Consider the following 57,148-nt stretch of genomic DNA (forward strand, 5'->3'; position numbering starts at 1 on the left):
CGGACCTCGCCGGCTGGGACCCCGCCCACCTGGCGTGTCCCGGGGGGATCACCGACCCGCAGACCACCCGGGCCGCCGGGTAGCGCCGGCGGGCTCCGCACTGGTCACGGGACTCAGACCAGCTCCTTGTGCATGACGACGCAGGGCCGGCCGTGCTGGATGTCGAGCCGGCGGTCGACCTCCCTCCAGCCCAGGGAGTTCCAGAAGGTCCAGGCCGTCGGATTGTTCTCCAGGACGGCCAGGCGGACCCCGTCCCCGCCCTGGTCACGGAACCGTTCCTCAACGAGGGCCACGAGCTGCCTGCCGACGCCCCGACGGCGCAGCTCACCGTGGACCATCAGCAGCCCGATCCAGGGGTAGCCGTCCCCGGGGTGCCGGTGGAGCAGGGAGAGCAGGCCGACCGCGCGGTCCTCGGCGTCGCGGGCGAGCAGCACCGCACAGCCCTCCGTGCCGACCTCCGCCCGCAGGTCGGCCTCGACCCGGGCGACCGGGATGTCCGAGGGATCGTACTCGCCCGCCGCGCGCAGGTACTCCGGGTTGCTCGCGTACAGGGCGACGACCTCGGCGACCTCGTCGGGGGTGGGGCGGAGCGCGGAGAGGCGAAGGGCGGACATGCCCGGCAGGGTAACCGGGCACGCGTGCGCGCACCGCGGCCGGGCTCCGCGCCGTCGGCTCAGGCGGGTGTTGAGGTCCTGGGACGGGGCAGGAACAGCGCCTCCGCGCCGACCGGCCGGAACCCCGCCGCCTGGAAGGCGCGGACGCTGCGCGCGTTGCCCGCCGCCTGCTGGGACCACACCGGTTCCCCGGCCGGGACCAGGTGGCGCGCCGCGGTCGCCAGGGCCCGGCCGAGGCCGCGGTGGCGCGCCGTCTCCTCCACCTCGACCGCGGCTTCCCAGCGCCCGGCCACGCCCCGGCCCAGCACCAGCAGCCCGCCTTCGGCGGCCCAGACCGCCACCTCGTCGCGGCGCTGCCGGGCCCGCACCACCCGGGGGTGCTCCCGGTCCACGATCCGACGCAGCCCGATCGGCGGGTCCCCCGGCAGCGCGGTGGCCACCGTCAGCAGGTCGATGGTGTCGGTGGTCCGTCCGGTCCTTTCGAGCAACGCGGTGAGGAACCTGGTGTTCATCGTGGCGGCGAGTTCGTCGCAGTCCAGGGCGGCCAGGGTCGCCCGCACCCAGGCCGGGTCCTCGTCGGTGAACACCACCGAGTGAGCCGTGAAGGCGATCACCCCGGCGTCGCGCCGGTTGGGCTGCGGGACCACGGTCACCGCCCCGTCAGCCGGCGGGAACCGCCCCGTGGCCGCGGCGTCGAGCAGCCCCGCCAGAGTCCGTTCCGTGTCCATGACGCCACCCCCGTACCTCAACTGCGATCATGCTCGCACGCCGCCGCGGAACGGCCGCCGCCGGGTCCTGCGGGCCCTGACGGCCGGGGAACGAGGGCCGGCCGGTGTGCCCGGACGGCCCCGGCCGGCGTCAACGAAGCATGCGGGGCGCACCACCGGGTACCTCACAGGGGCACACGAGCCGACGGCCGCCCGCCGGGAGCGCGGGACCGGCCGGAGACGCCCGCCCGCCCCGAGAACGGCACGGCCCTTCCGGAGGCGTCCCCCGGGCCGGCGGTGGCCGCCGGAGGTAAGGAAGACACCATGGCTGAGCAGCACTCCGGTCACGATCTGGTCAGAGCGTTCGAGGACGTCTCGGCGCGGGACACGGCCGTGGTCGGCGGCAAGAACGCCTCCCTCGGGGAGATGATCCGGCACCTCGCCTCGCAGGGCGTCCCGGTCCCGGGCGGATTCGCCACCACCGCGCGCGCCTACCGGGAGTTCCTGGAGGAGAGCGGCCTGCGCGACCGGGTCAGCGAGCAGATCGACGCCCTCCACCGGGGCGCCGAACTGGCCGAGGTGGGCGCGGAGATCCGACGGGCGTTCCGGGAGGCCGAACTCCCACGACGGCTCGCCGACGCCATCGGGGACGCCTACCGGGAACTCGGCGCCACCCTGCGCCGGGAGGACCCGGACGTGGCGGTGCGCTCCAGTGCCACCGCGGAGGACCTGCCCGAAGCGAGCTTCGCCGGCCAGCAGGAGACCTTCCTCGGCATCAGCGGTGAGGCCGCGCTGCTGGACGCCTGCAAGCGCTGCTACGCGTCGCTGTTCACCGACCGGGCGATCAGCTACCGGGAACACCAGGGCGTCGACCACCTCCAGGTGGCGCTCTCCGTCGGCGTGCAGCGGATGGTCCGCTCCGACAAGGCCGGGGCCGGGGTGGCGTTCACCCTGGACACCGACAGCGGCTTCCCGCGCGTGGTCCTGGTCAACGCCTCCTGGGGGCTGGGCGAGTCCGTCGTCTCGGGCACCGTCGACCCGGACGAGTACCAGGTGTTCAAACCCCTGCTCGACCGGACGGACCTCACTCCGGTGATCTCCAAGACGGCCGGCAGCAAGGAAACCAAGGTCGTGTACTCCAGGTCCGGGGACGGCCCCACCGCGACCGTGGGGACCACCCCCCACGAACAGGCCGCGTACGTCCTGGACGACCAGGAGATCCTGCAACTGGCCAGGTGGGCCGTGGCCATCGAGGAGCACTACGGCCGGCCGATGGACATCGAGTGGGCCAAGGACGGGTTCACCGGGGACCTGCACGTCGTCCAGGCGCGGCCGGAGACCGTGCAGGCCCGCAAGGAGGCCGGCACCCTGCGCTCCTACGAGCTGAAGGAACACGGCACACGACTGGTCGGCGGCCTCGCGGTCGGCGACGCCATCGCCGCAGGGAAGGTCTGCAACCTGCGCAGCGCCGACGAGATCGGCCGCTTCCAGGACGGCGCCGTGCTCGTCACCGGCGCCACCGACCCGGACTGGGAACCGATCATGAAACGGGCGGCGGCCATCGTCACCGACCACGGCGGTCGCACCTCACACGCCGCCATCGTCAGCCGCGAGCTCGGGGTGGCGGCGGTCGTCGGCACCGGGAACGCCACGGCCGCCCTGACCGACGGGCAGGAGGTCACCGTCTGCTGCGCCGAGGGGGAGGAAGGGGTCGTGTACGGGGGCGTCCTCGACTTCGACGAGCGCGAGATCGATCTCTCCGAGGTCCCGTCCACGGCCACCGGGGTCATGCTGAACATCGCCAATCCCTCGGCCGCCTTCCGGTGGTGGCGGCTTCCCGCGGACGGCGTCGGCCTGGCCCGGATGGAGTTCATCGTCAACAACCACATCAAGATCCACCCGATGGCCCTGGTCCACTTCGACGACCTGCGCGACGCCGCCGCCCGGGACCTGATCGCCGAGCTGACCCACGGCTACGACGACAAGGCGGAGTTCTTCGTCGAGCGGCTGGCCCACGGGATGGCCCGCATCGCCGCGGCCTGGTGGCCGAAGCCGGTCATCGTCCGGATGAGCGACTTCAAGACCAACGAGTACGCCAAGCTGATCGGTGGGCAGGAGTTCGAACCCCCGGAGGAGAACCCCATGCTCGGCTGGCGGGGTGCCAGCCGCTACTACAGCGAGGGCTACCGGGCCGGTTTCGGCCTCGAGTGCCGCGCCGTCCACCGGGTCAGGAACACCATGGGTCTGACCAACACGGTGGTGATGATCCCGTTCTGCCGCACCCTGGGGGAAGCGGACCGGGTCCTGGCGACCATGGCCGAGCACGGCCTGGTCCGGGGGCGCGACGGGCTGGAGACCTTCGTGATGGCGGAGATCCCCTCCAACATCATCCTCGCCGACCAGTTCGCCGACCGCTTCGACGGCTTCTCCATCGGGAGCAACGACCTCACCCAGCTCACCATCGGCGTCGACCGGGACTCCGAACAGTTGTCGGAGTTGTTCGACGAGCGCGACCCGTCGGTGATCCGCAGCATCGGGACGCTCATCGCCGAAGCGCACGGCAAGGGCCGCAAGGTCGGCCTGTGCGGCCAGCGCCCGAGCGACGACCCGGACTTCGCCCGCCTCCTGGTGGGCGCCGGCATCGACACCGTCTCGGTCACCCCGGACAGCTTCCTTCGGGTGAAGGAGAACGTCGCCGCGGCCGAACGGGGAGCGGGGCGGTCGGTCAGTGGGCCCGGAGGCGGTCCGGGGCGTCGTCCAGCGGCAGGTGGCTGAGGCACATCCCGGAACCGAGGGCGACGCAGAGCAGGGGCTGCGCGGCGATCAGCACGGGCATGCCCGTCTCCTGGCTGATCCGACGGTCCAGGTGACGCAGCAGGGCGCCACCGCCGGTGAGGACGATGCCGCGCTCCATGAGGTCGCCGGCGAGTTCCGGGGGGCACCGGTCCAGCGCCTTCTTCACCGTCTGGACGATGGCACCGACCAGGTCCTCGATGGCGAGCTGGATCTCCTTGACACCGACCACCACCGTCCGGGGCAGACCACTGGCCTGGTCACGCCCGCGCACCGGCAGGGTGGCCGCGAGTTCCTCGGCGTCCTCGGGAGCCACCGGGCCGTCGACGTGGACCGATCCGATGCCGAGCTTGATCGCCTCGGCGGTGCGTTCACCGACCAGCAGGCCGTGTTCCCGGCGCACCGCCTGGGCGATGGCCTCGTCGAGCTTGTCGCCGGCGATCCGCACCGACTCGGCGACGACGATGCCCCCGAGTGAGATCACGGCCGCGTCGGTGGTTCCCCCGCCGATGTCCACCACCATGCTGCCCGCGGCCTCGTGCACCGGCAGGTCGGCGCCGATGGCGGCGGCCAGGGGTTCCTCGATCAGGTGCACCGAGCGCGCCCCGGCCTCCCGGGTGGCCTCGATGATGGCCCTGCGCTCCACGCCGGTGGCGCCCATCGGCACGCACACCACCACTCTGGGGCGGAAGAACCGGCTGGGGCGGGCCTTGCGCACGAAGTACCGCATCATGCGTTCGGCCACCTCGTAGTCCGCGATCACGCCGTCCCGCAGGGGCCGTGAGGCGATGATGTGGCCCGGGGTGCGACCGACCATCCGCTTGGCCTCCGCGCCCACCGCGAGCACACCTCCGGTGTCGTGGTGCACGGCCACCACCGAGGGCTCGTTGAGCACGATGCCCCGGCCGTTGACGTGCACCACGGTGTTCGCGGTGCCGAGGTCCATTCCGATGTCGCGGCCACTGGCCACGGTGTTGGGTGCCATGGAGCTGGGAAGCCTTCCGCACGGGACTGAGGTGGGACTCTTCGTCTGTTGACGGCCATTGTGCACAAACCAGGGCGATGCCCTTGACCACCCATCCGCCTCATCATTCAACTCCCGTGCTACTCAAGGGAGTTGTGCCTCACCCCTGGCTCTGGTCTCCTTGGGGCGGATGTGACGGGCGACCAGGAGGCGGGGGACGAACATGCATAATCCCCTCAGGCCCGGCACACGGCCCGGCCCACCGACCCACCCGGCGCCGAACCGGCCCCGGGTGGTGGGACGCCGCTGCCCGGGCGCGCGCGCAGCGGTCCACACCCTCGGGTTGACGCGCGTAGCTCGACGGCGGGGCAGGTGCCGCGGGGCCACCCCCGCCCTCCACGCGGAGGGGCCCCGCCCGCGCCGCGCCGCACCCCGACAGCGGTCGGACGACCGCGGCGGCGCGTGGCCGGCTCCCACCCCGGACCCGAACGGTCGCTGTCGGCGGGCCACGTGGTGGCCCGCCGACAGCGCCTCGGGGTCAGTTCCCCCGGGTCCAGAGCACCGCCTGCGGCCGAGCGGTGGTCAACACCTGCTCGCCGGTCCACTCGGCGAACGACGGCTGCGGGAGGTAGTCCTCACCGAGGAAGAAGGCCCGGCTGACCCGGGTGACGCTGAGCGCAGCCCCGGTCTCCACGATCGGCGAGCGCAGCGCGACGATCTCGGTGACGTCGTCCGGGCCGGTGCCGGCCGGCAGCTCCACGGTGGTCGCCGCCGCGCCGTCCCGGTTGAGGGAGCCGAGCGGCACGCCGTGGTGCGAGGTGTACAGCCGGTCGTCGCCGCGCAGCCGCACCCCGACCGCGAGTCCCACCGCGCCGGTCTGGTCGGCCGGCGACGCCGTGTGGGTCACCGCGACGTACAGGTAGGTGCGCAGGTCACCCACCTCACCCGTGTCCGGGTTCGACGGTGTCTCCAGCCTGCCCTCCCGCAGCATCTCCTGGGCCATCACCGAGTAGGTCCAGGGGTTGGTGTCCATCAGGTGCTCGCGGGGCTCCCCCCCGGGCAGCGACTGTGTCGGGGACAGCGAGAAGCGCATCGGGTTGCTGATCGTGTCGCACAGGTTGTTGTTGGAGGTGCAGGTCTCGAGCCGGGGGCGGTCACCCTCGAAGACGCCCTTGTAGTGCAGCGTCTGGTGGTTGGGCGCCTGGTACACCGCCGTGCCGGGCACCCGGTCGCCCCGCCCGTCAACCTCGACCTGGTAGGCCCACTCGATGTCGGTGGTCCTGCCCCAGCGGGCCATGAGCCCCGGGGTGTTGGTGCCGCCGTCCTCGTTGCTCCAGATCACCGTGTACTTCAGGACCCGGTGGCCGGGGGTGGCCGCGGGGAGCACCTCGTGGTAGGCGAGCAGCGGCGTGTCGGTGGTGCTGTTCTGGAACGGCCCGCCGAGTTCGGACAGCCCCCGCCCGTAGACCACGGGGGCGTGCCGCTGCACCAGGGCCTCGGTGCTGCCGGGCGACGGCGTCCGCAGCCGTACGTCCGAGACCCGGGCCTCGGTGGCGCCCAGCGGGGAACGGTCGTCCGCGAACCGCAGCCGCACCAGGTGCGGGCCGGCGCCGAGCCGGCCCACGGTGAACTCACGGGCGACCGGGCGGTCCGTGGGGATCACCAGGTCAGTGACGTAACGCCCGTCCACCGACACGGTGACCACCGCGGACTCGGCGCCCGGGCGCTGCCAGGAGACCCCGGGCGCCGACGCGGTCACCGACAACACCGCCGGCCCGTCGTGCCGGGCGAACACGGGGAGCACGCGGCCGGGGCCGTCCCTGCGGACCGTGACGGTCGGTCCGAGGCCACCGGGCCGCTCCGCGGCGGCACCGTCCGCGGGGGTGCCGGGTGAGCCGGGGGACGCCGTGGCGGCCGTGGCGGGAACGGCGACCAGCGCGGGGACGGCCAGGGTCACCGCCGCGACCGTGCCGAGCCACCTGGGCCTGCCGGCTCCCGGTGTCGTGCGGTGGGCACTGGGCTTTGGGGTCATCGGGTGTCTCCCTGTCAGTTCGTCGGACTGCGACGGGTGGCGGTGGGACGGCGAGTGGAGCGCCGCCTGACGCGTCTTCCGTGGTAGCTGAGCAGGATGTGATGAACGACCGGTGAGCGCAAGGATGTTGACGACGAACGCTCGAGCGGCTTTCCCATGACCACGGGCCCTGTGGACCTGGTATGTGCCCCAGATGGCAAACCTAGGCTTCATTGCTGTGACGGGCCGGTCTCGGCGTGTCACCGGGCCCGGCCGAGGCTGCGACGACCGAGACGGCGGTGAGGTCATGACCACCATGTGGACCGCGGGCGCGGCGGTCGCCCAGGACCGGGTCGTGAGCCCGGGAACGGTGATCGTGGACGACGACGGGGTGATCGAGGCGGTGGTCCCCCGACGGGTCACCGGCGCCCACGACCTCGGCAGTCGATCGCTGCTGGTGCCCGGGGCCGTGGACCTGCACGGGGATGCAGCGGAACGATTCGCCGAGCCGAGGCCGGGCGCCCGCATGCCCCTCACCGTCGCCGTGCGGGCCCTGGACCAGCGTCTCGCGGCAGCCGGTGTGACCACCGCGTGCACGGCGCTCAGCCTCACCAGCGAGAAGGACGGGCTGCACGACCGGGCCAGCGTCGAGGCGCTCGGCCACGAGCTGCGCGGACTCGCCGACCCACGGGTGGACCACCGGCTGCACCTGCGGGTGCTCGCCGCGGGTGACGAGAACGTCGTCGCGGCCGAACACTTACTCCGCCGCGGCGGGGTGGCCGTGCTCTCGGTGCTGGCCGGTTCGCCGCTCGGGTGGCCCACCGCCACCGACTCCTGTGGGTGCGCGGACCGCGCGGAACCGGCACCGGTGACCACCGCGGACCACGACGGGGAGGCGACGCCCGACACCTCGCACGAGGAGCGGCTGGAACGCCTCGCCGCCGCGGCCCGGCGTGCCCACGTGCCCCTGGCCTGGCACCACCCGGAGTCGCCGGAGACCATCGCCAGGGCGGCGGCGCTCGGCACCACGATCGCCCAGTTCCCAGCCACCGTGCACACCGCCCGCGCGGCGGGCCCCGCGGGGATGGTGGTCGCCATGGGCGCGCCCAGCCTGCTGCTGCGGCGGGTCACCCGGGGGGCGCTCAGTGCCCGGCAGGCACTGGCCGCGTCCACCCTCGACGTTCTGGTCAGCGACTACTACCCGGAGGCGCTGTGGCCCGCGGTGCTGGACACCGCGCTGCCGCTGCCGGAGGCGGTGGACCTGATCACTGATGCCCCGGCCCGGGCGCTCCGGCTCACCGACCGGGGTGCGCTCGCGCCCGGCAGGCGCGGCGACCTGGTGGCGCTCCGGCCGGACGGCACGGTCCGCCGCACGGTGGTGGGCGGCCGGGTGGTGCACTGAGGGCGGCCCGCCGGCCGGCCAGGGCCACCGCCGGTTCCGCCTCGCTCCGGGCTCCGGCACCACGGGCCACCCGTGCGGCCCACCCGGGCGGCCAGGTTTCCGGCACGCCCCGGCCGGTTACCCGACCCCCATACGGGGCTGTCATGCCCAGCGTCACGACGTCAGGACCCCTATGACCTCGTTCGGCTACTTCCTTTCCAGTGAGACATCCACTCCGCGGGACCTGCTGGAGCAGGCCAGGATGGCCGAGCAGGCAGGATTCGAGGCACTGTGGATCTCCGACCACTACCACCCGTGGACCAGGACCCAGGGCGAGAGCCCGTTCGTCTGGTCGGTGATCGGTGGGCTCTCCCAGGTCACCTCGCTCCCCGTGGAGACCGCGGTGACCTGTCCCACGGTGCGCACCCACCCTGCGGTGGTGGCACAGGCCGCGGCCACCTGCGGCGTGATGCTCGAAGGATCGTTCCGCCTCGGCATCGGCAGCGGCGAGGCCCTGAACGAGCACGTGGTGGGCGGGCCCTGGCCACCGGCGTCGATGCGCCTGGAGATGGTCGAGGAGGCCGTGACGGTGATCCGTCGCCTCTTCTCCGGCGAGGAGGTCACCCACCACGGCAAGCACTACACCGTGGAGAACGCGCAGCTCCACACGCTTCCCGAGGAGCCGGTGCCGATCGACATCTCCGGCCTGGGCTCCAGCGCCGTCGCGCTGGCCGGACGGATCGGGGACGGTCTGATCACCATGGCACCGGACGCGGACCTGGTCGCCCGGTACCGGAAGAGCGGCGGCAAGGGAAAGCCGGTACACGGCGGCACCAAGGTCTGCTGGGGCACCGACCGGGACGAGGCGGTGCGCACCGCGCACCGGATCTGGCCCAACGACCACCTCCCGGGCGAGCTCCCCCAGGTGCTGCCCACGCCGCAACACATCGAGCAGGCGTGCACCATGGTCACCGAGGAGACCGTGGCCGAGTCGGTGGTCTGCGGGGACGACGTGGACGAACACCTCGCCTGGCTCCAGTCGTTCACCGACGCCGGGTTCGACACCGTCTACATCAACCAGATCGGTCCGGACCACCGCGGCTTCTTCGACTTCTACCGCACCAAGATCCTCCCCCAGCTCACCCTCTGAGGCGGCGCCCGGCCACGGCCAGCCCTCCCCCGGCCCGGGGCCGACCGCACCAGGAACCCGCCGCATGAACGCCAAGGTTTCCGACCACGTGCTGCGCCGCCTGCGCGCATGGGACATCGACCACGTGTTCGCCCATCCGGGAGAGGGCCTCAAGGGGTTCGCCGCCGCCTGGGTACGCGCCGGAAACCGCCCCCACCTGGTGCGGGCCGGGACCGGGGCCACAGCCGTGCTCGAGGCCGTCGGCCATGCCCGGTTCTCCGGGAAGACGGGGGTGTGCGCGGCGAGTCGCGCACCCGGCCCGGTCCACCCGCTGGACGGCCTGTACGACGCGGCACTCGCCCGGGTGCCGGTCGTCGTGCTGCTCGGGCGGGCCCGCGGCGACACGCCGGACGGCGCCGGTGACCGCGCCTCGGACCTGCTGGCGCTCCCGGAAGGCGTCGCCCCGGTGCGCTGCCGGACGGTGACCGCTCCGGAGCGGGTGCCCGACGTCATCGACGAGGCGGTGCGCACCGCCCGCGAGCACCGTGGCCCCACCGCGGTGCTGGTGGACGCGGAGATGCAGGAACGCGACGCGGCCCCCGGCTGGCCGGAGCCCCCCGGGTGTCCGTGGAGCCAACGGCCCCGGGGGACACCGGCAGCCGCCGCGGGACAGGACCTGGAGAACGCCGCTGAGGTGCTCAACTCGGGGCGGCGGGTGGCGATCCTCGTCGGACCGGACGCCCGGGGTGCCGCCGAGGAGGTGCGCCGGACCGCCGAGACGCTGGGGGCGGGCGTAGCCAAGACCCTGCTCGGCAAGGACGCGCTCTCCGACGTCCTCCCCTGGGTCACCGGCACCGCCGGCCCGGCGGGGACCCGGCCGAGCCGGGAGCTGCTCCGGGACTGCGACACGCTGCTCACCATCGGCGCCACCGCCCCCGAGGACCGGTTCCCCGCCGGGTGCGGCCCGGGGCGTGAGGTACGGATCTGCCGTGCCCCAGGTCCCCCCGGGGCACGGCACCCGCACGGCGTGGACCTGACCGGGGACGTCCGCGTGACCCTGGCCGCCCTGCTGCCGCTGCTGCGCCGCACGGACGACCGGCTCTGGCAGCACGCGGTGGAGCGGAACGCGGAGCGGTGGCGGACAGCCCTGGAACGCCGCGCCACGGCCCCCGCACACCCGCTCGACCCGGAACACCCGGTGCACGCCCTGGACCCGCTGCTCCCCGCGGACGCGGTGGTCTGTGCCGACTCCGGCCCGGCCGCCACCTGGTACGCCCACCACCTCCGGGTCCGCGGCGCCCTGCGGGGCTGCGTCGTCGTAACCCGGTCAGTCGCGGGCTCGGTGGTGCCCTGCGCCATCGGCGCGAAGTTCGCGGAGCCTGACCGCCCTGCCATCGCCCTGGTCAGCGACGTCACCGGGCACCCGGACGGCCTCACCGAGCTGGTCACCGCGGCGCGGTGCTACCGGGAGTGGTTCGACCCCCGGCTAGTCGTCGCGGTCTGGAACGGCCACGGCACCGACCCGGCCGGCGGCGGGGGGCACACTCGGCGTGGCACGCCGGGGTCCGGGCGGGCACGCTGGCTCCCCGGGGCGTCGTACGCGGAGTTCGCCCGGTCCCTCGGGCTCTACGGCACCCGGGTGGAGGAGCCCGGCGACGTGCGGAGGGCGTGGCTGGGCGCCCTGCGTGCGGACCGTCCGACGGTGGTGGAGTTCCTCCGAGAACGCCGCTGACTCCCCTGGTCCCGGGACGCCGGCTGCCCGGGGACGGCGCCGGTCGTACCGGCGTGGAGCGCGGACGTGTCCCCGCCCCGGGCCGCGCGGCCCGGGGCAGGGGCACGGGCACGTCCGGGGGTGGTCAGTCGATGGGCTCGTCGGCGTCCGTGTCGCCCTGGGCCAGCCGGGAGTCGCGCCCGGCGCCCCGTCCGCGGCGCGTCCGCTCGTCGTCGTCGCCGGGCGGCTCGGGGAGCCCGGGATCGGGGTCCCACGGGTCAGCGCGGCCGATGGTGCCACCGGCCTGCTGGTCCGGTAGGTCTCGGGGCACCGCCCCGGCGTGCGATGCCGGTTCTTCCGAACGCCGGTCGGTCATGTGACGTCCCTCCAGGGTCGGTCTCCAGATCGGTGGGCCCTGGGGTACCCCCCGCTCCGCCGGGGCATGCCACCCACCGCATGGACGCACCCGTCCTGGGCACCCGGAGGGTCCGGCCCGCCCGGTCCACCGACCAGCCCGGCGGGTGAAGACGCTGAAGGAGGTGCGGGATGCGGGAGCTGAACGGGCTCTCCGCCCTGGTCACCGGAGGTTCCCGGGGACTCGGTCTGCTGCTGGCCCGGGAGTTGGCGGGCCGCGGCTGCCGGGTCACCATCGCGGCCCGCGACCCCCACGAGCTGGCGGAGGCCGCCGAGCTGCTGCGTTCCGACGGCGCCGAGGTGCGCACCGCCGTGTGCGACGTCAGGGACCAGAACCAGGTGCGGGGCCTGGTCACCGGCACGGCGCGGGAACAGGGCGGACTGGACATCGTGATCGGCAACGCCGGGATCATCCAGGTGGGCCCGGTCGGCGTCCTCGGCGCGCGGGAGTTCCACGACGCCCTGGACTCGATCTTCCTGGGCGCCCTGTACACCTCGTTGGAGTCGTTGCCGTACCTGCGCGAGAGTCCCGCCGGGGGTCGTCTGGCGCTCATCGGCTCCATCGGCGGGCTGCTGGCGGTGCCGCACCTGTTGCCGTACTCCTGTGCCAAGGCCGCCGTGGGCACCCTCGCCGAGGGGCTGCACGAGGAACAGGCGAGGTACGGGGTCAGCGTCACCGCGGTGCACCCGGGGCTGATGCGGACCGGGTCCCACCTGCACGCACGGTTCACGGGCAACGCCGAACGCGAGTTCGCTTGGTTCTCCACCCTGGCCGGGTTGCCCCTGCTGTCGATGAACGCCGAACGAGCCGCCGGCCGCATCGTCACCGCCGTCGCCCGGCGCCGGCCCCGCGTGGTGCTGACCCCGCTGGCCAGGACCGGCGCCCGGCTGCACGGGGTGGCCCCGGTGCTCACCACCCGGATGAACCGGCTGTTCGCCCGGATGCTGCCGCGGGCCGACGAGGGCCCGAGCCGTCCCCTCGAGGGGTCCCGAGCCGCGCCGCGGGACCGCACCGCGGCCACCAGGGCGCGCCGGCTCGCCACCGTCCTCAACGAGCGCGCGGCCGACCGGCTGAACCAGCGCGGCCCGAGCACCGGCACCCGATAGGCGCGGAACCACCCACCCGCGCGAAGCACGTCCGAGCCGAGCCCGGCCCCTCACCGGACGCCCGGCGGGAGGAGCGAAGATGAGAGCGTTGACCTGGCAGGGACGACGGGACGTCCGGGTGGACACGGTGCCCGACCCGGGGCTGAAGGACCCCACGGACATCGTCGTGCGGGTCACCTCCACCGGCGTCTGCGGCTCCGACCTGCACCTGTACGAGATCCTCGGGCCGTTCCTCGAACCGGGGGACATCCTCGGTCACGAGCCGATCGGGATCGTGGAGGAGGTCGGCGACGAGGTGACGGAGGTGCAGCCCGGCGATCGGGTGGTCATCCCGTTCAACGTCTCCTGCGGCACGTGCTTCATGTGCGGCCAGGGACTGCACTCCCAGTGCGAGACCACCCAGACGCGTGAGCGCGGCACCGGCGGCGCCCTGTTCGGCTACACCCGGCTCTACGGTCAGGTCCCCGGGGGTCAGGCGGAGCTGATGCGGGTACCGTTCGGCAACACCCTTCCGATCAAGGTCCCCCAGGGGCCGTCGGACGAGCGCTTCCTGTACCTGTCCGACGTGCTGCCCACCGCCTGGCAGGCGGTGGAGTACGCGGCCGTACCACCCGGGGGCACGGTGGTGGTGCTGGGGCTGGGCCCGATCGGGGACATGTGCGCCCGGGTCGCGGCGCACCGCGGCGCCGGCCGGGTCATCGGCGTGGACCTGGTCAGCGACCGGCTCAGCCGGGCCAGGGCACGCGGCGTGGAGACGGTGGACCTGCGGGAGTACCCACGGTCCCTGACCGCGAAGATCCGTGACATGACCGACGGGAGGGGGCCGGACTCGGTGATCGACGCGGTGGGCATGGAGGCCCATGGCGCGCCCGCGGCCCGGCTGGCCCAACAGCTCACCGGGCTGCTGCCGGACATGGTCGCCGGCAGGCTGATGGAACGCGTCGGCGTGGACCGGTTGCAGGCGCTCTACTCGGCCATCGACCTGGTCCGCCGCGGCGGCACGGTGTCACTGGCCGGCGTGTACGGGGGGATGGCGGACCCGCTGCCGATGCTGACCATGTTCGACAAGCAGATCCAACTGCGGATGGGGCAGGCCAACGTCCACCGTTGGGTGCCCGACCTGCTGCCGCTGCTCGGTGACGACGACCCGCTGGGCGTGGAGGGGTTCGCCACCCATGTGATGTCCCTGGAGGACGGTCCGCGCGCCTACCAGATGTTCCAGGCCAAGGAGGACGGCGCGGTCAAGATCCTGCTCCGGCCGTGACCCCGTGACCCCTGCCCGCGGCCCCCGGGAGCGCGGCGGTCAACGGTCATCGGTCAGTGTGCCGTCGGCGGGGCGGGGCCGTCAGGTGCGGTGGTGCTCCTCCACCATCACCCGCACGGTCCGCAGCCCGGCGCTGGCCGCGTCGGGGACGTTCATGCCGGCCGCGACGCCGGTGCGCAGGTACTCAAGCACCGGCTCGGTGAGCCGTTCGCCGGGCAGGGCCACCGGAATGCCGGGTGGGTACGGGGTGAGCATCTCCGCCGCGACCCGGCCCACCGCCCGGGAGACCGGGACGTCCTCGACGTCCCCGAAGAACGCGTCCCGGGGCAGGTGGACCTGCTCCACGCGCAGTTCCTCGGGCGTCGGGACGGCCACCGTGGGCGTCGGCCCCAGCTCGTCCGCGTGCGCCACCAGATCGGCCAACGCGGTCACCAACGCGTCGGCGGTCTCCTCGTCGTCGGCGTGGGTGAGCTGGGCGCTGATCCGGCGGTGGTCACTCAGGTGGAGGTCCACGTGGTGCCGTTCGCGCAGCCAGTCACCGGCCCGGTAGCCGGCGATGCCGAGCGCGGTGATGTCGATGACCGTCGGCAGCGGGTCCAGGTCGGCGGCACGGCCGGGGCCCACGTACTCCGGTCGGCCGTCCACGTGCAGCCCGTCGATCCCCTTGACGACCTCGTGCACCCGCCCGGCCAACCCCAGCGCGCCGCCCAGCAGTTCCTCGCCGTGCAGCGCCATCTGCCGCCGCCAGCCGTCCAGGCCCGCGTAGATCAGCACCGAGGGGCTGGTGGTGCCCAGCAGGTCGGCCCGGGACATTAGGACGGCGGGCTCGAGCAGGTCGCCCTGGAGGTGGAACACCGAGCCCTGTTCCAGACCGCTGCCCATCTTGTGGATGCTGGTCACGCAGACGTCGGCGCCCGCGTCCATCGCCCACACGGGCAGGTCGGGGTGGAACGGCAGGTGGGCGCCCCACGCCTCGTCCACGATCAGCGGTCGGGAACGGCGGTGGCACACCTCGGCGATGCCGGCGAGGTCGGCGCAGCACCCGTACGGCGTGGGGCTCGTCACCAGGGCTCCCCGGGCGTCGGGGTGCTCCTGCCACCGCGCCTCGTAGGAGGCCGCCGACGGCGGATGTGCCAGATGGCGCTCGGGGTCCCACTGGGGCTCCACCCAGATCGGCACCACCCCCGAGAGGATCAGGCCGGACACCACCGACTTGTGGGCGTCACGGCCCACCAACAGCTTCTGGTGCGGTCCGGCCGCGGACAGCATGGCGGCCTTGACCGACAGGGAACTGCCGCAGGTCGAGAAGAAGGTGTGCTCCGCGTGGACGGCGTCGGCCATCAACTCCTCGGCCCGCCGCAGCAGCCCCTGCCCGGAGAGCCGGTCGTCGAGGCCCGCGGTGGCCAGCACGTCGCTGTGGAACACCGCGTCACCCAGAACCCGGCGCACCGAGGGGTCGGCGCCTCGCGCCTGTTTGTGGCCGGGCGGGGTGAAACCCAGCTCGTGACGTCGGTGGTATCGGTCGAGTGCTTCCAGAATCGGCGCCGATGTGTGATCCATGCCTGGACGCCTTCCCCGAAGGGGTGCACAAATGCCTTCGACCCACCACGAGCCCGGTCCCCGCCCGGCCCCCGTCACGTCGCGCTGGAGATCTCCACGTTCTCCAGAATTCCCAGGGCATCGGGAACCAGAATGGCGGCCGAGTAATAGGCGGACACCAGATAGGAGATGATGGCCTTCTCGTTGATACCCATGAAGCGCACGGAAAGACCGGGCTCGTATTCGTCGGGAAGTCCGGTCTGGTGCAGTCCGATGACGCCCTGGTCGTCCTCGCCGGTACGCAGGACAAGAATGGAGCTCGTCTGCTCCTTGGTGACCGGGATCTTGTTGCACGGCAGGATCGGAATACCGCGCCAGGCGGGAACGGTGGTGTCGTGCAGCGCCACGCTGTCCGGGTAGAGGCCCCGCTTGTTGCACTCCCGGCCGAACGCCGCGATGGTGCGCGGGTGCGCGAGGAAGACGCGGGAGCTGCGCCGCCGGCTGAGCAGCTCGTCGAGGTCGTCGGGGGTGGGCGGGCCGGAGCGGGGCTGGACGCGCTGGGAGTAGTCGCAGTTGTGGAGCAGCCCGAACTCGCGGTTGTTGATCAGCTCGTGCTCCTGGCGCTCCCGCAGCGCCTCGATGGTCAGGCGGAGCTGCTGCTCGAGCTGGTTCATCGGCTCGTTGTAGAGGTCGGCGACCCGGCTGTGGACGCGCAGGATGGTCTGCGCCACGCTGAGCTCGTACTCCCGGGGTGACGGCTCGTAGTCGACGAAGGTGCCGGCGAGCTGCACCTCTCCCTCGTGTCCCGAGGTGAGGGCGATGTCCGCCTCACCTCGGCGGTTGGTCGGCTGCCGCGCTCCGGCCCGGTAGTCCTCGATGTGCGCCCGCAACTGCGGGGACCCGCCCGCCACCTCCTCGAACGACTGCCGGTCGAGCCGGAGCAGGCTCCCCGCCGTCTCCGCGCGGACGGTGAACGGCCAGCTCTGACCGGGGTCAGTGATCACCTGGGCCCCGAAGTGGGCGCCGTCGGCGAGGACGTCCAGGACGGTATCGTCACCGTACTTGCCCTCGCCGAGCTGCTGCGTCCGGCCGTGGACGATCAGGTAGACCTGGTCCGCCGGCTGCCCGGCCTGCGCGATCACCTCTCCGGCCCGGAAGTCCTGCTGCACGAAGCGGTCCGCGAGGGCGGTGAGCACCGCGGTGTCCTCGAAGTCCCGTAACACCGCGATCTCACGGAGCTCGTCCGGGATCACCCGGACCTCGGCGCCGGTCTGCACGAAGGTGATCCGGCCGTCGCCGAGGGTGTAGCTGAGCCGACGGTTCACCCGGTAGGCACCGCCCCTCGCCTCCACCCAGGGAAGCACGCGCAACAGCCAGCGGGAGGTGATTCCCTGCATTTGCGGCACGGACTTGGTGGTCGTCGCCAGATTTCGCGCAGCGGCCGTACCGAGACTGAGCTGCGGTTGGCCGCTTTCCCCTCCATTGACGGGGGGATTCGAAAGAGCATCGACCGACATGGAGAATTCCCTCCTCGATGGTTACGCGTGCGCGTCCCATCGTGCCGGTCCGGTCCCCCGCGAACCATTCCCCGATCGAGTGACGCGGGGGACTGCGCTGACTCTGGACTTCTTATGTCGTTTTCGGCCTGATATCCAGTCCGTAGCGCCGGGCCGCGTCGCGGACGCTTTCCGGCTTGGCCTGGCCGCGCCGGGCGAGGGTGGCCAGGGCCGCGAGCGTGATGGACTCGGCGTCCACCCGGAAGTGCCGGCGCGCGGCGGTGCGGGTGTCGGAGAGCCCGAAGCCGTCGGTGCCCAACGACGTCCAGTCCTGCTCCACCCAGGGCCTGATCTGGTCCGGCACCGCCCGCATCCAGTCGCTGACCGCGACCACGGGGCCGGGGGCGCCGTGCAGGGCACGGGTCACGTACGGCACCCGTTCGCTGCCCTCCCGGCCCTCCGCGGCGTCCGCGAGGTTCTCCGCGTCGCAGGCGAGCGCGTCCCGGCGGAGCTCGGTCCAGGAGGTGGCCGACCACACGTCCGCGGACACGTCCCACTCCTCGGCCAGCAGCCGTTGCGCGGCCAGGGCCCAGTGCATCGCGGTGCCCGAGGCCAGCAGTTGCAGCCTGGGCGCCCGGTCCGAGGTGCCCACGGGCGCGGGCGCGTACCGGTAGAGCCCGCGCACGATGCCCTCGCTCACCCCGTCCGCCTCCGGCATGGGGGGCTGCGCCTTCGGCTCGTTGTAGACGGTGAGGTAGTAGAAGACGTCCTCGCCCTCGGGCCCGAACATGCGGCGCAGCCCGTCGCGGACGATCACCCCGAGCTCGAAGGCGAAGGCGGGGTCGTAGGACACGCAGGCCGGGTTGGTCGAGGCGGTGAGCTGGGAGTGCCCGTCGGCGTGCTGGAGGCCCTCACCGGTCATGGTGGTGCGGCCGGCGGTGGCCCCGATCAGGAATCCCCGACCCAGTTGGTCGGCGAGCGCCCACATCTGGTCGGCGGTGCGCTGCCAGCCGAACATCGAGTAGAAGATGTAGAACGGGATCACCGGCTCGCCGTGGGTGGCGTACGCGGTGGCCGCGGCGGTGAGGGAGGCCATGGAGCCGGCCTCGGTGATCCCCTCGTTGAGGATCTGACCGTCGGCGGCTTCCTTGTAGTACAGGAGCTGGTCCCGGTCCACCGGGTCGTAGGTCTGTCCCAGCGGGGAGTAGATGCCGGCGCTGGGGAAGAGCGACTCCATGCCGAAGGTCCGCGCCTCGTCCGGAACGATCGGCACCCAGCGGCGACCTGTCTGCTTGTCCCGCATCAGGTCCTTGACGAGTCGGACGAACGCCATGGTGGTGGCGATCTCCTGGTTGCCCGAGCCCTTGGCGAGGGTGGCGAACGGCCGGTCGTCCGGCTGGGGCAGCGCCACCTGGGAGGTGCGGCGGGCCGGTACCGGACCGTCGAGGGCGCGGCGGCGTTCGGTGAGGTACCGCACCTCCTCGGAGTCCGGTCCCGGATGGGCGTACGGCGGCAACTCGTCGGCGAGTGCGGAGTCGGGGATGGGCAGCCCGAGCAGGTCCCGCATGGCGCGGAACTCACGACCGGTGAGCTTCTTCATCTGGTGGTTGGCGTTGCGCGACTCGAACCCCGGGCCCAGCGTCCAGCCCTTGACGGTCTGCACGAGCACCACCGTGGGGGCGCCGCGGTGTTCCACCGCCGCCCGGTAGGCCGCGTGGACCTTCCGCGGCTCGTGTCCCGCCCGTGAGGTGCCCACGATGCGGTGCAGGTCGGCGTCGCTCAGCCCCTCGGCGAGGGCGCGCAGGCGCTGGTCGGTGCCGAGGAGGTGTTCGCGGATGTAGCCGCCGTCACGGGCGGCGTAGGTCTGGAACTGACCGTCGGGCACCTCGGCCAGCCGGGCGGCGAGGAGGCCCTCGCTGTCCCGGGCGAGCAGCTGGTCCCACTCCCGGCCCCACAGCGCCTTGACGACGTTCCAGCCCGCGGCCCGGAACTGCCGCTCCAGCTCGGTGACGATCCGGCCGTTGCCCCGGACCGGACCGTCCAGCCGCTGGAGGTTGCAGTTGATGACGAAGGTGAGGTTGTCGAGGCGCTCCCGGGAGGCGAGGGCGAGCGCGGCGGTGGCCTCGGGCTCGTCCATCTCGCCGTCGCCGAGGAAGGCCCACACCCGGCAGGCGGAGGTGTCCTTGATGCCGCGGGCGTGCAGGTACCGGTTGAACCTGGCCTGGTAGATGGCCGCCAGCGGGCCCAGGCCCATGGAGACGGTGGGGAACTCCCAGAACCAGGGCAGGCGCCGCGGGTGCGGGTAGGAGGGCAGTCCCTCGCCGCCGGCCTCCTGGCGGAAGTTGTCGAGCTGGGCCTGGGTCAGCCGGCCCTCGAGGAAGGCGCGGGCGTAGATGCCGGGTGAGGCGTGGCCCTGGAGGTAGAGCTGGTCCCCGGAGCCGTCCCGGTCCTTGCCGCGGAAGAAGTGCTGGAACCCCACCTCGTACAGCCACGCCGCGGAGGCGTAGGTGGCCATGTGGCCGCCGAGGCCGGCGCGCTGGTTGCCCCGGGTGACCATCACGGCGGCGTTCCAGCGGTTCCACGCGGTGATCCGCGCCTCGATCGCCTCGTCGCCGGGGAAGTCCGGCTCGGCCTCGGTGGGCACGGTGTTGACGTAGTCGGTCCCGACCAGCCCGGGCAGGCCGATCCCGGTCCGCTCGGCGTGCTCCACGGTTCGCCGGACCAGGTAGGCCGCGCGGCGCGGCCCCCGGACCTGGGCTACCGCGTCAAGGGACTCGCGCCATTCGTCGGTCTCCTCGGGGTCTGGGTCCGGCAGTTGGTCCAACTGGGATGCGGGACGGGACACGGGATCCCCTTTCACTTCGTCGTTCTGTCCCCGGGGCCGCGGAGATGGGCGGCCCCGGGGCGGATCAGCGAGCCGGGTGCGGGCCCGGCCTGCGGGTGGTGCGGTAAGGAACGACGCCAGGACTGTCACTCAGATCCCGGATCGCGGAACTTTTCTTCCGCTCGAGGATGGTAGTCATGGCGACAGCGGCGTCGTCAATCAGTACCGGCAAGTAGTTTCCTTGGTCATCTCATGACGATTTATCATTTATCTCCCACTTGAGCGACCGCTGACACCGGCTCAATCACACCGGCGGCCCGCCGCAGGATCTCGGTGTACACCGTCGGGTCGTCGCTGATGATCTGCGGGAAACCCCGCCCGTAGCGGCCGTGCCAGCGCGCCTCGACGCCCGGATTGGGGTAGTCGGTCCCGTCCGGGAGGTACAGGTGGGGGCTGCACACCACCCCGTGCTCCTTGGCGCAGTGGAAGTCCGCGGTCACCCGGCCCCGGGCCCTCCCGTCGTCGAGCCCGTCGGCGATGGCGCCCACGTCCACCCCGGGGGTCTCGCCGGCGACGCGGAGGACCACCGCCCGGGTCCCGATGGACAGGCTCTGCGCCCAGAAGGCCCGGCGCAGGGCGAGGTCGAGCCGTTCGGCCACGTCGAGCCCCTGCTCCTTGGCGAGCTGGACGGCCTCGAGCGCCGGCATGGTCGAGGAGGGGTACGTCCAGTCCGACGCCCGCCAGAGCTGCCAGCCCGCGTCCGGCTCGAGGTGGGCGACACCGCCCACCTCGGAGTCGGTGCCGGGGCGCGGGCTGGGCCCGTCGTTGAACAGCTCCAGGGGGAAGGCCCGGTGGTCCAGACGGACCACGGACTCCAGACCGAGGCGGGCCCGGGTGGTGTGCAGGCGGTGGATCGCCACGTGGGCGAACGAACACCACAGGTCGGAGAAGACCGTGATGGTGCCCGGCCGGACCTGGGTACGGGGGTGCGGTGTCGTGGGCATGGAGCTCCCTCCGGGGCGTGGCGACATGGGTGACAGGGCGCCGGAGCGCCAGGCGGACCGGTGCTGCCGGTCCGTCGGGGTCCGGTCGCCCGCGGAGCGTTCCGTGCGTGTGGTTCCTGCCCGCGGGACCACCGGCCCCAAGGGCCGGCGCCGCGTGCCCGAATGACGCGGTGGAACGGGTGGGGCGTGACGCCGGCCGGCGTCAGGTCACGCCCTGCCGTGGCCCGCCACCGGCTGGTCGGCCGGCCCGCCGCCCCCGCCCCGCCCGCGCCAGTAGCTCAGGACGTGCTCCTGGAGGAGTTCACCGACCCGTGGGTCACGGCGGCGGAACGCCTCCACGAGGAACTCGTGGTCGTCCGCGTTCTCGTGCAGCTCGGTGCGCAGCCAACGGATGGACATGGACGTCCACAGCTCGATGCCCAGGCCCTCCCAGGCCCGCAACAGGATGGCGTTGCCCGCCGCGCGGACGATCTCCCGGTGGAAGGCGATGGCGTGTTGTATCTGCGCCTCGGTGTCGCCGGCGAGCGCGGCGGCGTGCAGCGCCGTCACCTCCGCCTCCAGCACGGACAGGTCCTCGGCGAGCCGATCCACCGCGGTCTCGGCGGCGAGCCGCTCCAGGGCGGCGCGGACCGGGTACACCTCGCGGAGTTCGCGCTCGGTGAAGTCGCAGACCCGGGCGCCGCGGTTGGGTGAGGACTCGATCAGGCGCATGGCCTCCAGGTCCCGCAGCGCCTCGCGGACGGGCCCCTGGCTGACGCCGAGCTCCGCGGCCACCTGGCGCTCGACGATGCGGTCGCCCGGCCGCCACCGCCCGGAGACCAGGCCGTCGAGCAGCAGGCGCTTGATCTGCTCCCGCAGGGGGGCACGGGTCAGGGCGTCACTGGTGAGGCGCTGAGGGTTGTCCGCCGTGGTCATGTGCTCTTTCCCGCCGCCATGCGCTGCTACCTCCGTCCACGGACCTGACCGATTCCGGCCAGCGCCTTTTGAGCATTGATCGCTGATCGATCATTTGCTAGCATACAACGCCATGCTGCCATCGTGCTGCCGCTGTCGATCTGGCAGGGGCGGACGCGGCCGTCCAACCGGTCCGACGGATGCGGGTCCGTCCGGGCCGGACCAGGGGTCGCGGGGCGCGTCGCACCAGGTCGCGGGGCACGCCCACGAGCAGCCGACGCCGGTCTGCCGCTCTCACTGAAAGCCCCTCCCATCCACAGAGGAGCCATCGTGACTGAGCGCCTGCTCGACCTCACCCAGCACGAGATCCAGGCCCTGAAGACCCGGCACAACCTCGCTGACGCGCACACCCACCAACGTCAGTCCCCCACCCAGCGGGCCATCGTCGCCGCGCTCCCCGACCTGTGGTACGAGGCGGAGCAGACCCCCCAGGCGGTGCTCGAGGACCGGTTCAAGGACGCGTTCTTCCAGTTACACGGCCAGCACAGCGTGCGGGGCGGTGAGCGCACGCTGCTCTCCTACGCCGCGTCGATCTCCACCATCGTCACCGGGATGTACCTGGCCCAGCGGCAGCTCAGCGTGAGCCTGGTGGAGCCGTGCTTCGACAACCTGCCCGACGTGCTCAAGAACCTCGGCGTCCACCCGGTCCCCGTCCCGGAGGAGGTGCTGCACGACCCGGCGCTGATCTACCAACGGCTGGTGGAGACGGTGCGCACCGACGCGCTGTTCCTGGTCGACCCCAACAACCCGACCGGGTTCACCCTGCTGCGGCACGGTCGCACCGGCTTCCAGGAGGTGGTGCGCTACTGCGTGGACCACCACAAGCTGCTGGTGCTGGACCTGTGCTTCGCCGCCTTCGCCCTGGCCGACCCGCGGTTCGGCCGGTTCGACCTGTACGAGCTGCTCGACGGCTCCGGGGTGCGGTACATCGCCCTGGAGGACACCGGCAAGACGTGGCCGCTCCAGGACGCCAAGTGCTCCCTGCTGACCCCGAGCCCGGACCTGTACCCGGACCTGTACAACATCAACACCAGCGTGCTGCTCGACGTCTCCCCGTTCGTGCTGAACTTCGTCACCCGCTACGTGCAGGACTCCACCCACGACGCCATGGCCTCGGTGCGGGAGGTGGTGGCGGGCAACCGGGAGCTCGCCCAGAAGAAGCTGCACGGCAGCCTGCTGGAGCACCAGGAGCCGGTGGTGGACGTGAGCGTCGCCTGGTTCCGCATCCGCGACGAACGGGTCACCGCCAGCGAACTGCACCGCCGGGTCGCGGCGCGCGGCGTCTACGTGCTGCCGGGCACCTACTTCTACTGGAGCGACCCACGGCCCGGGGAGCGCTACGTGCGGCTGGCCCTGGCCCGCGACCCCAGGGAGTTCGCCCGCTCCCTCGACCGGCTGCGGGAGGCGGTGGACGACTGTGGGTGAGACCTACCTCGACGCCTCGCTGTTCCTCGGCATGCACAGCACCGACCCGGTCACCAGGGCCGCCTGCAAGGGGTTCTTCGTCACCCACCTGCACCTCCCCACGGTGATGACCTACGAGGAGGTCGGGCGCTGCGACGACGTCGTCTGGGGGCGCCCACGCCGGATACAGGACCTGTACTACCCGTTCATGGACGTGCTGCACAGCGTGCTCGACGTGCGCCGGCGCGGCTACCAGGTCAGTGACCTCACCCACCTGGACGCCCACCCGCTGACCGGGCTGCGCCCCCGGGAACGGCTGCTGCTCTCCGTGGTGAGCGCGACCGGGGGCCGTCTGGTGACGGTAAACCCGCGGCTGCTCCGCGCGTCGTCGGCCGGCCTACCGGTGTGCTCGCCGCGTCCCAGCCAGGAGACCGCCCCGTTCCCCGACGAGCTGGAGTCCCTCTACCGGCAGTCACTGGCGCTGGAGGTGGACCATGCCGAGGTCTGAACCCGCGGGGCGGGAAGCGGCCACCCCCCGTCCCGACCTGGAGGGGGTCGTGGTCCCGCTGGTCACCCCCCTGGACGAGCGACGCCGGGTGTGCAAGGGCAGCGTGGCCCGTCTGGTGTCCGGGCTGCGCCCCTACGTCTCGGCGTTCATGCCCACCCTCTCCACCGGCGAGGGCTGGCACCTCACGCTCTCCCAGTGGGCGGACATGGTGCGGGCCACGGTGGCCAACGCGGACGGCGCCCCGGTGCTCGCCGGGGTGGAGCTGGGGCGGGCCGGGCCGGTGCTGGAGCGGGCCAGGCTCGCGGCGGAGTTGGGCGCGGACGCGGTGGTCGTGCCGCCTCCGTTCCCGCGCGGCGCCGGGTGCCCCGGGCTGCTCGCGCACTACCGGCAGGTGACCGCGGGCAGTGAGCTGCCCGTGGTGGTCTACCACGAGAACGCGGTGTCCGGGACACCCCTGGACGCCGGGGCCCTGGCCGCGGTGTGCGCGTTGCCGGGCGTGATCGGAGTGAAGGAGTCCAGCGGCTCGGGCGAGTTCACCGCGGAACTACTGGCACATCGACCAGGGGTGCCGGTGCTTCAGGGGTGGGAGCAGCTCATCACCTCGGTGCCGGGGGTGGCCGGCTTCGTCGGGCCGCTCGCCAACCTGCACCCCGGGGTGTGCCGACGGGCCCTCGACTCCTTTGCCGAGGCGGACCAGCGCGCGGTGGACGCCCTGTGCGGGCAGTACCACCTGTTCGACGAGGACTGGTACCGCCATGTCAAGTTGGAACTGGCCAGGCGGGGCACGATCTCGACCCCGCTGACCGTGCGGTGATCGGGTGGAGGAACCCATGACCGACCTGACCACGGCCCCGGCGCCCCCGCGCACCAAGGGCGCCCGGCTGTTCGAGCTCAACCGCACCATCACCACGCCGGAGGAGTACCGGGAGCTGCTGGCCCTCGACGAGGAGCTGGTGGCGAGCCGGGCCCGGGAACTGGAGGCGGAGTACCCCCGGATCGCCGACCGGGCCGAGCTCACCCGGCTGGTCCGCGGACTCCTGGCGGAGGAGGAGGCCTCCCCCCCGGAGTGCGAACGGATCATGGCGGAGGAGCTGTCCCGGGAACAGTTCCGCGAAGTGGTGCGCCAGTTCGCGGTGGACGGGCTCACCGAGTCCGAGTCGTTCCTGCCGATCGTGCCCCGGCTGCCGAAGAAGGCGAAGATGGCCGTCTTCCGGGTGCTGGTGGACGAGTTCGGCTGCGGCAACCTCGACCAGGCGCACTTCAACATCTACCGGGAGCTGATGAGCGAACTCGATCTCTCCCTCGACGTCGAGGACTACCTGGGCACCACCAACCCCGAGACCTTCGCCTACGTGAACCTCTTCTTCTGGGCGGCGGCCAGGGCACCACGGCCGGAGTACTTCCTCGGGGCCCTGTGCTACCTGGAGTCCAGCATCCTCTACGCCTTCCGGTGCTTCGCCGACGCGGCCACCCGGCTGGGACTCGCGGGTGCCCGCTACTACACCGAGCACCTGCACATCGACCACTTCCACGCCAAGGAGCTCAGTGTGGCGATCCGGGAGCTGGAGGCCGAGGCAGACCTGGACTGCGCCAAGGTGTGGGCCGGTTTCCGGTTGGCCAGCGAGACCATCGGCGGCTCGGTCGAGGCCGCCGTCGCCTCCGCCCTGCGGGTGGCGTGATGGCGGCCCCCGACCGCGCCGACGGTCCGGTGCCCGCCCCGGCCCGGCCGCGGACGGCCGTCACCGACGGGGCGCCGGTGGTCGAGGCCGCCGGCGAGGACGAGGTGCGGGTGCGGGTGGGCGAACGGGAGTTCCTGGTCTCCGCCGCCTGCCCGCACCGCCGGGGCCGGTTGGTCTTCGCCCGGGTCAACGAGGCCAGGCTGCGCATCACCTGCCCCCTGCACCACTCCAGTTTCGACCTGCTCACCGGTGCGGCGCTGTCCGGTCCCACCGAGCGACCGCTGTGCGTGCGGGAGGTGACCGGGGACCAGCCGCCCCGGTGAGCGTCGCCCCCACCCGCGGCCGGCACCGCGGGTGGGGCCTCCGGGGGCGTCAGCACTGGTCGGCGAGCGCGGCGAGCAGGGCGACGAGCAGCGGGGGCGGGGGCCCGGCACGGCCGAACCGGGCCGAGCACTCCCGTGCCCGGGTCCTGGCGTCGCTCGACCCGCACCACCGCCAGGCGTCACCGAGCCGGGGCCCGTCCAGGTCCTCGACCCGGAGCACCGCGGGCCAGTCAAGTGCCTCAGCCTGGGCGGTGACCTTGGCGCCGCCGGCCACCGGGTCCACCGCGAGCACCGGCACGCCCGCGTCGAGTCCCAGCACCAGGCCGTGCAGTCGGGTGGTGACCACGACGTCGAGCCTGGTCAGGACGGCGCGGAGCTGACCGGGGGTGGCGGCCAGACGCCAGTCCCGGGTGTCCAGCCGGGTGTCCAGCGGGAGCCTGGCCGCGTCCAGCCGGAGCAGCCAGCGCGTCAGGGCCTCGGCGGCCCGCGTGTGGCGCCTGCGTTCGCCGTACTCCTGCTGCCCTTCGGTGAGGATGACGCCGACCAGGGGCACCGGCTCGGGGCGGGGGGCGTGCGCGGCGAGGTCCGGCTCGGGCGGCGCGGCCGTGCCGTCGCGGGGCAGCACCACGTGGAACCCGGTGACGGCCGGGTCGCCGGGGTCGGTCACCGAGGTGCCGACCGCGATCCGCCGGCAGTGGGCGAACCGCCGGTGGAGTTCGAGCAGTGGGGAGGGGACGTCCCCGGCGGGGCGGCGGGAGTGCAGCGGACCGCAGGCGAACACCAGGTGGCTGTACCGCTCGGGGTCGGCGTCGCTCAGGTGCAGCCCGCCCGGGTGGTAGGTGGGGGACCAGGCGGTGTCGAACGGGACCCCGGCGCCGGTCAGCGCGGCGGCCACGGCCTGCGCCGCCAGCACGTCGCCGGCGGTGGCCTCGCCGTGCCGGAAGGCGAACCACCCGGTGAGCAGGGCCCGTCGCACCGCCACGGGCGGTCAGCCCACGTATCGGCGGGCGGTCGAGGCGCGTTGCGGGGCCTCGAGCATCCGCAGGGTCCGCTCCACCCGGTCCGGCAGCACCCGCCGTTCCCGGACCACCCAGGGGAGGCCCGCCGCGGCCTCGGCGAAGGCCCGCAGCGAGGTGGCGTCCCTGGGGACGGTGCGGGCGAGGTGGGCGGTGCGGCGCAGCGCCGTCGGCAGTGGGCGGCGCAGCCAGGTGAACCACAGGGTGTTGCGGATGCCGTGGGCGCGGCGGAGCGTGGGGTCCCGCACCGGGGACGGCCGGTGGTGGACCGTCAGTTCGGGGGCGTGCAGCAGCCACCACCCCCCGGCGGCGAGGTCCGCAGCGAGCAGTTCCTCCTCGCCGCCGAGCCAGAGCCTCGGCGAGAACCCCCCGGCCCGGCGGAACGCGTCCAGGCGCAGCACGGTGGCGCCGGCGAGGAAGGAGCCCAGCGCGGGGCCCGGCAGGCCAGGCGGGGCGGGCACCGGCGAGTCCCGCAACTCGGCCACGACGGGGTCCTCGACGGGGTCCGCCCCGGGGGTGCGGGGGTCGTGGACCATGATGCGCGCGGTGACCGCGGCCACCGTGCGGTGCGCGTCCAGCAGGTCGGCGGCCCGGGCCAGCGAGCCGGGCTCCCACCACGTGTCGTCGTCGCAGAACGCGAGGTAGGGGGTGTGTGCCTCCCGGGCGGCCAGGTTGCGTCCGCAGGCTCCGAGGTTGCGCCCGGGACGGAGCAGCCGCATCCCGGGGTGGCGGGCGCGCACGGCGTCCGCGGTGCCGTCCCCGGAGTCGTTGTCCACCACCACCACGTGGGGTCGCTCCGGTAGGTCGGCGAGCCGGTCCAGGGTGTGCAGCAGTTCGCCGCGGCGGTTGTGAGTGATCACGGCGACGGTGACGCGCGGATCGGTCACTGGGGATCGCTCTCCCTCTTCGATGGTCGGCGTGCTCGATGGGTGCCCGTTCCCGGCACTGTGCATGAGTGGCACTCAACGGGCATGTCGGGCGGACGGGCGGTCGGAGCCACCTCCGGGTGGCGCGCCAGCAGCCGCAGGTCGGCCTCGAGCCACCGGGGCACCGGGCGGCGGTGGTGCACCGCCGCGGGCAGCAGGGGCAGCACGGAGAGGAACGCGGCACGCGCCTCGGCGCAGCGCACGGCGTCCCGGGCGAGCCGGGCGGTGGCCGCGGCGGCGTGCGTCCAGGGGCGGCGCAGCCAGGTGGTGAGCAGTTCGTTGCGGCGGACCCGGGCGCTGCGTCCCGGGCGTGGCCCCGGGTCGGGGTGGTGGTGGGCGACGACCCACGGGCAGTGCGCCACCCCCCAGCCGCGGGCTACCAGGTCCAGGGCGAGCAGGGTCTCCTCAGCGCCGAAGTGGAGCAGCGGGTGGAACCCCCCGGCCTCGAGGAAGGCGCTGCGGCGGACGATCGCGGCGCACGCCAGGAACCCCAGGACGGAGGGGCCCGGCAGGTCCGGGGCGGTGCCCAGGGGGGAGCCCGCGAGGACGGCGTCGAGCGGGTCGGTCGCGCCGTCCGGGCCCACCCGGGTGGCGGCGGCGAGCAGGCCGAGCCGCGGGTGGGCGGAGAACAGCGAGGCGGCCTCGGTCAGCGCTCCGGGGTGCCACCAGGAGTCGTCGTCGCTGAAGGCCACGTAGGGCGTGTCCAGGGCCAGGACGCCGTGGTTCCGCGCGACCGCGCCCTCGTTGCTGCCCAACGGCAGGACCCGGACCCCGGGGTGGCGGGCGCGCACGGCGGGCACGGTGCCGTCCCGCGAGGCGTTGTCCACCACCACGATCGGGGGCGCTTCGGGAAGTCCACCCAGCCGGTCCAGGGAGCGCAGCACCCGCTCCCGGCGGTTCCTGGTGATCACCACCACTCCGACGGGGAACGGGGAGGTCGTCATGGCCGGGTTCCGGACGGTGCCGCCGCCCGGGGCGGCGGCGGGGTCGCGGCGGGGAGCGGGAGGCCGGCCAGGGCGTGCAGCACCTCGCCCGGGGTGATCCGCAGCAGCCGGGTGTCGGGGACGTCCCCGTGGGCGTCGCCCTGGCGGTTGCCGGCCCCCGGGTCGGGGTGCCACAGGGCGCGGTGCGGGCCACCGGGCGGCGGTCCCCACAGGTGCGGGGCGACGGGGCCGAAGAGCACCACCGAGGGCGTCCCCAACGCGGTCGCCAGGTGGGCGAGTCCGGTGTCCCCCACCACCACGGCGCGGGCCCCGGCGACCAGCGCGGCGAGCTCGACGAACGGCACGTCACGGGTGCCGCCGAACACACTGCCCGGCGGCAGGCCGGCCCGCTCGGCCACCCGTTGGGCCAGTTCCCCCTCCCCCGCCCCCGCGGTGACCACCACCCGGTGGCCACGTTCCCGCAGTCCCCCGGCCACCGCGGCGAAACGGTCGGCCGGCCAGCGTCGCGCCGCGGCGTCGGCGCCCGGGTGCAGCACCACGGCCCCCGGTGCCGGCGGGGGTGTCGCCGGGGCGGCCAGCCGCAGGTCCGCGGGGTCCGCCGGGATTCCGTACCACCGCACCAGCCGGCACCAGCGGTCGCGCTCGTGTTCGTCGGCGCGCCACCGGGGGCCGACGATCCGGGGGGTGTCGGGGTGGGCGTAGGCGAGGATCCGGCCGGGGCCCAGCCGTTCCACCAGGAGGTGGCTGGGTGGTCCGTTGCCGTGCAGGTCCACCGCGATCTCGGGGGGCGGCCCGGTCCAGTCCAGCCGGGCGGGTACCTCCCGCCCCGGTGCGACGGTGGGCAGCAGCCGGTCCACCGCGCCGGTGGCCGCCGCGGCTGCGGCCAACCGTCCGGGAGCGGCCAGCACCAGGCGGTGACCCGGGTGGTGGCGGCGCAGGGCGCGCAGCGCGGGGACCGCGGTGAGCAGGTCCCCGAGCCCGAGGGCGCGCAGCACCAGGATCTCGGGGACCGGCCCGCCGTTCCGGTCGTCGCAGCCGCCCGGCGGGGCCCCGGGAGGGCCGCCGGCCCCGCTCATCGCTGGGGCCCCTGATCGCCACCGGCGGCGCGCTCCGGCCGGTCGGGCCACCGTACCCAGGCGGCCGTCCCGGTCGCCGTCCCGGTCCGGGCCCCGCTGCTGCCCGCCACCCACCCGTCGTTGCCCGCCCGAGGGGTTGTGCCGGCGGGGTCGCCCCCGCCCGCCCCGGGGGTCCGCGCCGCTGCGGGCCGCCGTTCGGGCAGGCACGCGGCGCGGCGGGCCAGGGCGGTGCTGGACCGCCCGTCCAGGTACGGCAGCACCAGCGCCTGTCCGCCCCAGGCCTGCACGGTCGCGGCCTCCGGCAGGGCGTCCACGGTGTAGTCACCGCCCTTGACCCACACCTGGGGCCGCAACCTGCCGAGCAGGGCCTGCGGGGTGTCCTCGTCGAAGACGGCGACGGCGTCCACACAACCGAGTCCGGCCAGCACCCTGGCCCGGTCCTCGGCCGGGACCAGGGGGTGTCCCGGTCCCTTGAGCCGGGCCACGGAGGCGTCCGAGTTCAGGCAGACGACCAGGCAGTCACCGATCCGGCGGGCGGACTCCAGGAGGCCGACGTGGCCGGCGTGCAGCAGGTCGAAGCAGCCCCCGGTGGCGACGACCGTGCCGCCCCGGGCCCGGACCGCGTCGGCGAGCGCGAACGGGTCCCGGGTGGCCGGGGGTTCGACGGCCGTGCCGGGCCCGTGCCGGCTGCCCACGAAGTCGGTGGCCGCGGCGACCGCGCGGTCCACGGCCTCCTCGGGCAGCGCTCCGTCGGCGAGCGCCGTCGCCGCGGTGGCCGCGAAACAGTCCCCGGCCCCGCAGGGGTCGCCCCACGACCGGTAGCGGGCGGGCAGCAGCATGGGGCTCTCGGTGCCACGGCTGAGCAGGGCCCCGCGGTGGCCGAGGGTGACGGCGACCGCGGCGGACTTCCAGTGCCGGCACAGCGCGGTGGCCCGCTCGGCGTGGTCGCGCAGCCCGTCGCCTCCGGTGGACAGGCCCGGCACGGCGGCGGCCATCGCCCTGGCCTCGGCCGCGTTGGGGGTGACCAGCCGGGCTCCCGGCACGGGCTGCTCCCCGCGCGGGTGGGGGTCCCACAGCAGCGTGGCCCGGCGCGCCGCCGCGGCGAGCCGGGGGCGCAACGCGTCGGCGGTGCCGTTGCCGTAGTCGGACACCAGTACGACGTCCGCCGCCGCCACCGCCTGGCGCACCGCGGAGTCGGGTGTTCCCGGCGTGCCGCCGCCCCGGTCGATCCGCACCAGGGGACGCCCCGAGGCACGCACCCGGGTCTTGACCGGAACGGTCCCGTCCAACGGGATCTCCAGGAGTTCCACCCGGCCGGCCAGCTCGTCGCGGAGCACCTGGTCCTCGTCCCCTTCGCCCAGCGCGGTCACCAGGATCACCGGCCGGCCGTCCCGGGCGGCGAGCACCGCGGCCAGGGCCGCGCCGCCGGGCCGGACGTGGTCGGTTCCCGCCCGCACCACCGGCGCCGGGGCGTCCGGGGCCAGGCGGGTGGCCTCGCCGTCGATGTCGCGGTCCAGCAGGGCGTCGCCCACCACGACCAGCGGGCGGCTCACGTCCGCTCCCGGTGCCGGCCCGGTTCCCGTTCGAGGGGGGTGCCGCGCGGTCCGCCCCCGGGGGGCCTGCCGTCGAGCACCGGGGCGGCCCCCGCGGAGGGCGCCGGGCCGGTCACTTCGGCGGACCGCCACAGCAGCAGCCGGTCGAGGGCCGCGTCGAACGCGGCGCACACCAGGTGCAGGGCGACCAGGTGCAGCTCCTGGACGGTGGCCGGCCGGGGCGCGTCCACGCACAGCGCGTCGTCCACCTGTTCCTCCAGCGGGTTGGGGGACGGTCCGGTCATCGCCCACACGGTCAGGCCGGCGGCCCTTCCGGCCGCCGCCGCGCGGAGCAGGTTGGGGCTGCGGCCCGACGTGCTGAGCAGCACCAGGACGTCCCCCGGGCGGCCGTGCGCGGCGACCTGGCGGGCGTACAGCTCGTCGAAGCCGTAGTCGTTGCCGATCGCGGTCACCGTGGACGTCTCGGCGTGCAGGGCCACGGCGGCGAACGGCGGGCGGTCGTGCTGGTAGCGGCCGACGAGCTCCGCGGTGAGGTGCTGGGCCTGGGCGGCGCTGCCGCCGTTGCCCGCGGCGAGCAGCCGGCCCCCGGCGGGCAGGAGTTGCGCCAGGTCGTCACCCCAGCGGACCAACAGGGGCAGGTGGCGGGAACGGAGCGAGGCCAGGGCGCGCTCCAGGGACCGGCAGTGTTCCTCCGCGTGCTGCAACGGCGCGTTCATCGGGCGGCTCCGGTGACGCTGACGGTCGCGGCTCGGGGGCCCGGCCGGCTTCCTGGGGCTCCTCGGGGGCGGCGGGGCAGCACCTCCGCGTAGACCGCCTCGGTCGCGCTGGCCACCCGGTCCCAGCGGTACCGGGCCAGCGCCCGGCGTCGTCCCGCGACCCCGTAGCGGGTCCGCAGCGGCGCGTCGGCCAGCAGTTCGTTGACCGCGGCGCCGAGGGCGACGGGGTCGCCCGGGGGGAAGAGCCTGCCGGTGACACCGTCGGCGACGGTGTCCAGGTGTCCCCCGACGGCACTGGCCACGACCGGCAGCCCGCACGCCATGGCCTCGAGCGGGACGATCCCGAACGGCTCGTACCTGGGTGGGCAGATCACCACGTCGGCGCTGCGCAACAGGGCCGGCATCCGTTCCCTGGCCACCCCGCCGAGCAGGCAGAGCCGGTCGGCGACCCCGGCCTCGGCGGCGAGCTCGGTGAGCCGCCGCGCCTCGGGGTCCTCGTGCAACCGGTCCGGCGGGGGCCCTCCGGCGATGACCAGCTCGGCGTCCCGGACGTGGGTGAGGGCCGCGATGGCGGTGTCCGAGCCCTTGCGCGGCACCAGCCGGCCCACCTGGAGCAGCCGGGGCCGGGTGCCCCTGGGCGCCGCGGGGCCGTGCGGGGTGAACCGTTCGGGGTCCACCCCGCAGGGCACCACCCGGATCCTGCGGTACGGCAACCCCATGGCGCGCAGTTCGCGGACCTCGTCGCGGCAGGTCGCGATGGTGCGGGCGCAGGCCCGTCCGACCGCGGTCTCGGCGGCGACCCGGCGCGGCGGGCTGGTGTCGGCGTCCCCCTGGTGGCGCCGCTTGACCGTGCCGAGCGCGTGGAAGGTGTGGACCACCGGGACGCCCGAGCCCCGGGCGCCGCGCAGGGTGGCGAGGCCGGACATCCAGTAGTGGGCGTGGGCGACGTCCGGCGGGTCCTCGCGCCACAGTTCGGCCAGCACGTCACCGAACGCCCCCATGTAGGGCAGCAGTTCGTCCTTGGGCACGTCCCGGGCGGGCCCCGCCGGCACGTGGTGCACGGTGACCCCGGGGCGCAGCCGCACCGATTCGGGCAGGTCGCCGGCGTCCTTGCGGGTGTGCACGGTCACCTGGTGGCCCAGGTCGGCCAACGCCCCGGCGAGCGCGGCGACGTGGACGTTCTGTCCGCCGGCGTCCACCCCGCCGAGGGCGGCGAGCGGGCTGGCGTGCTCGGACACCAGGGCGATCTTCAGCGGTGTGGTCACCGGGTCACCTCTTCGATCAGGCGGTTCCAGTCGGCCAGGAAGCGTTTGAGGCCGTAGCGCTCCAGGGCGGCCCTGCGCGCGCGCAGGCCGTCGGCGGCCGCCGCCCCGGGGTCGGCCAGGTAGTGGCGGACCGCCTCGGCGAGGACCTCGGGCCGGGTGGAGACCACTCCGCTGCCCGCCGGAACGGCCCGGACCACCTCGGTGGTGGCCAGCGCGACCACGGGCATCCCCAGGTGCATCGCCTCGAGCAGGGACAGCCCGAGCGAGGTCCAGCGCACCGGGTGCACGTAGACCCGGCGCGCGGCGAGCGCGGCGTGCAGTTCGGCCTGGGGGAGCTCCTGGGTGCGCAGTCTGCGCTGGTCGAGGCCGAGGTGGGCGGCGAGCGGCCCGGTGGCCATGCCGAACACGTCCAGGGGCGCGGCATCGGCGAACATCGGCAGCAGGTCGGTACCGGTGGTACGGCCGCGCCTGATCGGCTCGTTGACCACGACGGCGGCCCTGGGCACCTCGCCGGTGTAGAGGTGGCCCGGGTCCACGACGCCGTGCTCGATCACCTCGGTGCGGGTGGCGCCGTTGTCCCAGAACAGGCGGTTGAAGTGGGTGACGTGGACCAGGACCAGGTCGTCCCGGTCGGCGGCGGGGTGCAGGGTGTCGGGGACGCAGCCGTGGGGCGCGTTGTGCTCCAGGTACACCGCGGGCAGGTCCCGCCCCGGGCGGCGGCCGAGCCAGCGGTGCGCCAGTTCCTCCTCGAACGGGCGTTGCAGCACCACCAGGTCGATGTCGGTCGTGCGCAACTCCTCCGGGGGCACCTCGCGCACCGCGTCCGGCCAGTCGTAGGTGCGGGCCCGGCCGAGGCCCTCGGGGCCGCGCCCGGGGGTGACCGGCACGAGGTAGGTGTGCGGGCCCTGGACGAACGCCGTGGTCCAGGAACCGTGGACGTGCCACAGCAGGATGTTCACGCGGTCACCTCCGGTACGGACGCCCCGTCCGCCGCGCCGCTCGCCGCCGGACGCGTGGTCAGGGTCGCCACCGCCGTGGTGATCTCCTCGCCGGTGACCGAGTCGAGACAGGGGTGCTGCGGGACGGGGCAGACCCGGGCCCGGGTGCCCGCGCACCCGGCGTCCGGTCGGCCGAGCAGCACGTGCGGGACCCGGAACGGGCGCCAGCGTTCGGCCGGCACGACCGGGGCGAACCACGACACCACCGGGGTGCCCACGGCGGCGGCGAGGTGGGCGGGGCCGGTGTTGCCGACCACCACGGCGCGGGCGCCGGCCAGCACCCCGGACAGTTGGCGCAGGTCGGTGCGTCCGCCGAGGTCCACCGCGAGTCCCCGGGCCACCGCGGCGGTGAGCGCGGTCTCCTCGGGGCCGCCGGTGACCACCACCCGGTGTCCCGCGGCGACCAGGGACCGCACCGCAGCCGCGGCCCTCTCGGGGCTGGGGGCCCGGGCCGGGGCCTGGGCGCCCGGGTGCACCACCACGTACGGGTCGTCGCCGGTCAGCGCCCGGGTGTCGGGCGGCGGGCTGACCCGCAGTTCCCCCTGGTCACCCGGGGGGAGCCGGTAGCCGGCGGCGACCGCGAGGTCGAGCGCGGCCTCGGCCTCGTGCCGGTCCGGCGCGCGGTGGTGCCGCAGGTCCAGCAGGGAGCCCGGGTAGTGTTCGCTGTCCGCGCCGATCCAGCGGATGCCGGCGAGCCTCAGCACCAGGGCGGTGGGCAGGGGGCTCTGGTGGAACGAGGCCAGGACCAGCGCCCGGTCGAAGCGGCCCGCCGCGACTCGTTCCGCCAGCGCGAGCACCTCGTCCACCCGCACCGGCGGCGGCTCGAGACCGACCCACGGCGCCTCCCACTCCAGCACCTCGTCCACCCCGGGCAGCAGTTGGGCCGCGGCGGCCCCTGCGGGTCCGACGAGCACCGCCACCCGTTCGCTGCCCGCGGCCACCGCGCGCACCGCGGGACCGGCGAGCAGCACGTCACCCGCGCTGTCCAGACGCACCACCAGGGATCTCATCGGCCGGGGCCCCCACCGCGCGGGGCCACCGGGCAACCGGGGTCCGCGCCCGAGAGGGCCAGCTCCACCGCCTCGGCCAGGTCCGCCGCGACCTCGGGTTCCCGCGCCACCTCGGCGGTCCGGGTCGCCGCGGTGGGCACGAGGATGCCGCGTGCGCCGGCGGCCCTGGCCGCGGCGCAGTCCGCGCCGATGTCGCCGATGACGGTGGTCCTTCGCGGTTCCACGCCGAGGCCGCGGGCCGCGGCCAGGACCAGTCCGGGCGCGGGCTTCCTGCATCCGCAACGGTCCGCGGGGCCGTGCGGGCAGATCGCCCAGACGTCGAAAGGGCCGAGGAGCTCCTCGATCCGGTCGCGCACCGCCTCCACCTGTTGCCTGGTCAGCAGGCCGCGGGCGACACCCGACTGATTGCTGACCACGCCGAGGCCGACGCCGGCCGTGCGGAGCCTGGCCAGGGCGGCGCGGGCGTGCGGCATCGGGCGGACCCGCGCCGGGTCGCCGTTGTAGGGGACGTCCTCCACCAGGGTGCCGTCCCGGTCGAACAGGACCGCACGCGGCGTCGTCGTCCGGCCACCGGGCTCCGGCCGGGTCCGCGGCCCGGTGAGGAGCCACGGCGGCGGCTCGGGGCGGGAGGGTGCCGCGGAGCCCCGGGGTTGCGGGCGCGGCGCGGCGGGCCGGCCGGGTTCGGCTGCGTTGACCATCACGATCCTTCCATCCGTCAGTGACGAACCGGGGCTGGGGCGGGGACGGCGGGGGTCCGGCCGGACGCCGGCCGCCGGTCAGGGCACACCGCTCACCACCGGACGTTCGACCGGGGCGGGGCGCTCGGCGCGGACCCGGCCGCGTCGCGGACCACAACCCACCTCGCGCCAGGCGCGGGCCCGCCGGTGCCGCACCACGCCGGCCAACCAGTGCCGGCACGCCGCCACGGGGATCACCAGGCTGGTCAGCGCCATGGTCCCGACCTCCGCCCTGGTCCGCGGCCCCGGAAGCACCCGCGCCACGGCGAGTTCCGTGGTACCGGCGAGCCACAGACCGGCGCAGGCCACCGCGGCCCGCGGGCGTCGGAGCGCCGCGCAGACCAGCGTCGCGCCCGCCGCGGCACCGATGGCCAGGTGGGCGGGGAGCCGTCCCCGCGGCGCCTCGGCCCTGGCCCACCAACCGCGGCCGTGCAGCCTGGTCATCAGCACGTCGTCGCCGTTGCCCGCCTGGGCGCGCACGGACGCCCAGCGGTCGGCGGGCCGCACGGGATGGGTGGTCACCCGGGTGCCCCTGACGAGTTCCCAGCCGGCGTCCTCGACCCGCAGCGCCAGGTCCGCGTCCTCGCGGAACGCCCTGCGGAACCGCTCGTCGAAACCGCCCACCTCCTCGAGGGCGCGGCGCCGGTACGCCATGTCCGCCGTGATCCACCGGGCGGTGGCCAGGCCCGCGGTGCCGCGTTCCACGTCCGTGGGGCGACGGTCCTTGGGCAGGGGCACCAGGATGCGCCCCTGCACCCCCGCGGTGCGGGGCTCGGCGCGGGCCAGGTCCACCGCGAGCTGACGGGCCCACAGCGGGCCCGGCACCGTGTCGTCGTCCAGGAAGACCACCCAGGGCTGGGTGGTCGCCCGCCAGCCGGTGTTGCGGGCGGCGGCGGGACCGTTGCCGCAGCCGGCCACCACCTCCAGCCGGTCCTCGAGCGCCTCGGGGACCGCGAGGAGCAGCGGGTGGCAGTCGGTGAGCGGGCGGTCGTCCACCACCACGACCCGGTTGGGCAGCGGGCCGTCACCGTTCGCGAGGGCGTGCAGGCAGGCCGTCAGGCTGGGTCGGCCCACCGTCGGGATCACCACTGCGTAGGCGGTCACGGCTGGGCCTCCCCGGTGCTGCCGTGGTGCGCGAACAACTGGCCGCGCCGGACCACGAAGGACCCGATGGCGAGCAGGTCCACGGGGGACGAGCCGAAGCACTCCAGGGCGTCCCGGGGATCGTCCACCATCGGCCGACCCGCCGTGTTCAGACTGGTGTTGACCACCACCGGGAGGCCGGTGAGCCCTTCGAACCGCTCCAGCATCCGGCCGAGCAGCGGGGAGGTCGCCGGGTCCACCGTCTGGATCCTGGCGGTGCCGTCCACGTGCACGACCGCGGGGATGCGGTCCCGCCAGCGTTCGGAGACCCGGTGCACGAAGAGCATGTAGGGGCTGGGGAGCGGGCCTTCGAAGATGTCGGCCGCCCGGTCGGCGAGCACCATGGGGGCCACCGGGCGGAACTGCTCGCGCCCCTTGACGTCGTTGAGCCGCTCCAGGTTGCCGCAGTGCCCGGGGTGCGCCAGCAGGGAGCGGTGTCCCAGGGCCCGGGGCCCGTACTCGGCGCGGCCCTGGAACCAGGCCACGATGCCGTTGTCGGCGAGGGTCCGCGCGACCTCGTCGGCCAGGTCCTCCGGTCGCTGGTAGGGGACGCCCGCGGTCTTCAGCCACGCCTCGAGCTCGGCGTCGGACCAGCCCCGGCCCAGGTCAGCCCCGGTCATCGGCGCCGGAACGACGTCGTGCTCCGCGCTCAGGTGCAGCGCGGCCCCCAGTGCGGTCCCGGCGTCGCCGGCGGCGGGCTGCACCCAGACGCGGTCGAAGGGGCCGTCGCGGGCGATCCGGGAGTTGGCCACGCAGTTGAGCGCCACTCCGCCGGCCATGGTCAGGAGCCGGTCGTGGGTGCGGCCGTGCAGCCAGCGGACCAGGTCGAGCAGCACTTCCTCGAGGACGGCCTGGGCCGAGGCGGCGAGGTCGGCGTGGACCTGCGTCCAGGTCTGCTCGGGGCGGCGCCGCGGTGCGAACTCCTCCCAGGTCACCCCGGTGGTCCGGAACCCGCCGTCCCCGGTGGGGTGCACCTGGCGACGCAGGGCCTGGAGCATCCTGGGGCGGCCGTGGGAGGCGAGCGCCATGACCTTGTACTCGTCACTGGACCGCAGGAAGCCGAGGTGGTCGGTGAGTTCCTCGTAGAGCAGGCCGAGCGAGTGGGGCAGGCGCTGGCCGTGCAGCGACTCCAGTCGGGAGCCGGTCCGGCGGGCGGCGAGGTGGGAGGTGGCCTCTCCGCGGCCGTCCAGCACCAGCACCGCGCAGGAGTCCGCGTCGGCGGGGCCGTCGGCCGCGTAGGCCGCGGACGCGGCGTGGGCGAGGTGGTGCGGCACGAACCGCACCAGCTCGGGGTCGAGGCCGGGCAGCGCCTCGGCGAGGAAGCCCGGCGCCTCCCGGGCGTAGCACAGCCGCAGGTGGTCCCAGGGGTCGGACAGCCCGAGTTCCGGGGCGGGGCGGGCCAGCGCCGGGTCGAAGGAGTAACCGACCAGGTCCAGGTCCTGGGGGCGCAGTCCGGCCTGCGCCAGGCACCAGCCGGCGGCGCGCTCGGGCAGTTCCCAGGCGGAGAACGGCACCGGTCGCTTGCCGTGCTTGCGGCGGGAGAATCGCTCCTCTTCCGCGGCGGCGACGATCCGGCCGTCGATGACGAGGGCGGCTGCGGAGTCGTGGAAGAGGGCGTTGACGCCCAGGATGCGCATGGGTTGGCCCTTTCGGCGGCGGGACTCGGTGACGGAAGGAGGAGGGGCGGTTCGTCAGCGAGGGGGGTCCCGCGGATCGTCCTCGGGGTGGTCACGGAACCACGCGATGGTGCGGGCCAGTCCGTCCCGTGCCGGGACCCGCGGCTCCCACTGCAACTTGTCCCTGGCCAGGTCGATGTCGGGACAGCGCACGCTGGGGTCGTCGGTCGGTCGCTCCACGAACCGGATGCCCGCGCGGGAGCCCGTCAGCTCCAGCACGAGCCGGGCCAGTTCCTGGATGCTCAGCTCGCCGGGGTTCCCGATGTTCACCGGCCCGGTGAGGTCCGCGGCGGCGAGCGCGAGCACGCCCGCCACGGTGTCGTCCACGTAGGTCAGGGACCGGGTCTGCCGTCCGTCACCGGTGACCGTCAGCGGCTCGCCGGCCAGGGCCTGGCGGATGAACGTGGGCACCGCCCGCCCGTCCCTCGCCCGCATCCGCGGACCGTAGGTGTTGAACAGGCGGACGATCCCGGCGTTCACCCCGCGGGTGGTGGCCTCCGCCGTGGTCAGCGCCTCGGCGTAGCGCTTGGCCTCGTCGTAGACGCTGCGCGGGCCGACCGGGTTGACGTGCCCCCAGTAGCGCTCGTTCTGCGGGTGCTGGCGCGGGTCCCCGTAGACCTCGGAGGTGGAGGCGAGGACGAACCTCGCGCCGTGCTCGCGGGCCACGGCGAGCGCGTTGCGGGTGCCGAGGCTGCCGGTCTCCAGGGTGTGCAGCGGCAGCCGCAGGTAGTCGGCGGGCGAGGCCGGGGACGCGAAGTGCAGGACCAGGTCCACCGGTTGTTCCACCGCGAACGGCTCGGTGACGTCGGCCCGCACCAGGGTGAAGTCGTCGCGTCCGACCAGGTGGGCGACGTTGGCCGGGGAACCGGTGCACAGGTCGTCGACGCACACCACCGCGGTGCCGCCTTCCACCAGGGCGGTGCACAGGTGGGAACCGACGAAGCCGGCCCCTCCGGTGACGACCGCGCGCCGCCAGCGCGGGGGTGTTGTGGGCATGGCTTCTCCTGACGTCCGGCGGCACACGCGGGTGGGGTCGGGTGGCCCGGCGCCTGCGTGGAACCGCGGGCCGACCCGCTGGCCGGTACGAAAATACGCTCGCTTTGCACTTTATGTCCGGTTCTTCGATCCCACGCGCCGAGTACCGCCAACCGGCGACAGGGGGGCACCCGCACCACCCACCACCCCACCGACGCAGCCCTTCACGACCCATGCGGTGAATCGATCCATTACCCACCCGAACAAACGGACGTAACGGCTGGACAGTCAGAGATCTGACCGAGAGCAGAGCGTCGAGGAAGGAGATGAAACCTTTCATTTCCTTGCTTGACGAGGCCGGAGTACCCGCCTAGGGTTCCTGCGCCTGTCCGTTTCTCGTTCGCGTTTCCGTTTCTGCCGCCATCGCCCGCGACGGCGGCCCGGCCGTGGTCGTCCGGGGCCGCCCGCCGCCGGGTCAGGTCCGCCCCGCCCAGGAGAACCACCCATGCCGCACTTCGACCTGCCCCTGGACCAGTTGCGCGAGTACCGACCCGAGGTCGCCCAGCCGGACGACTTCGATGAGTTCTGGGCCGGGACCCTCGACGAGGCGCGCCGTCACGACCTCGCCCCGGCCTTCGAGCCGGTGGACCTCCCGCTGACCGGGGTCAGGGTCCACGACGTCACCTTCTCCGGCTTCGGCGGACACCGGATCAAGGGCTGGCTCACCCTGCCGGCCAACGCCACCGGGCCGCTTCCCGCGGTGGTGGAGTTCGTCGGCTACGGCGGTGGCCGCAACCTGCCGCACACCCACCTGCTGTGGGCCACGGCCGGCTTCGCCCACCTGGTGATGGACACCCGGGGCCAGGGCTCCGGGTGGGGCACGGGTGACACCGAGGACCCGGTCGGCAGCGCCCCCGCGTCACCCGGGTCGATGACCCGCGGCATCCTCGACCCCCACGACTACTACTACCGCCGCGTGTTCACCGACGCGGTCCGGGCGGTGGAGACGGCGCGCTCCCACCCCCTGGTGGACCCCTCGCGGGTCGCCGCGATCGGGTCCAGCCAGGGCGGCGGGATCACCCTGGCCGTGGGCGGCCTGGTGCCCGACCTGGTGGCGATAGCCCCCGACGTGCCGTTCCTGTGCCACTTCCGGCGGAGCGCCACCCTGACCGGCAGGGAGCCGTACGCCGAGATCGCCCGCTACCTCAAGGCGCACCGACGCCACGAGGAACAGGTGTTCCGCACCCTGTCCTACTTCGACGGGGTCAACTTCGCCTCCCGGGGTCGGGCCCCCGCGCTGTTCTCCACGGCCCTGGAGGACATGGTCTGCCCGCCCTCCACGGTCTTCTCCGCGTACAACGCCTACGCCGGCGACGACAAGCAGATCGAGGTCTTCTCGTTCAACGGGCACGAGGGCGGTGGCCCCTTCCTCCAGGACACCCTGCTCCACTGGCTCCCCCAGCGGCTGCGGGGCCGCGCGGCGAGCACCGCCTGAGCCACCGCCCCACCACGGCCACCGGCCCGTCGACCCGGAAGGGCTCCCGGGCGACGGGTGTCGATCCCTCGGCGCCCCCGTCACCAGTGAGCTGACGACCCGTGACATTGTTCTCACATCATCTGACTAAGCTTGCGGCAGCCGTGGCCCCGCGCCACGACCGTGGGCGACTCCGGTGACGGTCCGACAGCGGACGCCGCTCCAGCGGAGACGTTCGGACCTCGATGAGAGGAGCACCGGTACGTGGCACGACTCGAGCTCGACAACGTCGTCCGGGAGTATCGACGCGGACAGCAGTCCGTCCGTGCCCTCAACGGAGTGTCCCTGTCCCTGTCGGGCGGTCAACTCGTCTCCGTCCTCGGGCCCAGCGGCTCCGGCAAGAGCACCATGCTGCACCTGATGGGCGCCCTGGACTCCCCGTCCAGCGGCCGGGTGCTGCTCGACGGCACCGACCTGGGCGGGCTCAACGACGACCGGCTGGCGGACCTGCGTCGCCGACGGGTGGGCTTCATCTTCCAGTTCTTCAACCTGCTGCCCTCGCTGACGGCCTGGGAGAACGTCGCCGTGCCCCGGCTCCTCGACGGAACCCGCCTGGCCGACGTGCGGGACGAGGCGATGGACCTGCTCCAGCGGGTGGGCCTCGGTGAGCGCGCGGACCACCGCCCCAACGAGATGTCCGGCGGGCAGATGCAGCGGGTGGCCGTCGCCCGGGCCCTGATCATGGACCCGGTCGTCATCCTCGCCGACGAACCCACCGGCAACCTGGACTCCAGGACCGGCAAGGAACTGCTCGACCTGTTGGCCGGGATCGCCCATGACGAGGCGGGGCGTTCGGTGGTGATGGTCACCCACAGCATGGAGGCCGCGCTGCGCAGCGACCGGGCGGTGTTACTGGTGGACGGTCAGGTCGCCGCGGACGGCCCCCCGGACGACGTGGTGGCGGCGGTCGTGGGCAAGGGCACGGCTCCGGGGGCCGGGAGCGGCACGCCGGGCGGGGGGGCACCGCGGTGACGGGGCGGTTCTGGGCCGCGCTGTCCCGGCTCCGGCTGTTCAACCTGCGCTACCTGCGGGCCCACCCCGCCAGGACGGTGCTGTGCCTGAGCGTGGTCACCGTCTCCGCCACGCTGATCGTGGCCGTGATCGGCATCTACGGTTCGGTGGGCGGGTCCGTCCAGCGGCTCTCCGAGCGGGTGGCCGGCGACGCCGACCTGGAGGTCACCGGGCGGACCGACGCCGGGCTCGACCCGTCGGCGTTGCGGGAGATATCCCGGACCGAGGGGGTCCGGGTCGCGGTGCCGCTGGTGCGCTCCCCGGTGGACGTCGAGGGCGAACGGGTGCTGCTGTTCGGCACCGACGCCAGCGCCCTGGAACTCGGGAGCGACCTGTCCGCCGTGGTCCGCGACACCTCCCGGCCCGCCGCGGACCGGACTCCCGACCAGGCCGCCGCCAACGGCTCGGTGCTCCTCGGCCCCGCGCTCGCTGACCGTGTGGCGGGCAGGGAGGTCATCGACATCGAGTCCATGACCGGTGAGCACAGCACGGTTCCGGTCGGCGGCACGGTGACCGGCGGGTCCGCCGGCCGGGTCAACGACGGGGCCTACGTCGTCGCGCCGCTGCGACTGGCCCAGGACCTCAGCGGGCTCGGCGCGCGACTCGAGTCGGTGCTCGTGCTCGCCGACCCCGGGACGGACACCGCGGACCTGCGCCGACGGCTGACCCAGGAGCTGGGGCCCCAGGCGTTCGTGGCCGATCCCGCCTTCCGGGCCGACCAGGCGGACGACGCCACCGCCATGGTCCGCAACATCACCCTGCTCGTGGCCATGATGGCACTGGCGGTGGCCGGCTTCCTGATCTTCAACACCATGAACATGGCGGCGGTGGAACGCCGGGGCGAGATGGCCAGTCTGCGCGCCCTCGGCGCCCGCCAGCGGCCGATCATGCGTGACTTCCTCGCCGAGGCCGTGGTGTTGGCCCTGCTGGGGGCGGCGCTGGGCAGTGTCCTGGGGTACGCGGTGGCGGACGCGGCGGTGGGTTCGCTGCCGCCGGCGATCACCGACTCGGTGAACGCGTCGATCGAGTTGGCCATGCCGGGCAGTGCGGTGCCGGCCGCGGTGGTGGCCTGCCTGGGCGCCGGGGTGCTGGCGTCCTGGCTCGCCGCCCGAAGGGTCTCCCGGGTGCGCCCGGTGGAGGCGATGCGTCCCGCGGACCCCATGGACCTGGCCGAGGGCCGCACCGCCGGGCGCACCTGGGCACTGGTGGGGGCGTTGCTCCTGTTCGTCGCGGCCATGGTGGTGGCCGCGGCCTTCGACGACGCCCGGGCGTACGGCAGCGGCGCGCTGTTCCTGCTCGCCGTCATCGTCCTGGGCTACGCCCTGGTCGAACCGCTGTGCCGGGCGACGTCGCGGACGGCGGCCCGGTTCGGCGCGGTGGGGCAGCTCGCCGCGTCCTCGGTGGACCGGGCACCCCGCAGGGTCTGGGCCACGGGGATGACGGTGTGCCTCGCGGTCGCGATCGGCGCGGCCACCACCGGCGCCTCGCAGAACGCCGTGGACGCGGCGTCGGCGAACGTCTCCACGTTGAGCCAGACGGAGTTCGTGGTCCAGCGCTCCCCCGCCGACGTGCTGCCGGTGCGGCCGCTGCTGCCGGCGACGTTCGGCCGCCAACTGGCCGCGATCCACGGGGTGAACCGGGTCACCGCGGGTCAGTTCACCTACCTCAACCTCGACGAGGGGCGGGCCCTGCTCCAGGGCATCAGCGGTCCGAGCAACTCCACGGCGTACCAGCTCGCCGACCCGGAGGCGCAGCGGGCGCTGCTGGCGGGGAGCGGGGCCGTGGTGTCCCGCACGTTCGCCAAGGAGCACGGGCTGGCGAAGGGCGACGTGCTGACCCTGCCCACCGCGCGGGGTGAGCAGCGCGTGCGGGTGGCCGACGTGGTGGACTACGTGAGCGTGGACGCCGGTCTCGTCGCCATCTCCCTGCACCGCCTCACCGAGTGGTTCGGCCCGGACGGCGCCTCCTACTACGAGGTGGAGGTCGCGCACGGGGCGAACGTGGCGTCCGCCCGGGAGGGCATCGAGCACCTGGTGCGGGAGCAGCCCTACCGGGTGAACGTGCTGACCGGCCACGAGTCGGTGGACGCCACCAAGTCCGCGGTGCGGCAGATGGGGGCGCTCGCGCTGGTCCTGCAGTGGGTCATCGCGGCAGTGGCGGCGCTCGCCCTGCTGAACACGCTGATGCTGTCGGTGGTGGAGCGGCGCAGGGAGTTGGGCATCCTGCGGGCGCTCGGCTGTGGCAGGCGCTACATTCGGCGGATGATCCTCGCGGAGGCGGCGGCCGTGAGCCTGGTGGGCGGTGGCGCCGGGATCGTCGTCGGCACCGCCCTGCAGTACCTGTCCACCGAGGTGATGTCCGAGGTGCTCGCCCTGGACATCCCGTTCCGGGTGACCCCGGCCGCGCTCGCCCTCGCGGTGGGGGCGATCCTCGTCGCCATGGCCGGGGCGTGGCCACCCGCCCGCAGGGCGGGCCGTCTCGACGTCATCCAGGCCATCGGCTACGAGTGAGCCGCCGCCGGGGGCCCGGCGGTCCAGCCGACTCCCGGTCCACAGGTTCTCGGTCCAAGAACGGCATCGAACGACACACACCAAGGGGGAACGCCGACGATGGGACGTGACGCACCCGGGCCCGGCCCGCACCAGATACCCGGCCTGCTCCGGCTGGCCGTCACCGACCCGCTGCGGTCGCTGTACCAGACCGTCAGCCGTTACGGGGACGTCGTGGAGGCGCCGATCGCTCCCGGGCGGAGCTTCCACCTGTTCACCAGGCCCGAGCACGTGGAGCACATCCTCGTGGCGCGGCAGTCCCGCTACGGCAAGGCGTTCACCTACCGGCCGCTCCAGGAGTGGATCGGCCTCGGTCTGATCACCAGCGACGGCGAGTTGTGGGAGCGCCAGCGCCGGCTGATCCAGCCGCTGTTCTCCTACCGGCGGGTGGCCGCGCTGGAACCGCTGATGGTCACGGCGGTGCGGCGGATGCTGGACGACTGGGACAGGACGCCGGAGTCCGGCCGGGTGGTGGACGCGGCCGTGGAGATGAGCGGGCTCACCCTGGACATCGTCGGCGCCACCTTGTTCGGGGCCGACCTCAGCGGGGACCGGGACCGGATCTTCCACGCGGTGGAGACCCTCCAGGACGCGGTGACCAAGGTCATCCGGAACCCGTTCACCTGGGTGTCCACCACCATGGCCAGGTACACCAGCCCCGGGTTCCGGTCGTGGGACCGGGCCATCGCCACCATCGACGAGGTGGTGAGCCGGGTCATCGCCGAACGCAGGGCCCGCCCCGCGGACGACGGGGCGCCCCGGGACCTGCTGGACGCGCTGTTGGCCGCCCGCTATGACGACGGCTCGGCGATCGACGACAAGCAGTTGCGCGACGAGATCATCACCTTCTTCATGGCCGGGCACGAGACCAGTGCCAACTGCCTGGCGTGGACCTTCTACCTGCTGTCCACCTCCCCGCACGCCCGCGAGCGGCTGGAGGACGAGGTGGACACGGTGCTCGCCGGACGCACCCCGGAGCCGGAGGACCTGGACAAGCTGGTGTGGACCAAGGCGGTCCTGAGCGAGTCGATGCGCCTCTACCCGCCGGTGTGGACGGTGGAGCGGGACGCGGTGGAGGAGGACGAGGTCGGCGGGGTGCGGGTGCGTCCGGGCAGCACCGTGGTGGTCCCGCCCTACCTGGTGCACCGTCACCCCGGGGTCTGGGAGAACCCGGAGGCGTTCGACCCCGAGAGGTTCCTGCCTCCCCGCTCCACGGGCCGGCCCAAGTACGCCTTCATCCCGTTCGGGGGCGGCAGGCGCGGCTGCATCGGGAACGTCTTCGCACTGATGGAGGTGACCCTGGCGCTCGCCATGATCACCCAGCGGTACCGGCTGGACCTGCTGCCCGGCTTCGACCCGGAGCCCAAGGTCACGGTGACCCTGCGGCCCAAGCACGAGATGGCGATGTTGCTGCACCGCAGGTCCCGGTGACCCCGTGCGCAGCGGAATGAGGGAGGAAGCAATGCCGGGTGGTACCGCGCCCGTCCACACCTCGCCGGGCCGGGTCGCCCCCGGTCCGGGAAGGGTCGAGAGCCTGCGGGTCCTGGCCGCCCTGGGGCGCGACCCCCTGGCCGTGGGCATCGACCTGTACCGGCGGTACGGGGACCTGGTGCGGGTGCCCCTGCCCCGGGGCCACGAGCTGTACCTGCTGTGCCATCCCGCGCACGCCGAGCACGTCTTCGTGGCCAGGCAGGACAACTACGTCAAGGCGGCCACCTACCGTCCGTTGAAGGTGTTCCTCGGCGAGGGACTGGTCACCAGTGACGGGGAGTTGTGGGAGCGGCAGCGCCGGCTGATCCAGCCGCTGTTCTCCTACCGGCGGGTGGCCGCGTTCCAGCCGGTGATGGTCAGCAACGTGCGGCGCACCCTGGAGCAGTGGGAGCGGCTGCGGCCGGGCGCGGTGGTCGACGTGTCGGAGGCGATGAGCCTGCTGACGTTGAACATCGTGGGCGAGACGCTCTTCGGCTCTGACCTGAGCGGGCCGGGAGCCCGGGTCTCCCCGTCGGTCACCCGGATGCAGGACTTCGCCGTGACCGCGATGCGTAACCCGCTGCTGCTCAGCTCCCCGATGCTGGGTCTGCGCACCACCCCCGGGTACCGGGCGTGGGCCGCCGCGGTGCGGGCCGTGAACGAGGTGGTGGAGCAGGTGGTGGCCCAGCGGCGGGCGAACCCGCGCCAGGACGGGCCGCGGGACCTGTTGGACGCGCTGCTCGAGGCCAGGTACGAGGACGGCTCCGGCATCAGCGACCAGCAGTTGCGGGACGAGATCATGACGTTCCTGATGGCCGGGCACGAGACCAGCGCCACCGCCCTGACCTGGACGTTGTACCTGCTGTCCGCCAACCCGGCGGCCCGGGAGCGGCTGGAGGAGGAGGTGGACTCGGTCCTGGCCGGGCGCGTCCCGGAGCCGGACGACCTGGACAAGCTGGTGTGGACCAAGGCCGTGATCAGCGAGTCCATGCGGCTCTACCCGCCGTTCTGGACGCTGGAGCGGGACGCCCTCAACGACGACGAGATCGACGGGGTGCGGATACCCGCGGGCAGCACCGTCGCGGTCCCCCCTTACCTGGTGCACCGCCACCCCAGCGCCTGGGACAACCCGGAGGGCTTCTCCCCGGAGCGGTTCCTGCCCGGTCGCGGGGCGGGCCGCCACCGGCACGCGTTCATCCCGTTCGGCGGCGGCCGGCGGGGCTGTGTGGGCAACGTGTTCGCGTTGATCGAGACCGCGCTGACGGTGGCCATGATCGCCCAGCGGTTCCGGCTGGACATGGCCGCGGGCGGGGTGCCCAGGCTCCAGCCCACCGTGACCCTGCGCCCGTTGGGCGGGCTGCGCATGGTGCTGCGGCACCGCCAGGGAGCGCAGTAGTCCGGGTCCGGCCGGGGGTCCGCGGGGCGCGCTGCCCGTGCGGACCCCCGGCCGGCCGATCGGCACCGTCAGGCGGGTCCCGTCAGAGCCAGGGCACGTCCAGGACGTGCGGCAGGCCCAGCTTGTAGCGCCACTCGTCGGCCTTCTTCAGCAGCCGGAACTCCGGCATCTCGTACGCCGGCTGGACGTGGCACGCGTCGGCGTCAGAACCGGCCGCCTCCAGCAGCGAGTTGACGGCGCGCTTGGCCGTCTCGTTGGCGCCCTCCATCGTGGCGCAGCTCAGGTTGTCCCGGACGTAGTCCGAGGCGAGGAAGAGGTTGGGGATGGCCGTGTTGTGCGTGGGGCGCAGGTCCCACGAGCCGACGTTGCTGACGATCAGCGACTCGTCGTTGGCGGCCGTGGTGCCCCCGTTCGGGTAGGTGATCGCGGGGTCGAGGTGATAGGACCTGATCGACGACTCGGGCAGCACGGTCCGGCCGGTGTCCTCCAACGCGGCCCGCATCTGGGCCAGGGTCTCCTCCGCGATCTCCGACGGGCTGCACTCCCTGGCCGGCTTGCCGTACAGGATGCCCGGCTTGTCGAAGTTGGCGATGTTGACCGAGAGCACGTCCTGGACGGTGCCGTCGCCGTAGGTCGCGGACATGTCGCGGTCCCAGGTCTGGGCCTGGCTGATGGACACCAGGGCCCACGGCGAGTCCAGGTAGTCCACGAAGCCCCGGATGATCGGCGTCGGCCGGTCCAGGTAGAACTGGATGCCGTTCATCCACTCGGTGCGCAGGCCGTCCATCTTGGCCAGCGCGGGCGCGGCGTTGCGGATGTCGGTGTTCCACAGCTTGCGGGCCCGCTCGACCGGCAGCGCGCAGACGAACCAGTCGGCCTCCACCTGCTGCGCCTGCTGTTGCGGGTCGAGGACCTGGGCGGCGGCGATGCGCCCGTTGCGCAGCGTCAGGTCCTGCACGGTCCAGCCCACGTGGAAGTTGACCCCGCGGCGGCGCAGGTAGCTCACCCACGGGTTGATCCACGCCTCGTTGCTCGGCCCGTCCAGGGAGCGGCCCATGTAGCCGGTGCTGCCGCGGCCGGCGAGCGAGTAGAAGTACAGCTCGCTCAGGACGCCGGTGGCCCGGGCGGAGGCGATGTCCGGGCGGGAGGCCACCAGGTGGGTGGTCATCCCGTCGGAGAGGATCTTGTTGTACTCGTCGCTCATCTGGTCGGCACGGATGAACTTCCGCCACGACGTGTACTCCCACTGCCCGAAGCGGCGGGCGTCGCAGCTCGTGGCGAAGATCGCCAACTGCCGGACGAAGAACGTCAGCTCGTCCCCGGGGAGCGCCTCGAACTGCTGGAAGAGCGCGGTGAGGAACCGCTGGAACTCCTCGAGGGTGACCGGTTCGCTGTAGTTGGACTTGAACGACAGGTCCTCGCGGTGGCCGGCCCTGGAGTAGAGCACCCCGTCCAGCGGCACCAGGTGGTCGTGGACGGTCTCCGAGCCGTCGCCCACCGGTATGCGGGCCATCGTCTCCGGCAGGTGGTGGTAGAAGCCGGGGACGTAGCGGAACCCGTGCTCGCCGGGAAGGTCGGCGCGCCCCCCGGAACCCGAGTTGGGAACAGGAATGGAACGGGACTTGCCGCCGAGCTCCTTGCGCTCGTACACATCCACACTAAAGCCGCGCTCGATTAGCTCTTGAGCCGCGGTCAATCCGGCGACTCCGGCTCCGAGCACCGCGACGCGGCGACCGTTGCCGGTTGCCGCTCTGGCCCGTTGGGTATTCACCCCGGAGAACGTCACGGCGCCGGCGCCAATGGCCCCAGCAGCCCCGGCAATAAAGCGCCTTCGCGTTGCTTCGCCCCGTGAAGGTTGATTTGTCATCGCACGCCTTCCTCGCCCCCGTCGGGCTTAACGTTGATCTTGGCGGGTACCGAAAAGACGCTACCCGGCATCTGGTCCGCGTCAAGCTGTACGCCTATCCTTGCCTCTTACTGTTATGACATCAGCAGCTAGGAGACCACGCGGTGCCGGCAAGCATGTGGCGCAGAACTCTGAAAGCGGCCTTCGGACAACCCGACGCCACCGCGCACCTTCTGTTCCTGCGGGATTCCCAGACGGTCACGCGAATCCACTTCCTCCACGCCGCGGCCCATCTCGGCGTGCTGGCCGAGTTGAAGAGCCCTTCCGGTCAGGAGGCCCTGGCGTCCAAGCTCGGCATCACCCGCAGCCAGCAGTTCGGCCTCTTCCTCAAGCTCGGCGTCTCCCTGGGCGAGCTCGCCGACGACGCCGGCACCTACCGCCTGAAGGGCCGTCGCGCGAAGGCCCTGGTGGGGCCGAACGGGAACGTCCTGCGGGCCCTGCTCGACGAGCAGATCGAGTACCACGGCTCGGTCTACCGGGAGCTGGCAGAACAGCTCCGCGGCGGCCCGCTCGGCGACTACCTGTCGGCGACCGCGGCGGTGGTCGCCGAGTCCTCGCGGATCGCCGAGCCGGTCATCTCCTCCTACGTGACCGACGTGGTCACCGGCGCCGGGCCCACCCCCCGGGTGCTGGACATCGGCTGCGGCTCGGGGGTGTACCTGCGCGCCGCCTCGCAGAACGCCGGTGCCACCGGCCAGGGCATCGACATGCAGCCGGCCTCGGTGGAGCTGACCACCAAGAACCTCACGGACTGGGGCATCGGGGACCGGTTCCACGTCACCCAGGGGGACATCCGCAAGGGCGCCTCGGAGGCCGACGGGCCGTACGACGTGGTGCTGCTGATGAACAACATCTACTACTTCGCCCCGGAGCAGCGGCCCGCGCTGTTCGAGACGTTGCGGTCGCTGGTCAAGGAGGGCGGCACGCTGACCCTGGTCTCCATGTTCCACGGGACCAGCCCCACCGCCCTCAACCTCGACCTGGTGCTGGCCTGCACCCAGGGCTGCTACGCCCTGGTCAGCCCCGAGGAGCTGGCGCCCGAGCTGCGCGCCGCCGGCTTCCGGAACGTCACGGTGGACCGGCTGGTGGCCCGCGAGTCCCTGCTGGGCATCAGGGCGAGCTGACTCCCGGCGACGTCGAGCCCGCACCGCGGTCCCCGCACGGCGGGCCGCGGTGCTCGGTTCGCGGCGGTGTTCGGTTCGCGGCGGCGCTCGGTTCGCGGCGGTGTTCGGCGGCGGCAAAGATCCGGTACAGGAATCCGGAACACTCCATTCCGAGAGTTGGCGCATTGCCATAGCACCCTCGGTCAACGGGACAAACAGCAGCAGAACAAGGAGAGTTGGACTTGCGTCCACGGCGGCGTGGTGACATGGTTGCTTCCGTCCGCCCGGGCGAAGAAGCGGGGGCTTTTGTGTACGACCGGAATACGTACGACCGGAATACGGCATGGTGACCGCGGCGGAGGAGCCGGACGTCACCATCGTGGGCGGCGGTCTTGCCGGACTGTCCACCGGTATCGCGTTGGCGAACGCCGGTATCAGCACCGTAATTCTGGAATCACGCCGGAAATCCGCAGCCGATGTCTTCGGATTCCTTCTCTGGCCACCCGGGACGCGTTCCCTCGGATGGCTCGGCGTTCTCGACGACGCGTTGAAAGCCGGCGCCGAACTGGAATCCCTCACGTGGTTCGTCGCCGGCCGCAAGAAGGATGACCAGACCTGGCTGAGCGTGAATCTCCCGGACCTCGGCGTCGGGCCCTTCCTGGGAATTCTCCCCTCCGCGCTCGAGGGCATTCTGCGCGACGCCGCCCTGCGCAGCGGGGTGCGCATCCTGGATGCCGTCGAGGAGTGGGCGGTGCGCCGGGACCAGGGAGGCTGGACGGTGCGGGCCACCCGCGCCGGGGAGCCCGAGGAGATCCGCACGCGGCTGCTCGTGGGTGCCGACGGCGCCAACTCGCGGCTCCGCGACGAGGTGGGCCTGAAGTCCTCCCGCTGGCAGCCCGCCGGGCAGGTCATCGTGACCGGCGTCGGTGGGGCGGTGCCGCTGCGCGAGTCCCGGCAGGCGTTGTCGGCCACCGGGTCGGGCGGCTGCGTCAGTCTCGGCGAGGACCACAGCTGGCTCTACACGGTGGCGCACGAGTCCGAGGCCACCGACCCGCAGCGGACGCTGCGCCACTACGCCACGCTGGACCCGAAGCCGGCGGCTGCCTTCGAGCACGTGGAACGCGTCGCGGTGCTGCGCCCCTGGACGATCACGGTCCCCGAGTGGGCGGCGGACGGCGCGGTCCTGATGGGGGACGCCGCGCACGGGATGCTGCCGCACTTCGGACTCGGGGGGTCGATGACCCTGGAGGACGTGCCCATCCTGGTCGAAGTGGTGCGGGACGCCCTGGGCGCCAAGGACACCAGCGCGGCCAGGCTCGGCGCCTTCCAGCACCGCCGGCGTGCCAGGGTGGCCTACGCCCAGCGCACCTCCAACCAGTGGGCACGGCTGCTGAGCAGCAGGCTGCCGGGTATCCAGGCGGCCAGGAACGTCAGTGTGCGCCGGCTGTCCCGGAACATGGAGCTGGTGGAGACCTTCTACCGGGAGCTCGCCTCGCCGTCCGTCCCCGAACTGTCCACGCGGCTGCGCATGCTGCTGCTGTAGTCCCTTAGGTGAGTTATGCCCAAGCGAGGAATGGCCGCCGTGGTCGGCGGTCGAGGCTTCATCGGCGGCGCCATCGTGGAGGCCCTGCGGGCCGACGGCTGGCAGGTGACCGTGGTCACCCACAACGCCAGACTGGCAGCCCAGCACGCCGGCTACCGGTGGGGTGACATGTTGGACCCCACGACCCTGGGGCCCGCGGTCGAGGGTGCCGACGTGGTGGTGCAGTCCGCCAACTTCCCCAACTACCCGTTCGAGCGGCCCCAGCTCCACCACACCTTCATGGAGTACGACGGGATCGGCACCGAGCGGCTGATCCGGGCGGCCAAGGCCGCCGGGGTCCGCCGGTACGTGTTCATCTCCGGCGTGGGGGTCACCGACACCCCGACCAAGCCGTACTACCAGGCCCTGCTCCGCGGCGAGCGGGCGGTCACCGAGTCCGGTCTCGAGGCGATGGTGCTGCGCCCGGCGTTCGTCTACGGCCCCCGGGACAACGGGATCAACCGCATCGTCAGGGCCGCCCGGTTCCTGCCGGTGCTGCCGCTGCCCGCCAACGGCGACCAGACGCACCAGCCGGTGCACGTGGACGACATCGGCGCCGTGGTCAGCCAGGCCATGGACCCGGACTCCCCGCAGGGCGTGTTCGAGATCGGCGGCCCGGACCGGATGTCCATGCGGCACATGATGGAGTTCGCGCTGCGGCTCGCCGGCAAGCCGCGTCGGGTGGTCAACGTCGCCCCGGGCTTCGCCAGGTCGGGCGCCAGGCTGCTCGAGCCGCTCCCCGGCCCGCTGATCACCAGGAACGCGCTGGACTTCATGCTCGAGGACTTCGTCGCGGACATCGAGACGCTCCAGAAGTCGTTCGACATCCAGCTCACCCCGTTCGAAGCGGGGTTGCGGAGCTACCTGGTGCGCTGACGGCCCGGCGGGGTCCGCCCCGTCGTCGTCACCCGGCAACACGCCGAGGCGCCGTCACCGGTTCGACCGGTGGCGGCGCCTCGTTGTCGTCGTTGCGAACCCGTGGCCACCCGTTCCCACGGGCAGGGGAGCGCCCCGGCCTCCATGCCCGGCTCCCGGCTCCCGGGGCGCGGGGCGCGGGGGCCGGGGGCCAGGCATGGGGGCCGTCCCTACCGTCCGGCGCCGGCGAACGGCCGCTCCTGGCGGAGCACATGACGGGCGATCTTGCCGGTGGGGGTCCTCGGGAGGTCTTCCACGATCTCGATGGTGCGGGGCCGCTTGTAGGCCGCGAGGTTCTCCCGGACGTGGGCACGCAGCCGGCGCCGGGCCGCGGCCGGGTCGTCGGGCTCCTGGCGCAGCCGCACGAACGCCGTCAGCTCCGTGGTGGCGTGCTGCCCGGACAGCCCGACCACCGCGCACTCGTGCACCTCGGGGTGGCGCAGCAGGCACTCCTCGATCTCCGCGGGTGCCACCTTGTGACCGCCCACCTTGAGCAGGTCGTCGGAGCGGGCCACGAAGTGGTAGACCCCGTCGGCGTCCCTGCGGACCTGGTCCCCGGTGCGGGTCCAGCCCCCCACCATGGTGGCCTGGGTCTTCGGGTGCTGATTCCAGTAGCGGGCGGCGTTCGCCTCGCCCCTGACCCACAGGTGCCCGATCTGGTCCGGGCCGAGGTCCCGCCCGTCGTCGTCGCGGACCACCGCCTCGTACCCGTCCACCAGCGTCCCCGAGCTGCCGGGCGGGGTCGTGCCCGGACGGGTCACGATGAAGATGTGCAGGCACTCGGTGGAGCCGAGCCCGTTGACGATCTCCATCCCGAAGCGGTCCCGCCACCGGTCGGCGAGGCTGACCGGCAGTGGCTCGCCCGCGGAGACACAGACCCGGACCCCGGACAGGTCGAGCGAGGGGTCGCGCTCGGCCACCGCGAGCATCGCCGAGTACAGCGCGGGCACGGCGCACAACACCGTCGGGCGCTGCTGCCGCACCAGGTGCAGCACCCGGGCCGCGTCGGTGGTCTCCGGCATCAGCAGCACCCCGGCACCGGTCGCGAACGGGAACAGGAACGAGTTGCCGAACCCGTAGCCGAACGACAGCTTCGCCGCGGAGAAGCAGACGTCGTCGGGGGTCAGCCCGAGCTCCTGGGGCATGCCCCGGAGCACCGCGAGCAGCCCCCGGTGCAGGTGCACCACGCCCCTGGGGGTCCCGGTGCTGCCGGACGTGTACTGGATGACCGCGGTGTCGTCCAGGCTGGTGGGGCGGATCGGGCAGTGTGGCGGCGCCTGGGCCATCAGCTCCTCGAGCCGGGGGTGTTCCGACGCGCCGGCCCCGGCGCCCACCGTCCACACCGCGCCGGGCCAGGGACCCGCCCCGGGGACGGTCTCCGGTCGCACCGCGGAGACAACGGTGGGGAGCTGGGCCGGCCCCGCGACGGCCAGGTGGGGGCGGCAGTCAGCGAACACCCTGGCGTAGTCCTGCCCGGTGAGCTGGGTGGCGAGCGGCACGGGCACCGCGCCGATCCGCAGGAGACCCAGCACGCAGGCGAGGTACTCCGGGCTGTCCGGTAGGACCAGTGCCACCCGGGTCTCGTATCCGACCCCAGCGGCGGCGAACGCGTTGGCCGCCCGGCAGGCCATCTCGTGCATCTGCCGGTAGGTGACGGTACGGTCCGCGGTCCGGGCGCACACGGCGTCGCCGCGGCCCTGCTCCAGGTGGGTGTCGAGAAAGCGATGGACGCTGTTGCCGGTGCTCATCGGTGTCCGCCTGTTCGGGAGAGCTGCAGAGCTGGGTGTGTGGGGTTCGGAACGGGTCTGGTCGCGCGGGTCGGAGGGCCGACGGACGGTGGGGAACGGCTCCGACCGGGGACCCGCCGGTGCCGGTCAGGCGCTCGCGGGTGGGTCCCCGGCGGCGGCCGTGCGCCGCGGCCCGGCCGGGTCAGGGGCCGGGCCCCCGCTCGCCGGCGCGGCGAGCAGCAGCGCCGAGGCGTGCCCGTGCGGATCGGTGCACAACACCAGCACCTGCCTCAGCGCCTCGTCCCGTGGCGCGGTGGGGAGCCGGAGCGCCGGGAGGGCGGGGTCGGGTTCGTGGTGCCCCGCGGTGCCGGGGAGCCGCTGGGCGTGCAGGGCGAGCACGGCCGCGGCGGCCTGGACTGCCCCGGCGGCGCCGGCGCAGTCCCCGAGCCTGCCCTGCACCGCGCAGACCGGCACCCGGTCGCCCCAGAGTTGGCCCACCACTGTCGCCTCGGTGGCGTCAAGGCCGGGGTCGCCGCAGGCGGACACGAACACCGCGTCCACCTCGTCAGGTGTGGCGCCGGCGGCGGCCAGGGCCTGGTCCACGGCACGGCGGGCGGCGCTGACCGAGCCCGCGCCGGTGGCCGGGCCCATGGCCGCCCCGGTGCCGACCACCTCCGCCAGCACGACCGCGCGACGGCGCGCCGCCGCGTCGGCGGACTCCAGGGCCAGCACCACGGCGGCCTCGCCCGGCACCGCGCCGGCCCGTTCCCGGTCGAGGGGCCTGGCCCGGTCCACGGTGCCGAACCGCGGGTCGACGCCGCGCCGGGCGTACACCTCGGGGTACGTCAGGGTCTGCACGCCGCCGGCGAGCATCACCGTGGCCTCGCCGGCGTGCACGGCGCGCGCGGAGGCGGCCAGCGCGTCGGCGGAGGCGGCCCGGCCGGTGGACAGGGTCAGGTTGGGGCCGCCGGCCCCGGTGAAGATCGACGCGGTGGCGGCGGGGGCGTTCAGGCCGGTCTGGGGTCCCTGCGCGGGGTTGACGCGTTCCACTCCCAGGTCCAGGCGGGTGGCGAGGAGCTCGACGTAGTCGGCGAGTCCGGCGGTGGTGGTGCCCGCGGCGACCCCGACCGTGGGCTCGCACTCCCAGCGGGTCGGCAGTCCGGCGTCCCGGCACGCGGCGACCGCGGCGATGGCGAACGCCTTGCTCTCCGGGCTGAGCACGCGGATACCGCGCCGGCCCAGGTACTCCTGGGCGGGCGGGGTGGCCATCGGGGCGAGGAGGACCGGGTCGGCGGCGGGCAGTCCTGGCGGCGCCACGGGCGTCGAGGAGGTCGCGGGGGCACCGCCGTCGCACAGCGCGTTCCACAGCGCCTCACGGCCGGTACCGGCGGAGGTGACGGCGCCGATCCCGGTGACCAGTACCCGGCTCATCGTTCTCCCTCGTTCGACCGTCCCGGCCTTCCCGTGGCGCCCGTGGCTCCCGTGCCGCCCGTGCGGTCGTTCCCGGCCGGGGCCGGGGTCGGGGTCCGCGCGTCGGGCGCGGTGAACACCACGCAGCAGTTGTTGCCGCCGAAGCCGAACGCGTTGTTGAGCGCGACCCGCACCGGCATCCGTCGTGCCTCCTTGAGCACCAGGTCCAGGTCGTACTCCGGCTCCAGGGTGTTCCCGATGGGCGGAACCACGGCGTCCCGGATGGCCAACGCGCAGGCCACGGCGGCGATCGCGCCCGCGGCGCCCTGGGCGTGCCCCAGCAGGGACTTGCACGCGGTCACCGGGACCGGCAGGTCCCCGAAGACCTCGCGCAGCGCCACCGCCTCGGCGTCGTCGTTCGCCGGCGTCCCGGTGCCGTGGGCGCTGACGAAGGAGACCTCCCCGGGCTCCAGGCCGGCCATGTCCAGCGCGGCGCGCATGGACCGGGCGGCGCCGAGACCCGCGGGGTGCGGGGCCGTCATGTGGTGGGCGTCGGAGTAGCCGCCGTGCCCGGCGACCACCGCGTACACCCGGGCCCCCCGGGCCAGCGCGCGCTCCTCGGACTCCAGCAGCAGCGCCCCGGCGCCCTCGCCCAGCATCAGCCCCCGCCGGTGCCGGTCGAAG

General features: G+C 73.7%; 47 protein-coding genes (2 of these 47 cut by a window edge). 20 read left to right on the forward strand and 27 right to left on the reverse strand.

Annotation, left to right across the window (positions count from 1 at the left end):
- Positions 1–83, forward strand: partial view of a DUF5996 family protein gene (locus A3IG_RS0120485; protein WP_018385465.1) — the 3' portion only. Its footprint begins 862 nt before the window's first position; 83 of the gene's 945 nt are visible here — the last part of the coding sequence; the start codon falls outside the window, past its left edge; it ends in the stop codon at positions 81–83.
- Positions 84–113: 30 nt separating this feature from the next.
- Here the strand turns inward: A3IG_RS0120485 and A3IG_RS0120490 are convergent, their stop codons facing one another.
- Together A3IG_RS0120490 and A3IG_RS0120495 are read right to left on the reverse strand one after the other, a co-directional pair.
- Positions 114–614 (reverse strand): GNAT family N-acetyltransferase, encoded by a 501-nt coding sequence (locus tag A3IG_RS0120490; protein WP_018385466.1) that lies wholly within the window; start codon positions 612–614, stop codon positions 114–116.
- A 59-nt stretch (positions 615–673) separates the two neighbouring features.
- A complete protein-coding gene (locus A3IG_RS0120495; protein WP_018385467.1) occupies positions 674–1,342 on the reverse strand; it encodes a GNAT family N-acetyltransferase in 669 nt (222 codons plus the stop codon).
- A 303-nt stretch (positions 1,343–1,645) separates the two neighbouring features.
- Here A3IG_RS0120495 and ppsA point away from each other — a divergent pair, with 303 nt between their 5' ends.
- Entirely contained in the window at positions 1,646–4,096 is a 2,451-nt protein-coding gene (gene ppsA / locus A3IG_RS0120500) for a phosphoenolpyruvate synthase (RefSeq protein WP_018385468.1), read from the forward strand.
- Here ppsA and A3IG_RS0120505 read toward each other — a convergent pair.
- Together A3IG_RS0120505 and A3IG_RS0120510 are read right to left on the reverse strand one after the other, a co-directional pair.
- Positions 4,047–5,099, reverse strand: coding sequence for a rod shape-determining protein (locus A3IG_RS0120505; protein WP_018385469.1), 1,053 nt, complete (start codon positions 5,097–5,099; stop codon positions 4,047–4,049). The genes ppsA and A3IG_RS0120505 overlap by 50 nt on opposite strands.
- Positions 5,100–5,616: 517 nt before the next feature.
- Positions 5,617–7,110: a hypothetical protein gene (locus A3IG_RS0120510; RefSeq protein ID WP_157862259.1), complete on the reverse strand. Its 1,494-nt coding sequence runs from the start codon at positions 7,108–7,110 to the stop codon at positions 5,617–5,619.
- A gap of 286 nt (positions 7,111–7,396) precedes the next feature.
- Between A3IG_RS0120510 and A3IG_RS32050 the strand changes: the two genes are divergently transcribed.
- From A3IG_RS32050 to A3IG_RS35755, 3 genes are all read left to right on the forward strand, one after another.
- Complete coding sequence (locus A3IG_RS32050; RefSeq protein ID WP_018385471.1) at positions 7,397–8,491, forward strand: amidohydrolase family protein; 1,095 nt, start codon at positions 7,397–7,399, stop codon at positions 8,489–8,491.
- A 172-nt stretch (positions 8,492–8,663) separates the two neighbouring features.
- A complete protein-coding gene (locus tag A3IG_RS0120520; RefSeq protein ID WP_018385472.1) occupies positions 8,664–9,620 on the forward strand; it encodes an LLM class F420-dependent oxidoreductase in 957 nt (318 codons plus the stop codon).
- A gap of 64 nt (positions 9,621–9,684) precedes the next feature.
- Entirely contained in the window at positions 9,685–11,331 is a 1,647-nt protein-coding gene (locus A3IG_RS35755; RefSeq protein WP_018385473.1) for a thiamine pyrophosphate-binding protein, read from the forward strand.
- A 124-nt stretch (positions 11,332–11,455) separates the two neighbouring features.
- Here A3IG_RS35755 and A3IG_RS30660 read toward each other — a convergent pair whose 3' ends face one another.
- Entirely contained in the window at positions 11,456–11,686 is a 231-nt protein-coding gene (locus A3IG_RS30660) for a hypothetical protein (protein ID WP_018385474.1), read from the reverse strand.
- Between the two features lie 170 nt (positions 11,687–11,856).
- Here A3IG_RS30660 and A3IG_RS0120535 point away from each other — a divergent pair, with 170 nt between their 5' ends.
- Both A3IG_RS0120535 and A3IG_RS0120540 read left to right on the forward strand, forming a co-directional pair.
- Positions 11,857–12,831, forward strand: coding sequence for an SDR family NAD(P)-dependent oxidoreductase (locus A3IG_RS0120535; RefSeq protein WP_018385475.1), 975 nt, complete (start codon positions 11,857–11,859; stop codon positions 12,829–12,831).
- A gap of 79 nt (positions 12,832–12,910) precedes the next feature.
- Positions 12,911–14,095, forward strand: a complete 1,185-nt coding sequence (locus A3IG_RS0120540; RefSeq protein ID WP_026220481.1) for an alcohol dehydrogenase catalytic domain-containing protein — start codon at positions 12,911–12,913, stop codon at positions 14,093–14,095.
- A gap of 81 nt (positions 14,096–14,176) precedes the next feature.
- Here A3IG_RS0120540 and A3IG_RS0120545 read toward each other — a convergent pair whose 3' ends face one another.
- The 5 genes from A3IG_RS0120545 to A3IG_RS30665 form a co-directional block, all read right to left on the reverse strand.
- A complete protein-coding gene (locus tag A3IG_RS0120545; protein ID WP_018385477.1) occupies positions 14,177–15,655 on the reverse strand; it encodes an aminotransferase class I/II-fold pyridoxal phosphate-dependent enzyme in 1,479 nt (492 codons plus the stop codon).
- Between the two features lie 74 nt (positions 15,656–15,729).
- Entirely contained in the window at positions 15,730–17,151 is a 1,422-nt protein-coding gene (locus tag A3IG_RS0120550) for a family 2B encapsulin nanocompartment shell protein (RefSeq protein WP_026220482.1), read from the reverse strand.
- A gap of 112 nt (positions 17,152–17,263) precedes the next feature.
- Positions 17,264–19,975 carry a pyruvate dehydrogenase (acetyl-transferring), homodimeric type gene (gene aceE, locus A3IG_RS0120555; RefSeq protein ID WP_040911985.1) on the reverse strand — a complete coding sequence of 904 codons (2,712 nt, stop codon included), beginning with the start codon at positions 19,973–19,975 and terminating at the stop codon, positions 17,264–17,266.
- A 242-nt stretch (positions 19,976–20,217) separates the two neighbouring features.
- Positions 20,218–20,958, reverse strand: a complete 741-nt coding sequence (locus tag A3IG_RS0120560; RefSeq protein WP_018385480.1) for a DsbA family oxidoreductase — start codon at positions 20,956–20,958, stop codon at positions 20,218–20,220.
- Positions 20,959–21,165: 207 nt separating this feature from the next.
- On the reverse strand, positions 21,166–21,873 hold the full coding sequence (locus tag A3IG_RS30665; RefSeq protein WP_018385481.1) for a GntR family transcriptional regulator: 708 nt from the start codon (positions 21,871–21,873) through the stop codon (positions 21,166–21,168).
- A gap of 309 nt (positions 21,874–22,182) precedes the next feature.
- Between A3IG_RS30665 and A3IG_RS0120570 the strand changes: the two genes are divergently transcribed.
- Genes A3IG_RS0120570 through A3IG_RS0120590 form a run of 5 tightly spaced genes read left to right on the forward strand, consistent with a single transcriptional unit; the run spans position 22,183 to position 25,826 of the window.
- Complete coding sequence (locus A3IG_RS0120570) at positions 22,183–23,337, forward strand: aminotransferase class I/II-fold pyridoxal phosphate-dependent enzyme (RefSeq protein ID WP_018385482.1); 1,155 nt, start codon at positions 22,183–22,185, stop codon at positions 23,335–23,337.
- Positions 23,330–23,824, forward strand: a complete 495-nt coding sequence (locus tag A3IG_RS0120575; protein WP_018385483.1) for a DUF6190 family protein — start codon at positions 23,330–23,332, stop codon at positions 23,822–23,824. The genes A3IG_RS0120570 and A3IG_RS0120575 overlap by 8 nt, the downstream gene beginning before the upstream one ends.
- On the forward strand, positions 23,811–24,638 hold the full coding sequence (locus tag A3IG_RS0120580) for a dihydrodipicolinate synthase family protein (RefSeq protein WP_018385484.1): 828 nt from the start codon (positions 23,811–23,813) through the stop codon (positions 24,636–24,638). Before A3IG_RS0120575 ends, A3IG_RS0120580 begins: the two co-directional genes overlap by 14 nt.
- 16 nt (positions 24,639–24,654) lie before the next feature.
- Positions 24,655–25,503: an iron-containing redox enzyme family protein gene (locus A3IG_RS0120585; protein ID WP_018385485.1), complete on the forward strand. Its 849-nt coding sequence runs from the start codon at positions 24,655–24,657 to the stop codon at positions 25,501–25,503.
- A complete protein-coding gene (locus A3IG_RS0120590; RefSeq protein WP_018385486.1) occupies positions 25,503–25,826 on the forward strand; it encodes a Rieske (2Fe-2S) protein in 324 nt (107 codons plus the stop codon). The genes A3IG_RS0120585 and A3IG_RS0120590 overlap by 1 nt, the downstream gene beginning before the upstream one ends.
- A gap of 49 nt (positions 25,827–25,875) precedes the next feature.
- Here the strand turns inward: A3IG_RS0120590 and A3IG_RS0120595 are convergent, their stop codons facing one another.
- The 13 genes from A3IG_RS0120595 to A3IG_RS0120655 form a co-directional block, all read right to left on the reverse strand.
- Positions 25,876–26,808 (reverse strand): hypothetical protein, encoded by a 933-nt coding sequence (locus tag A3IG_RS0120595; RefSeq protein ID WP_018385487.1) that lies wholly within the window; start codon positions 26,806–26,808, stop codon positions 25,876–25,878.
- Between the two features lie 6 nt (positions 26,809–26,814).
- A complete protein-coding gene (locus A3IG_RS0120600; RefSeq protein WP_018385488.1) occupies positions 26,815–27,729 on the reverse strand; it encodes a glycosyltransferase family 2 protein in 915 nt (304 codons plus the stop codon).
- Positions 27,726–28,712 carry a glycosyltransferase family 2 protein gene (locus tag A3IG_RS0120605; RefSeq protein WP_018385489.1) on the reverse strand — a complete coding sequence of 329 codons (987 nt, stop codon included), beginning with the start codon at positions 28,710–28,712 and terminating at the stop codon, positions 27,726–27,728. The genes A3IG_RS0120600 and A3IG_RS0120605 overlap by 4 nt, the downstream gene beginning before the upstream one ends.
- On the reverse strand, positions 28,709–29,788 hold the full coding sequence (locus A3IG_RS30670) for a glycosyltransferase family 9 protein (RefSeq protein WP_078500767.1): 1,080 nt from the start codon (positions 29,786–29,788) through the stop codon (positions 28,709–28,711). Before A3IG_RS30670 ends, A3IG_RS0120605 begins: the two co-directional genes overlap by 4 nt.
- On the reverse strand, positions 29,785–31,341 hold the full coding sequence (rfaE2, locus tag A3IG_RS0120615; protein ID WP_018385491.1) for a D-glycero-beta-D-manno-heptose 1-phosphate adenylyltransferase: 1,557 nt from the start codon (positions 31,339–31,341) through the stop codon (positions 29,785–29,787). Before rfaE2 ends, A3IG_RS30670 begins: the two co-directional genes overlap by 4 nt.
- The gene (locus tag A3IG_RS30675) at positions 31,338–32,057 is read right to left on the reverse strand and encodes a D-sedoheptulose-7-phosphate isomerase (RefSeq protein WP_018385492.1); all 720 of its coding nucleotides are present in this window, start codon (positions 32,055–32,057) and stop codon (positions 31,338–31,340) included. Before A3IG_RS30675 ends, rfaE2 begins: the two co-directional genes overlap by 4 nt.
- The gene (locus A3IG_RS0120625) at positions 32,054–33,322 is read right to left on the reverse strand and encodes a glycosyltransferase (protein WP_018385493.1); all 1,269 of its coding nucleotides are present in this window, start codon (positions 33,320–33,322) and stop codon (positions 32,054–32,056) included. Before A3IG_RS0120625 ends, A3IG_RS30675 begins: the two co-directional genes overlap by 4 nt.
- Positions 33,319–34,281, reverse strand: coding sequence for a glycosyltransferase (locus A3IG_RS0120630; RefSeq protein ID WP_018385494.1), 963 nt, complete (start codon positions 34,279–34,281; stop codon positions 33,319–33,321). Before A3IG_RS0120630 ends, A3IG_RS0120625 begins: the two co-directional genes overlap by 4 nt.
- Positions 34,278–35,330, reverse strand: coding sequence for a glycosyltransferase family 9 protein (locus A3IG_RS0120635; RefSeq protein ID WP_026220485.1), 1,053 nt, complete (start codon positions 35,328–35,330; stop codon positions 34,278–34,280). Before A3IG_RS0120635 ends, A3IG_RS0120630 begins: the two co-directional genes overlap by 4 nt.
- Positions 35,327–36,028 carry a D-glycero-alpha-D-manno-heptose-1,7-bisphosphate 7-phosphatase gene (locus A3IG_RS0120640; RefSeq protein ID WP_018385496.1) on the reverse strand — a complete coding sequence of 234 codons (702 nt, stop codon included), beginning with the start codon at positions 36,026–36,028 and terminating at the stop codon, positions 35,327–35,329. The genes A3IG_RS0120635 and A3IG_RS0120640 overlap by 4 nt, the downstream gene beginning before the upstream one ends.
- Positions 36,029–36,106: 78 nt before the next feature.
- The gene (locus A3IG_RS0120645; RefSeq protein ID WP_018385497.1) at positions 36,107–37,171 is read right to left on the reverse strand and encodes a glycosyltransferase family 2 protein; all 1,065 of its coding nucleotides are present in this window, start codon (positions 37,169–37,171) and stop codon (positions 36,107–36,109) included.
- The gene (locus A3IG_RS0120650; RefSeq protein WP_018385498.1) at positions 37,168–38,847 is read right to left on the reverse strand and encodes a carbamoyltransferase family protein; all 1,680 of its coding nucleotides are present in this window, start codon (positions 38,845–38,847) and stop codon (positions 37,168–37,170) included. The genes A3IG_RS0120645 and A3IG_RS0120650 overlap by 4 nt, the downstream gene beginning before the upstream one ends.
- A gap of 54 nt (positions 38,848–38,901) precedes the next feature.
- On the reverse strand, positions 38,902–39,882 hold the full coding sequence (locus A3IG_RS0120655; RefSeq protein ID WP_018385499.1) for an NAD-dependent epimerase/dehydratase family protein: 981 nt from the start codon (positions 39,880–39,882) through the stop codon (positions 38,902–38,904).
- Between the two features lie 484 nt (positions 39,883–40,366).
- Between A3IG_RS0120655 and A3IG_RS0120660 the strand changes: the two genes are divergently transcribed.
- From A3IG_RS0120660 to A3IG_RS0120680, 5 genes are all read left to right on the forward strand, one after another.
- Complete coding sequence (locus tag A3IG_RS0120660; RefSeq protein WP_018385500.1) at positions 40,367–41,356, forward strand: acetylxylan esterase; 990 nt, start codon at positions 40,367–40,369, stop codon at positions 41,354–41,356.
- 243 nt (positions 41,357–41,599) lie between these two features.
- On the forward strand, positions 41,600–42,367 hold the full coding sequence (locus A3IG_RS0120665) for an ABC transporter ATP-binding protein (RefSeq protein ID WP_018385501.1): 768 nt from the start codon (positions 41,600–41,602) through the stop codon (positions 42,365–42,367).
- Positions 42,364–44,916 (forward strand): ABC transporter permease, encoded by a 2,553-nt coding sequence (locus A3IG_RS0120670; protein ID WP_018385502.1) that lies wholly within the window; start codon positions 42,364–42,366, stop codon positions 44,914–44,916. Before A3IG_RS0120665 ends, A3IG_RS0120670 begins: the two co-directional genes overlap by 4 nt.
- Before the next feature lie 99 nt (positions 44,917–45,015).
- The gene (locus A3IG_RS0120675; RefSeq protein ID WP_018385503.1) at positions 45,016–46,386 is read left to right on the forward strand and encodes a cytochrome P450; all 1,371 of its coding nucleotides are present in this window, start codon (positions 45,016–45,018) and stop codon (positions 46,384–46,386) included.
- A gap of 31 nt (positions 46,387–46,417) precedes the next feature.
- The gene (locus A3IG_RS0120680; protein ID WP_018385504.1) at positions 46,418–47,821 is read left to right on the forward strand and encodes a cytochrome P450; all 1,404 of its coding nucleotides are present in this window, start codon (positions 46,418–46,420) and stop codon (positions 47,819–47,821) included.
- Between the two features lie 82 nt (positions 47,822–47,903).
- Here A3IG_RS0120680 and A3IG_RS0120685 read toward each other — a convergent pair whose 3' ends face one another.
- Positions 47,904–49,688 (reverse strand): hydroxysqualene dehydroxylase, encoded by a 1,785-nt coding sequence (locus A3IG_RS0120685; RefSeq protein ID WP_026220487.1) that lies wholly within the window; start codon positions 49,686–49,688, stop codon positions 47,904–47,906.
- A 155-nt stretch (positions 49,689–49,843) separates the two neighbouring features.
- Between A3IG_RS0120685 and A3IG_RS0120690 the strand changes: the two genes are divergently transcribed.
- The 3 genes from A3IG_RS0120690 to A3IG_RS0120700 all read left to right on the forward strand — a co-directional run bounded on the left by A3IG_RS0120690 (position 49,844) and on the right by A3IG_RS0120700 (position 53,288).
- On the forward strand, positions 49,844–50,851 hold the full coding sequence (locus A3IG_RS0120690; RefSeq protein ID WP_018385506.1) for an SAM-dependent methyltransferase: 1,008 nt from the start codon (positions 49,844–49,846) through the stop codon (positions 50,849–50,851).
- A gap of 322 nt (positions 50,852–51,173) precedes the next feature.
- Positions 51,174–52,373: an FAD-dependent oxidoreductase gene (locus A3IG_RS0120695; RefSeq protein WP_018385507.1), complete on the forward strand. Its 1,200-nt coding sequence runs from the start codon at positions 51,174–51,176 to the stop codon at positions 52,371–52,373.
- Positions 52,374–52,388: 15 nt separating this feature from the next.
- Complete coding sequence (locus A3IG_RS0120700) at positions 52,389–53,288, forward strand: NAD-dependent epimerase/dehydratase family protein (protein ID WP_078500755.1); 900 nt, start codon at positions 52,389–52,391, stop codon at positions 53,286–53,288.
- Between the two features lie 209 nt (positions 53,289–53,497).
- On the opposite strand, the gene A3IG_RS0120705 is transcribed toward A3IG_RS0120700, so the two are convergent.
- The 3 genes from A3IG_RS0120705 to A3IG_RS30680 form a co-directional block, all read right to left on the reverse strand.
- Positions 53,498–55,075 carry a benzoate-CoA ligase family protein gene (locus tag A3IG_RS0120705; protein WP_018385509.1) on the reverse strand — a complete coding sequence of 526 codons (1,578 nt, stop codon included), beginning with the start codon at positions 55,073–55,075 and terminating at the stop codon, positions 53,498–53,500.
- Positions 55,076–55,201: 126 nt separating this feature from the next.
- A complete protein-coding gene (locus A3IG_RS0120710) occupies positions 55,202–56,485 on the reverse strand; it encodes a beta-ketoacyl synthase N-terminal-like domain-containing protein (protein ID WP_018385510.1) in 1,284 nt (427 codons plus the stop codon).
- Positions 56,482–57,148, reverse strand: partial view of a beta-ketoacyl-[acyl-carrier-protein] synthase family protein gene (locus A3IG_RS30680; protein ID WP_051087571.1) — the 3' end only. The gene runs 740 nt beyond the window's last position; 667 of the gene's 1,407 nt are visible here — the last part of the coding sequence; its start codon lies beyond the right edge, outside the window — the gene reads right to left on this strand; it ends in the stop codon at positions 56,482–56,484. The genes A3IG_RS0120710 and A3IG_RS30680 overlap by 4 nt, the downstream gene beginning before the upstream one ends.

The organism is Wenjunlia vitaminophila DSM 41686, from assembly GCF_000380165.1.
Lineage (GTDB): Bacteria > Actinomycetota > Actinomycetes > Streptomycetales > Streptomycetaceae > Wenjunlia > Wenjunlia vitaminophila.

Coding starts and splice junctions, on each gene's coding strand:
- A3IG_RS0120660 (WP_018385500.1), top strand. CDS start 40,367: ATGCCGCACTTCGACCTGCCCCTGGACCAGTTGCGCGAGTACCGACCC.
- A3IG_RS30665 (WP_018385481.1), bottom strand. CDS start 21,873: ATGACCACGGCGGACAACCCTCAGCGCCTCACCAGTGACGCCCTGACC.
- A3IG_RS0120510 (WP_157862259.1), bottom strand. CDS start 7,110: ATGACCCCAAAGCCCAGTGCCCACCGCACGACACCGGGAGCCGGCAGG.
- A3IG_RS0120505 (WP_018385469.1), bottom strand. CDS start 5,099: ATGGCACCCAACACCGTGGCCAGTGGCCGCGACATCGGAATGGACCTC.
- A3IG_RS0120560 (WP_018385480.1), bottom strand. CDS start 20,958: ATGCCCACGACACCGCACCCCCGTACCCAGGTCCGGCCGGGCACCATC.
- A3IG_RS0120680 (WP_018385504.1), top strand. CDS start 46,418: ATGCCGGGTGGTACCGCGCCCGTCCACACCTCGCCGGGCCGGGTCGCC.
- A3IG_RS30660 (WP_018385474.1), bottom strand. CDS start 11,686: ATGACCGACCGGCGTTCGGAAGAACCGGCATCGCACGCCGGGGCGGTG.
- A3IG_RS0120590 (WP_018385486.1), top strand. CDS start 25,503: ATGGCGGCCCCCGACCGCGCCGACGGTCCGGTGCCCGCCCCGGCCCGG.
- A3IG_RS0120535 (WP_018385475.1), top strand. CDS start 11,857: ATGCGGGAGCTGAACGGGCTCTCCGCCCTGGTCACCGGAGGTTCCCGG.
- A3IG_RS0120550 (WP_026220482.1), bottom strand. CDS start 17,151: ATGTCGGTCGATGCTCTTTCGAATCCCCCCGTCAATGGAGGGGAAAGC.
- A3IG_RS30675 (WP_018385492.1), bottom strand. CDS start 32,057: ATGAACGCGCCGTTGCAGCACGCGGAGGAACACTGCCGGTCCCTGGAG.
- A3IG_RS0120685 (WP_026220487.1), bottom strand. CDS start 49,688: ATGACAAATCAACCTTCACGGGGCGAAGCAACGCGAAGGCGCTTTATT.
- ppsA (WP_018385468.1), top strand. CDS start 1,646: ATGGCTGAGCAGCACTCCGGTCACGATCTGGTCAGAGCGTTCGAGGAC.
- A3IG_RS0120710 (WP_018385510.1), bottom strand. CDS start 56,485: ATGAGCCGGGTACTGGTCACCGGGATCGGCGCCGTCACCTCCGCCGGT.
- A3IG_RS0120490 (WP_018385466.1), bottom strand. CDS start 614: ATGTCCGCCCTTCGCCTCTCCGCGCTCCGCCCCACCCCCGACGAGGTC.
- A3IG_RS0120495 (WP_018385467.1), bottom strand. CDS start 1,342: ATGGACACGGAACGGACTCTGGCGGGGCTGCTCGACGCCGCGGCCACG.
- A3IG_RS0120540 (WP_026220481.1), top strand. CDS start 12,911: ATGAGAGCGTTGACCTGGCAGGGACGACGGGACGTCCGGGTGGACACG.
- A3IG_RS0120700 (WP_078500755.1), top strand. CDS start 52,389: ATGCCCAAGCGAGGAATGGCCGCCGTGGTCGGCGGTCGAGGCTTCATC.
- A3IG_RS0120580 (WP_018385484.1), top strand. CDS start 23,811: ATGCCGAGGTCTGAACCCGCGGGGCGGGAAGCGGCCACCCCCCGTCCC.
- A3IG_RS32050 (WP_018385471.1), top strand. CDS start 7,397: ATGACCACCATGTGGACCGCGGGCGCGGCGGTCGCCCAGGACCGGGTC.
- A3IG_RS0120545 (WP_018385477.1), bottom strand. CDS start 15,655: ATGGATCACACATCGGCGCCGATTCTGGAAGCACTCGACCGATACCAC.
- A3IG_RS0120675 (WP_018385503.1), top strand. CDS start 45,016: ATGGGACGTGACGCACCCGGGCCCGGCCCGCACCAGATACCCGGCCTG.
- A3IG_RS0120605 (WP_018385489.1), bottom strand. CDS start 28,712: ATGACGACCTCCCCGTTCCCCGTCGGAGTGGTGGTGATCACCAGGAAC.
- A3IG_RS0120690 (WP_018385506.1), top strand. CDS start 49,844: ATGTGGCGCAGAACTCTGAAAGCGGCCTTCGGACAACCCGACGCCACC.
- A3IG_RS0120585 (WP_018385485.1), top strand. CDS start 24,655: ATGACCGACCTGACCACGGCCCCGGCGCCCCCGCGCACCAAGGGCGCC.
- A3IG_RS0120650 (WP_018385498.1), bottom strand. CDS start 38,847: ATGCGCATCCTGGGCGTCAACGCCCTCTTCCACGACTCCGCAGCCGCC.
- A3IG_RS0120695 (WP_018385507.1), top strand. CDS start 51,174: ATGGTGACCGCGGCGGAGGAGCCGGACGTCACCATCGTGGGCGGCGGT.
- A3IG_RS0120655 (WP_018385499.1), bottom strand. CDS start 39,882: ATGCCCACAACACCCCCGCGCTGGCGGCGCGCGGTCGTCACCGGAGGG.
- A3IG_RS0120705 (WP_018385509.1), bottom strand. CDS start 55,075: ATGAGCACCGGCAACAGCGTCCATCGCTTTCTCGACACCCACCTGGAG.
- A3IG_RS0120640 (WP_018385496.1), bottom strand. CDS start 36,028: ATGGTCAACGCAGCCGAACCCGGCCGGCCCGCCGCGCCGCGCCCGCAA.
- A3IG_RS0120520 (WP_018385472.1), top strand. CDS start 8,664: ATGACCTCGTTCGGCTACTTCCTTTCCAGTGAGACATCCACTCCGCGG.
- A3IG_RS35755 (WP_018385473.1), top strand. CDS start 9,685: ATGAACGCCAAGGTTTCCGACCACGTGCTGCGCCGCCTGCGCGCATGG.
- A3IG_RS0120635 (WP_026220485.1), bottom strand. CDS start 35,330: ATGAGATCCCTGGTGGTGCGTCTGGACAGCGCGGGTGACGTGCTGCTC.
- A3IG_RS30670 (WP_078500767.1), bottom strand. CDS start 29,788: ATGAGCGGGGCCGGCGGCCCTCCCGGGGCCCCGCCGGGCGGCTGCGAC.